The sequence below is a fragment of the Nostoc sp. LEGE 06077 genome (assembly GCF_015207705.1).
Taxonomy (GTDB): domain Bacteria; phylum Cyanobacteriota; class Cyanobacteriia; order Cyanobacteriales; family Nostocaceae; genus Nostoc_B.
Map to the genome: position 1 here is coordinate 1 of NZ_JADEWI010000032.1, position 57,671 is coordinate 57,671.

A 57,671-nucleotide genomic window follows, 5' to 3' on the forward strand; every position below is an offset into this window, starting at 1 on the left:
TCTTGCTAAATGTTTCAGAATTTGTAACTCTACATCCATTGCCCCACTTACCTTTCAGGGTTTTCTTTTTTTATTCTTTTATTCAGAATACCCGGAAAGTGACAGAAGAGGGTTATAGCTGTAGCCAAGGTAGTTAGGACATCGGTAAGCGATAAAACTTAGATAATAAAAGACTTTTAACTCTGTCACCTGTCACCTGTCCCCTACTATAAATATTGATGAGAAAAAAAAAGACATAATTACTGCTGTTATGGCGACATATTCCACCAGATACTTGATGGCAATTAAAGTCAGATTGGCGATGTTGTAGATTTAGCCAAAACCTTGTTTTTACGGTGTGGACATTGCCAAAACTACGATAATTGAGAATGCTACAAGACACATCCAATCTGGAAAAATACCTCACAATTTTGATTTAAGTCTACAGAAAGTGTGCTATTTTTGTCCCGATTCATACTTGCTATTCTATTGCATTCAAAAATCAAAAAAAGCATGATGTTAATGGGAAGAGACAAATCACAGTTTGCTTTCCAAAAACAACTTGAATCCAGAGGTTTATCATCATGGCTGAAATTAAAATTACTCAACTGAATTCTGAAAAATCTGCTGATGAAATCATTGACTTAAAGGCTAAATCTGCCAAAGATTCACCCGAATTTACAGCTTTCACAACTGTACGTGGTGGAGTTGCTTTTGCAGTTGCTAAATGGTCTTCTTTCTTAGCTTAAGATAGTTTTTTAAAATAGTTCTGAAATAAACAATATTTATTGCAGATTTCAGAACTATTTTAAAATAAATTTCCACAGTGACATAGTTAATTATATAAACTAACGTCACTGTGATTTATCTCATATCTAGCTAATTGTCATCTTCGCTTTATTTACTTGGGACTGTAATAACTACTTAGGGATAAAAATCAGGAGATAATTTTATGACAACTCTTAATGGTTCACCAATAGCTTGGTTAAATAGACAATATTTTGATCTTGGCCTTTTAAATGGTGGTAAACCACATCATTACGGAATTGAATTTAGTTATAATAGTTTAATTAGTAACACAACACTTCCCTATACTGTACAAGTAAATATCTCTCCTTTTTTTAGAGAATCTCTGGTTAAAGAAACTGGGATGTTTCAATACCATGTTGATCATCCACTACAACTAGCAAAAGAATTGCGTACCGAGCGTTGGGAAAAATTTTGTGAGTATTTAGCAAATTATCAAGAATTGCCAAATCTTACTAAACTACGCGTGATGAATTTGTTGAGAAGCTTGTGCTTTCATCGGGTAGTGAAAGAGTATATCCCAGAGATATCTAGTGCAGAAATTGCTAGTGATGTAGAACTGGCTACTCTCGCATGGTGTAGGGCGCTTTCGAGCTTGATTACTCACTTTGACGATCGCACCTTTGATTATATCCAAGAAATTGAAGCGATCGCCACTCATGCGCCATCAGGAAGTAAGGTAAAAATCAATGCTGGTTTACAAATGGTAGTTGAGTATGCCAAAACATTTGGAGATTTAGCCGCAGCTGAGTTTTGGCGTGAAGTAGTTACCAAGGACATTCAAGAATTAAAACCTTCACTCAACGATTTTGAATTTAATTTGTTGATGAGTATGTACTATCGTTCTGTTTCTTTTGTGCCATTTTTACGCAGAGATAAACAGAAGGTAGTTGAAGAAATGGATTTATGCGAATCTCACGCCAGAAGTTTGAATCCTGAAAATGAATTGCAACAAATTGTAGCGCGGGAAAATCTCAGCCTGTGTATGGAAAGCCGTTCTAAAGAGTCTATCTGGCTCAAAGATCTCGCTCTTGCAGAAGAACGAGTACGCTTGATAGTCCAGCTAGAGCCTTTAGAGCCTAGATATCACCTGGAGTTGGCAGAGGTGTTGACCAAGCAAGGTAAACTGGAAGAAGCTGCCAAAGTTTATCGTTCAGCCACAAGGTTAGGCCCTCCAGGTACTCCAGTGGCTTGGTTTATGGCTGGTCAATGTCACGAAAAAATTGGCGAATTAGAATTAGCTAGTGACTGTTATCTGGCTTCTCTGCAAATCGAGCCAGAGGCTATCTCAGTTGTCAAACACCTATCTAATATAGCTCCTCGCTTGGGAAATCCCGGACTCGTAAATTGGAGTAATTTGCGTTTAGCTGAACTCGAAGAAGAACAACAAAAATTACAACCTAAATCTGCACCTAATTTCCAAAGTGAATCTTTATCTGCATTAAAACGTTCAGCAGATAAAGTATTAGTTTAATATAACAATTAAGGTATAGTAATCCTAAATAATTTGTCAATAAATCTACTATTTCTTTCCTATCTAGATGAGTAGTTTATCAATCAATTAGGATTACTGCATCTCATTTTTTGTGTTCCACATAATCAAGAATTACTGAAAATGACAGACCCTATCGTAATTACCAACCAGGATATTTTGCATCAACTGAAACTAGCTTGTAAGTTGCCAGAAATCATTGAACAAATCACTGCTGATCATATTGTGAAAGCTTTTGCTTTGGAAAATGGGATTAAGATAGAAACAGAGGAGTTGCAACAAGCAGCAGATAAAATCCGGTTAGCTAATAATCTCGATAGTGCGGCACAAACATGGCAATGGCTAGAAAAAAACTATTTATCTCTCGATGATTTTGAACAAATTACACATAGTAGTCTGATTTTTGGCAAGTTAGCAGCACATCTCTTTGAAAATAAAGTTGAAGAATATTTTTTTGCACACCAACTAGACTATGCTGGTGTAATTATGTATGAAGTTATTTTAGAAGATGAAGATTTAGCATTAGAACTTTTTTATGCTATTAAAGAAGGTGAAATTAGCTTTTATGAAGTTGCTCACCAATACATCGAAAATATAGAATTACGTCGCGCTTGCGGATATCGTGGGTTAGTGCGTCGCCGAGATTTATTACCAGAACTATCTGCGGCTATTTTTACTGTTCAGCCACCCCAACTTCTCAAACCAATTTTTACATCAAGAGGAATTCACTTGATTTTGGTGGAAGAAATTATTCAGCCGGAGTTAGATGCTCAACTGCGTCAACAAATTGTGGCATATTTATTTTCGGAATGGCTGAAACAGCAAACTCAACAAGTAATACATCAGCTTCAATTTGACTTAAATCAACAAATTAACTCCGTATATTCAGTTTAAAATTACTTATTCTTAGTCAAAATATAATCAAAAATCTTAATTTTGGAACCCACTGCTTTAATTGATTATGAATAGTATATGTATGTTATAAAGCATATATATTGTGATGAAATCCTGTGTTGATTACCATAGAGATATCAATTTGTAAATAATTAAGGCACAAAACTTAGCCTTACAAACTATAGAAATCATATTTAATTTCTCCACCTCTGTTACTTCTTTTCCTATTTCCTGTTCCCTATTCCCTACCCACACAAGTAATTTCAATAATCAAGTCGGATTCCTATCAATATTCAAGCTGTTAAACTTGGGAATTAATTTCACAGATTTTCGGGACATAAATGTTTTAGTTTATGTCCCGAAAACTTTTCATCTAATAAGCGATCGCCTCATCGCCTGAACAGCATATATCACCTAGACTTCATCATTTAATGAGAATTTCAACGAGAAAAATATTTATTTGTTTTTACGGAAATTAATTTTTTGTGTATGTATTTATAGCCCGGTGCAATTTAACCTGCACCGCTGATTGTCATTTACCTGATGTCTAATCTGTATTGGGTAAATAACAACAGACATATCAATTTATAGTGCATTTTACCGTTATGTCGTACCAACAAGCACAACATGACATCCCAAGGGCGCAAGCACCTACAGGTAAGTACTTAACAAAGTTTCAACGCAAACTGCTGCAAGAAAATTTGCAAAAAGATTTATCTGATTCCTATCGTCAGCGAATTGAAATTATGTTGTTGGCGGATGAAGGAAAGTCACAAACAGAAATTTGTCAGATTCTGGGCTGTTGTGCTGCTACAGCACGACATTGGATACACATTGCGCGAATGGGAATGGCGCATCAATGGCAAGATTTCCCAATTGGTCGCCCAAAAGCGGTGAATGAGCAATATTTAGAGCGATTGAAAGAACTTGTCAGTAATAGCCCCCGCGACTATGGCTATTCTTTTCGGCGATGGACAGCCAATTGGCTACAAAAACATCTAGCAAAAGAACTAGGTGTGGAAATCAGCGATCGCCATATTAAACGACTCTTGAAACAAATGGGGTTGTCTACATTACCAAAATCCCAAAATGCTGAAGCAAGTAATACTCAACCAAGGAATAAGTCCAAAATTTTGATTAAAGATTTGCGATCGGCAAGATTAACAGATGATAGCGATTTCTTGTCGATTAAATTTACAAAATTAGGCAGAAATGTAGATACTTATGGCGCATAATCTATCTCTTCAGTTGGTCACTCTAGAACAACTCAACGCAAGTTTGGGCTGTTCCCTCTCGCTAGAAGAATTTCAGGAGTGTCTGCAACAAGCAAAATCCCTTAATCCCAAAGTTGGGAAATTCTGGCAAGGCATAAATGTTGAACCTGGGATTTATATTGTAGTGACAGGCAAAGTCAGATTACTAGATGAAGCCGATGAATTAATTGCCACGTTAGAAGCAGGAACTTCCTTTGGAGAATTTACCTTATTTCCAGAAGCTAACTTTAAACCATATTCAGCTAGGGCTTCAGTTAATTTACAACTGTGCTTTATTCCCGGTGATGTATTACATTCATTGATGGCCAAATATCCCGAAATTCGCGGTCATCTTTGGACTAAAGCCTTATCCCGTTCGCCACAACAATCAGAATCAGATGCTTCTCCCCTCACGACATCACATCATCAAATAGAGATTGTTGCGCCTCCGGTCGAACTTGCAGACAACAAAAAGATTAGCAAAGCTTACTTCCCCAACCCTACCCAGCAAGTCGGCCATTTATGGCAAAAAGTCACTCGGCGCTATCCATTTTTTGCTCAACAAAGTGCTTCTGACTGTGGTGCAGCTTGTTTAGTCATGGTGTCTCGCTATTGGGGTAAACGCTTTAGTGTGAATCGCTTGCGAGATATTGCCAATGTAGACCGCAACGGTGCATCTTTGCGGGGTTTAGTCATGGCGGCGGAAAGTCTCGGCTTCAATACTAGACCAGTCAAAGCTAGTTTCAAGCAGTTAGCCAAGCAAAAATTACCAGCGATCGCCCACTGGGAAGGCAAACATTATATAGTTGTTTATGAAATCACACCCAAAGATGTGATTATTGGCGACCCCGCTATTGGTCAAAAAACTCTCAGCCACAGCGAATTTAAAGCTAACTGGACTGGTTATGCTTTGCTGTTGCAACCAACAGCCGCCCTCAAAGATGCTAAAGAAACCTCTACACCTTTTTGGCAATTCTTGAGATTAATGCAACCCCACTCGTTGGTAATATTGGAGGTGTTGATTGCTTCAGTCTTTATCCAGATATTTGGACTGATTACCCCTTTATTTACCCAGTTAATTTTAGACCGCGTGGTTGTCCAGCGATCGGAACTCACACTAACAGCCGTGGGTTTAGGATTGTTGATGTTTAACTTGTTTCGCGTCGCCATGATAGGGTTACGCCAATATCTGTTAGACCACACAGCTAACAAAATCGACTTAGTTTTAATTGTGGGTTTTATTCGCCACACCCTGCGGCTACCGCTGAGTTTTTTCGAGTCGCGTTATGTGGGAGATATCATCTCTCGTATCCAAGAAAATCGCAAAATTCAAAGATTTCTTTCTGGTGAAGCCTTATCTATCCTCTTGGATTTATTCACCGTCTTTATTTATGTAGGATTAATGCTGTGGTATAGCTGGCAAATGGCGCTATTAGTATTAGTTATAGTCCCACCTTTTGCCTTACTAGCCTTAATAGCTACACCTTTTCTCCAAAGGATTTCACGAGAAATATTTAATGCTGTTGCCAAAGAAAGCAGTTACTTAATTGAAGCCCTAACTGGTGTGCGAACAGTCAAAGCTACAGCAGTTGAACAAAATGTGCGCTGGCATTGGGAAGAGTTATTAAATCAAGAAGTGAAAACCAACTTTGCCAGCCAAGTTATTAGTAACCGTCTGCAAATCATTAGTAACACAATTCAAGCCTTCGTAACTACTGCCTTGCTATGGTTTGGGGCGCATTTGGTTATTCAAAATCAGTTAACAATTGGACAATTAGTAGCATTTAATTTGCTATTAGTCAATATTATTACACCCTTTCAACGACTGACTATCTTGTGGAATCAATTCCAAGAAGTAGTAATTGCTGTAGAACGAATTAATGATGTTTTAGAGGCAGAACCAGAAGAAGATTTACAATATCAGCTAAGACAAAATTTGCCATATCTCCAAGGCAGTATTCGCTTTGAAAATGTGACTTTTCGCTATCACCCAGACAGTGATGTAAATATTTTAGAAAATCTCAGTTTTGCAATCAAGCCAGGGCAAATGGTAGCTTTAGTGGGGCGTAGTGGTTCAGGGAAAACAACCATTTCTAAGTTAGTTTTAGGCTTGTATCCCCCTACTGATGGCAAAATCTGGATTGATGGTCATGATATTACCAGTATTTCCTTACGTTCTCTCCGTTCTTGTGTGGGAGTAGTTGACCAAGATACCTTTTTATTTGGTGGCACAATTCGAGAAAATATTAGCTTAGGGTATCCTGGAGCAACTTTAGCAGAATTGATAAAAGCAGCTAAATTAGCTGGTGCTGATGAGTTTATTAAAAAGTTACCTTTGGGATATGAAACTCAAATAGGTGAAGGTGGCGGTTTGTTGTCTGGTGGACAGCGACAGCGAATTGCGATCGCTAGGGCTTTATTAGGTAATCCGCAGTTATTGATTTTAGATGAAGCTACTTCTCATTTAGATACTGAATCTGAAAGAATTATTCAACAAAATCTCACCAAAATTCTCAATGGAAGAACAACATTAGTCATAGCCCACCGACTTTCGACTGTGCGGAATGCAGATTTGATTTTAGTTCTAGATAGAGGGCTGCTAATTGAAAGTGGAACCCATGAAGAATTAATGAATAAAAAAGGACATTATTTCTATCTCAATCAACAGCAGTTCCAGCTTAATAATTAATGGTTAATAGTTTTTGTGATGCTCTTTATTGTCTCTTCTCTCCATTTTTAGCCTCTACCTCCTGTTTTGAAAAAATATGACAGATACATTTAATGGTAAACGACCAAATTCATCTTTACAAGAAAAAGATACATTTGAACAAGCAATTATAGACAACTCTATACCAGCAAAAACTGATGATTGGTCTGATGTTACGCGAGAAACACTGGATAACTTACCCCAAGTTTGGACGCGAGGAATCCTATATTTTTTAGTTGTGTTTGTCTCAATCATTTTACCTTGGACAATTTTTTCTCAGATTGATGAAACAGGTACAGCTAGAGGCAGACTTGAAACTCAAGATAAAACCATTAAGCTCGATGCATCTGTGGCGGGGACTGTAGCTGAAATTCAAGTCAAAGAAGGAGATTTAGTCAAAGCCGGACAAACTTTATTAACATTAGACTCGGAATTAGTAAAATCAGAATTGCAACAAGCCCAGGATAAATTAGAAGGGCAATTAAATAGATTGACGCAGTTAAATTCAGCGAAAAATCAACTATTTGTCTCTTCGGCAACGCAAGAGCAACAAAATCAATCGCAACAGTTAGAGAAACAATCACAAATTGAACAATTTCGCCAAAATCTGCAACTAATTACAAATAATCTTAATTTACATCAAGAGGAAGGTATAGCACAATTAAACCAAGCAAAACAAACTATCATACAACACGAAAAAGCGAAAAAATTAGCTGATGTTAGCTTGGCGATCGCCCAACGAGAACTAGAACGTTATCAAAAGGCTTATAAAGAGGGAATTGCGGCTGAAGTTAACGTTGTAGAAAAAGAAGATGCTCTACAAGAAAGAATAAAATTATCTGAACAAACAAAAGCAGATATTCAGCAAGCAAAGTTACGTTTAGCAGAACAACAAAGCAGTTATGAACGGAATATTCGCCAAGCTAATGCAGATATTCAACAAGCCCAGTTACGCCTTAAAGAACAAGAAAGCAGTTATCAAACTTTAACTCGTTCTGGCAAATTAGCTATTTTAAGAATTGCCGAACAACAAAAAAATCTCGAAACTGAGATTACATCTTTGCAATCAGATATCGCTCAAACTAAAAGTCAAATCGAATCTCTCAAATTTCAATTACAACAGCGAGAAATCAAAGCTACTACCAACGGTATTCTATTTCAACTACCAATACAAAAACCAGGAGCCGTTGTCCAATCTGGAACAATGCTGGCGGAGATAGCACCTGCAAATTCACCTTTGATCATTCGCGCCACAATGTCTACCACTGAAAGCGGTTCTTTACATACAGGGTTAGCAGTCAAGGTTAAATTTGATGCCTATCCATTTCAAGATTATGGGGTGATCTCAGGAGAGTTAATTAAGATTTCTCCGACTACTACGGAAATAGACACCCCTAATGGCAAAGTTGCGGCTTATAACTTAGATATTGCGCTCAAACAAAACTGTTTGCCTTCTGCTAATAAATGTATACCCTTGCGCCCAGGTGATACAGCTACCGCCGAAGTCATTATCCGCCAACGCCGAATTATTGATTTTCTACTTGATCCATTCAAGCAGTTACAGCAAGGAGGAGTTAAGTTGTAAGATTACCCTTGTTTCACAAATAAAGCGCGATAAATTGGTTCGCCTTTGTTTTGGGTAAATATTTCTCGTTCTGTGGGGACTGCTAATGGATTTTCTGTTAACCATTCATCTGTACCCACTCGCGCAAAGGCAGGGTTTTCCGCAAAGCGATCGCACATTTCCACGGCGACAAACTTCATATCTGATTGCAGAAATACCACCCCACCAACTGCTAAATATTCAGCTAACTCTGTGACCAATTTTGGTTGTACCACACGGCGTTTAGCATGACGAGTTTTAAACCACGGATCGGGAAATTGAATTGTCACCCGCTGTAAAATGCCTGGAGTTAAGCCTGATAACAGAGATTGCAAGGAGTTATTCGCATTGCCATACAAATAATACAGGTTAGTTAAACCCAACTCAGAACGCAGCTGATTCGCCTCCACTACCAATGGTTCCCGAATTTCCAAACCCAGAAAATTCCAGTGAGGTTCTACCTGCGCCATTTGCAACACAAACCGCCCTTTAGCACAGCCAATATCTAGATGCAGTGGTTGGTTTGGCTGTGCATAAATTTTTTCCCACTCAAGGGGATTGACTGGTGTGCGATATTTTTGGGCAAGTGGGTTAACGTGTTGGCGGACTCTAACTACTGCCAAAGTGGATACTCCTTGTAGCAACGACAGTAAACAGTGATTTGCATATAAAAAATTAAGTATATTATTATATAATAAATTTAATTTAACAGCCAAATAATTAATAAACTATTCAATTTTTAAAATATTAAACATTCTCTATTGATCAAAAAAAGTTTAAAAAATATCAAATAATCAGTCAATGATTTGAGCTATTTTTACATTTAAATGAGATTTGATTTTTCTGGTGGCTAACAAAAATCTAAAAATGTTCAATTATGCGTGAATAATCAGATTCCCGACTTCTTAAATCAGTCGGGAATCTCAGCTTCATATACAAATGTTAAGTAATGATTTTCCAGCAGAGTTGCCAAAGCAAAGGTTATACTTTGTGGAAAAGGCTTTTTTGAACCAGTATTTATAAAATTGTCTGCAAATCAATGGCTCTCAATTTTCGCTTTGCTGTAGTCAGCGACTTACACATTGCACTTCCCCATACAATCTGGGATCATCCCAGTCGGTTTCATTTGGTGGAAGTTAGTATTCCAGCTTTTGAAAGTGTCATCGAACATTTAACACAACTTGATTTAGATTTTCTGTTGATTCCAGGGGACTTAACTCAGCACGGTGAACCGGAGAACCATCTGTGGTTACAAAAACGCTTATCTGAGTTGCCGTTTCCGGTGTATGTTGTTCCCGGTAATCATGATGTTCCTGTCTTAATGGCAGATCAGCAATCGATTGGCTTTGCGGATTTTCCCCATTATTACGGCAAGTTTGGTTATGACAATCCTAAGCAAATTTACTACACTCATCAAGTTTTACCCGGAGTGCGGTTGATTGGTCTGAATTCCAACTTTTTTAATGAAGAAGGTCAGCAATTAGGACGTTTAGATCATCAACAACTAACTTGGTTAGAAAATGTTCTAGCAACACTGACGGAAGAATTAGTGTTGGTGATGGTGCATCACAATGTAGTTGAGCATATACCCCAGCAGTCGCGCCATCCAATGGGCAATCGCTATATGCTGCAAAATGCGCCGCAATTGTTAAAGCTGCTGCGTCAGTATCAAGTCAAGTTAGTATTTACAGGTCATTTGCACGTTCAGGATATTGCCTGCTCTGATGGAGTTTACGATATCACTACTGGTTCTTTAGTAAGTTATCCCCATCCTTATCGAGTTTTTGAGTTTCGCCAAGATAACTACGGCAGAGAATGGTTGCAAGTTTTATCTCATCGTGTGGAATCTGTACCGGATTTTCCTGATTTGCAACATTTATCAAAACAATGGATGGGCGATCGCTCTTTGCCTTTTTTAATGAAATTTCTCACTCATCCACCGTTAAACTTAGCACCAGAACAAGCTCAAGAAATTGCTCCTAGTTTGCGTTACTTTTGGGCAAATATCGCTGATGGCGATGCTTTGTTTGACTATCCGCAATTTCCTCAAAAAGTGCGTCATTACATTCAAGCCTACAGTGCGATCGCCCGTTGTGGTACTCCTCACCTCATTGATAACAACAGCACCTTGCTATTGGAAAAAATGAGAAAGTAGGAGAGTGAAGGAGTGAGGGAGTAAGGAAAAACATCTTACTCAGCACTCAGCACTCAATACTCAGCACTCAAGAATTCTGCTGACGACAAATGCCAAACACAGAAGTGTAACCATGTAAAAAAGTATTACCTCCTACAGGGCCGATTTCGCCACCACAGAAAAAACCACCGATCGGTATATCTTGGAAGTAGCGCCTAAATAGCGAGGAATCAAAATTAGGTTTACCATAAAGTCCTTCACCTCGACCGACGCAAGAAAACATTAAAGCGGCGATCGCTGAGGTTGTGGAAGATTCTTGATTCTGATATTTCTCCAGCAGAAATTCCAAGTCTTCTGCGGAGGCTTCGGCATCACGTAAATGAAATTGTAGACGTTGGCCAGGGCGGACGCGATCGCCAATAGCGATCGCGCCTCCTGAGGGATCTACCCCTAAAATACTGCGAATTAAAAAGTCTCCTTGCTGCAAAGACATCTTAAACTCATCCATCGCCACGCCCACAAATAAAGAATGCTGGGCTAAAGTTCGTTCTTGATCACTGAGACTATTAATTAAATCTCGTAGCACCACCAATGGCACTTGCTCATCCAGTTCTAAAATAATATTGCGTTCAGCTTTGGTAACTTGCATCGGCTGACCAATGGGGCGACAGCCCTGAGCCACAATTGTTTCTAGGACAATATTGCCAGTTAAAGCCAAGCCGACAGTTCCTTCACGATAGAGGCGATCGTTACAAAATAGTGTCTGTCGTCCACCCATACCACCACTGGCTTGTCCCCCCACCACCACAGAACCAGGATAAGCAAAATCTAGACCTTGCAAAAGTTCATTGATTCCCGAAGAAAAAGAACTAGACAGCAAAATAAACTGTGGTGTATCAGATGGTTGTACACCAATCAAATTCACCCAAGTATCTGGGGAACTATCCAAATCGGGTAACTCTTCCGCCAAAATATGAAAAACTTGGAGATTTACCCCAGGTAGATGTGCCAATGTCAGGCTCAAAGCCGCTTCTGCTTCTATTTCTTGGGTTTGCCCATCACTTGTAGTACCAATCACACCACCACCACTACAACCAATCATGATCGGTACAGAAAGTTTTTCTGCCAGCAAAGGTAAAAGTCGGGAATATTCACTAGCAAAAGCAGATGAAATAAATACCAGCCCTAAATTTGCGGGTGCTGTTAACGAAGATGTAGTTTTTTGCACCACCTCTGTCACAGCGGCTTCTAGAGAAGGACGGGTTGATAGGGCATTAGCCCACTGCATTTGATCTGCCATGAAATTTCATCTCTTCCTTTTTCGTCGTGCTTTTAGCCCAAGGTTTTGACGAGGCAAAGCCGTCTCACAGACTGCCTCACCGCACTGCTTCACCTCCTACATAGCTGCCTTCATAGACAGATATTCATCAATTCCTATTACATGCAATAAATATAGTTTATAGATGTACTTTCGTAGTATGGACTCTATAAAATCTTAAAAGATAGACAAAGATACAGTCTGAATCTCCCAATTTGCCGTGGTTATCAATCATCCGGCTGCCACATCCACTAAGTAGATCAACTTATTAGGTAGAATGGGGAGTGGTAGTACAGAAAATAGCAATTTTTGAATTTTTCTATACTAGTATTAACAACACACAACAAAACGAAAGCTATGAGCGAAACCAAAGCAAAAGTTGACATCCAAGAACAAATTCAAGAAGAAGTAGAACAAGCTCGTACAGTTTGTGATATTTCCGGTAGCAATTCTGCTGAGTGTGCTGCGGCTTGGGATGCAGTGGAAGAACTACAAGCTGAAGCTTCTCACCAGCGCCAAAGCAAGCCCAAAAATTCTCTCGAAAAGTATTGCGATGACAACCCAGATGCGGCTGAATGTCGAGTTTACGACGAATAGACATTGAGTTGGTAAATTCCTATTCATCCAATAGGCAAGCAACCAAAATCTGTTTACTGCGACCTTGTACTTTATGCTCTTTGGGGTACGTTTTGTAACCTACCCTGAATATAAGTTGTCAGTTAGTACAAGCTACAAAAGTAAAAGATCTGCAAGTTGCTTGTTTTTTTTACCTCATCAAGAAGTGAATTTTAACCAAATATTAGGTTGAGGGAAGTAATTACACATCAATAATTAAATCAATATTAATTTATATATTGATAAATTTTGTAATCAGTCCAACATCAAGCTACCCATAACGACAGGCGTTCTCTGATTCCTTGTTTTGTTGCTCAATGAAGTAATTTATTTTGCATGGCTATTTAAAGTATTTGCAAAAGTATCCGTTATATTAAATATCTGTTCTTCATCCAAACTTGTTATTTATCCTCTAGCAACCATAATGGAAGACCTTTGGTTTCGCCCATATATCTGGGCTGATTATCGACTAGCAGTATTATTTACGCTGATTATCCCGCTAATTCTGCTAATTTGGGCATTTGTCCAAAAAGCAGAAGGAATACAACGCCTGTTAATGATTTACTGGCGAGTTGCTAGTCTTTTGGCAATTACAATTTACTTAATGATTGCTGAGTATCCAGTCAGTTTTATTTCTGGGTTGATAGCCAGGATTTTGATCCCGATTTCTCTGTGGTTTTGGGTGGATCTCAATGATGAAATTGAGTATCAACCCAGTAGCCCGTTGAAGTTGATTTTTACCTCTTGGCGCTGGGCTGTGACAGCTTATAGCCTGTTAAGTGCGATCGCTTTTATTCCGTTTATCGGTTGTGCTTTTTCCGAAACAGCCATTAAAACTCCCTATTGTCGAGTCTGGTTTGAAGCCCCCTTACTCTTTAAAGATTATTTCCATCACAATAGCAAGCCAGCATTTCTCGGTTTTCTGGGCATCTCCCTTTTAGCTATTTATGTGCTTTACTTAAGCTACTTTGTTCTGATTAAGCTGGGCAAACAAGGACGTTCAGCTACACCACATTAATTAACTAAATAGCAAAGTTCCAATTTGATGAATAATTCCATTGGCAAGCGCCTAGAACAGTACACCAGCAAACGCCCCCAAGAAGTTTTATTGATCACGGTGGAAATAGCCGAAGAACAAGACAAAATAGCAGTCTTCAAAGGTTTTTCGAGTTCTTTGATGCGCCCCACAGCTTTTGATCCTGATGTCCCAGTACTCTTAGAAGAGGCCATAATTCTGAGTATTGATCGCATCGCTAGTCCTTATAATCCTGAAGCACCTCGCTACATCGAAAAAGGCATCTCTTGGGAAGCAATGCAAGCTTTGTTGGTAGAAGTGGGAGTATAGAAGCAGGGGGGCAGAGGTGCAGGGGTGCAGGGGAGAGAAATAATAAATGACTCGTTCTGGATATACTTTACCCGTATTTGCTTGTGCTGCGGCGATGGCGGCGTTACATTGGTTACGCCAGCGTCAGCCTTTGCCAACTGTGGCAGTTGATTTAATTACACCACAACAAATCGCTGAAATCCCCATTGAACAAGTAGCGGGGCTATCAGAACATCAGGCGGTGGCAATTACACGGAGTGACCCTGGTGACAATCTTGACCTGACACGGGATACACCAATTTGGGCAATGGTGGAGTGGGGTGGAGACACTGAGTCAGCGGTAACTATCAAAGGTGGCGAAGGGATTGGCAGAATTCTCAATGCAGATGACCAGCCGGCGATTTATAGTTATGCCCAAAGGTTATTGCAAGAGAACTTGCGGCGGATGCTCACACTGGGTGAGAAAATTACAGTCACAATTATTTTACCCTTCGGGCGATCGCTGGCGGTGCGGACTTCTAATGCTGCCTTTGGTGTAGTGGAAGGACTTTCGCTATTAGGAACAACCGGCATTTCTCAACCGTTAAGTTCACCAGATCAGTTAGCGGTTTTTCGGACAGAATTGCAACAAAAAGCCAGCCGTTTTCATAGTTTGGTATTTTGTATTGGTGAGAACGGTTTAGATTTAGCGGCAAAACTGGGAATTAATCCCGAACAATTGGTGAAAACGGCTAACTGGTTAGGGCCGATGTTGATTGAAGCAGATGCTTTAGGCGTTAAAGAAATCTTATTGTTTGGTTATCACGGCAAGTTGCTAAAACTAGCTGGAGGGATTTTTCACACCCATCATCATTTAGCTGATGGTCGGCGGGAAATTTTAGCAGCCCACTGTGCTTTGGCGGGGATGCAGTCATCAGATATACAAGTAGTATTTAATAGTGCCACGGCGGAAGCAGCACTGAAATATTTAAGAGAATTAGATGTTTCTAGTGGTAGTGATTGGGTGAATTTAGTTTATGGTGCGATCGCCCAAGCCATAGATACGCGTTCTCAAGAATACATGGAAAGCTATAATAACCGGGGTACAGAAGTAGCAAAATGTGGCTCAATTCTCTTTGACCGCGATCGCAAAATTATCGTAAAGAGTAAAACTGCTTGTTTCTTAACCGGGAAATTATGTTAACTTATTATGAATAATCATTAATAATCTACATAAATAGCTTTTTCAGTAACCACTCTAGGGTAAGTTATTCCTTCTAATACTATGTCAGACTGATTAGCCAAGCAAACGCTTCATAACCTGCGTTTGTAGGGGACTCCTTTACCATTTACCAGCCGCAGAAAGCAAATAGAGCAAAGTGCTGAGTATATAACCAGTTACTAGCTTTGTGCAATCAACATTGTTCTCATCTATTTGACCAAGGCTATAGATGGTATTTTTGTCAGATTACTGTGCAACTATCTACTACTTCATTCAAACTCCCCCATCATGAATACAGCGGTGACTCTACTAACCGAACAAGCGCCTCAACCAGTAGAAGAGTTGAGGCGGCTTGATCGTCAAATGATTGTTATTCTCGACTTTGGCTCTCAGTATTCCGAACTAATTGCCCGACGCATCCGCGAAACTCAAGTATATTCTGAAGTTCTCTCTTATCGCACTACAGCGGAACAATTACAGCAACTCAACCCCAAAGGTATCATTCTCTCAGGCGGGCCGAGTTCAGTTTATAACGAAAAAGCTCCCCATTGTGACCCTGCAATTTGGCATCTGGGCATTCCCATTCTGGGCGTATGTTATGGGATGCAGTTAATGGTCAACCAACTCGGTGGGGAAGTTGCCAAAGCCGATCGCGGTGAATACGGCAAAGCCTCATTATATATAGATGATCCCACCGATCTATTAACCAATGTGGAAGATGGCACAACCATGTGGATGAGTCACGGCGACTCTGTGGTCAAAATGCCACCTGGTTTTGAAGTCTTGGCACATACAGAGAATACACCTTGTGCAGCCGTCGCCGACCACGAAAAGAAACTGTATGGTGTGCAGTTCCACCCCGAAGTTGTACATTCCATCGGTGGTTTAGCTCTAATTCGCAACTTTGTTTATCATATCTGCGAATGCGAACCTACCTGGACAACTGCCGCCTTTGTCGAAGAAGCAATCCGGGAAATTCGCGGTAAAGTTGGCGATAAACGCGTACTTTTGGCATTATCTGGGGGAGTAGATTCTTCTACCCTAGCCTTTTTATTGCATAAAGCGATCGGTGATCAGCTGACTTGTGTATTTATTGACCAAGGCTTTATGCGGAAATATGAGCCAGAACGGTTAGTGAAATTATTCCAAGAGCAGTTTCATATCCCTGTAGAATATGTCAATGCCCGCGATCGCTTCTTAGATACCATCGCTGGTGTCACCGACCCCGAAGAAAAACGCCGTCGCATAGGTCACGAATTCATTAGTACATTTGAAGAAGCATCCAAACACTTCGGCCCCTTTGATTATTTAGCCCAAGGCACACTTTATCCAGATGTCATCGAATCTGCCGATACCAACGTTGACCCCCAAACAGGTGAACGGGTAGCAGTCAAAATTAAAAGCCATCACAACGTCGGCGGTTTACCCAAAGATTTGCGATTTAAACTAGTTGAACCCCTGCGGAAACTATTTAAAGATGAAGTCCGCAAAGTTGGTCGTTCTATTGGTTTACCAGAAGAAATCGTCCAACGCCAACCCTTCCCCGGCCCTGGTTTAGCAATTCGCATCATCGGTGAAGTCACCGCCGAACGCCTGAATATTCTCCGCGATGCCGATTTAATTGTCCGCCAAGAAATCAATCAACGCGGATTATACAACGAAGTTTGGCAAGCCTTTGCTGTATTATTGCCAATTCGCAGCGTCGGCGTGATGGGTGACAAACGTACCTATGCTCATCCTGTAGTTTTGCGGATTATTACCAGTGAAGACGGTATGACCGCAGATTGGGCGCGTCTTCCTTATGAAATTTTGGAAGTAATTTCTAACCGAATTGTCAATGAAGTTAAAGGTGTGAATCGCGTAGTTTACGACATCACATCTAAGCCACCTGGAACCATTGAATGGGAGTAATAGTTTTGACAAGTAAAGCAAAACTTAAGTGAAAGATTGAGGTGGGTATTCCCCACCTTTTTTTTCAAAATTATCGCTAATATTATCCCAATACCTCTCACACTCTATACCTTTTCAGGCATTAGAGTATTGTCTGGATGATGCTGCAAATTGCGATCGCACTACCTTGACAGGACTTACGCAAAAATTCCCAAAAAGCTTAATTTATCGTAGACGCGAAGCGGCTTCCCGCAGGGTACCGCCAAGTCGCCGAGAACGCCAAGAAATCGTAGAGTCTGCGTAAGTCCTACTTGAAAAGAACGGATTAGTTTATTTAGGAGTAGTAAATAAACTGCTATATCTGGAAAAAGTTATTAGCCCGCGGTAGAAGTAAATGGGAGGAAACTTAGGGTTAAAGCTGATAGTCATCAAAAATTAGCAGTAACAATTGAGACATCTCAAAAATTTGTAACAGGGTAACTAGCTAAAATGCCAAAGTTAGCTTTACTAATAGGCGTAAGTGAATATACACAAGGGTTAAATCCCCTACCTGCTGCAACAAAAGATGTTGCAGCTATACAGCGGGTTCTACTGCATCCTGAAATGGGGAACTTTGATAACGTACAACCACTGATTAATCCTGAATCATTAGCAATGCAGGAAGCGATTGAGAACCTTTTTGCTAACCGCCAACGAGATGATTTGGTATTACTCTTCTTTTCCGGTCACGGGATTAAAGATTCTAGTGGAAAACTCTACTTTGCTACTCGTCTCACCCGCAAAACATCTCAAGGAGAATTAGTTAAAGCTTCGGCTGTTCCTGCAAGTTTTGTACATGACATCATGAGCAACAGTCGCTCACGACATCAAGTAATTATTCTTGACTGCTGCTTTAGCGGAGCCTTTGCTGAGAACTTGTTAGCTAAGGATGATGGTTCAATCAATGTGAAAAATCAATTAGGAGGTGAAGGGCGAGTTGTACTGACTTCATCAACTTCTACCCAATATTCTTTTGAGCAAAAAGGAACAGAACTGTCAATTTATACGCAGTATTTAGTAGAAGGAATTGAAACCGGGGCTGCGGATTCTAACAGTGATGGCGCGATCGCAGTAGATGAATTACACAACTATGCTAAACAAAGAGTACAAGCAACTGTTCCAGCAATGAAGCCAGAAATTTATGCAGTCAAAGAGGGCTTCAAAATTTTGCTTGTTAAAGCTGGGATTCGTGATCCACAACTAAGATATCAAAAAGAAGTTGAAAGAGTTCTGACTGATGGCAATATCTTTCCACCTGATCGCCGCTATCTTGATGAATTATCGAGTCAACTAGGAATCTCTCAAGTTGAGGCTCATTATATTGAAATTGCAGTGTTAGAAACATATAAAAACTATCAAAATAACTTAGAACAATACAAGCAGATTTTCTTACATAATATCAAACGTGAATCTACTTTAAGTGAAATAACTCGTCACAAACTAAATCAATTTATAGAACGTTGGCAGCTTAAACATGAGGATGTTTTACCAATAGAAAATCAAATTATACAACAATTAAAAGTTGCACCAATATCTGAAAATCGTTCTAATTCTGTTGCTACTTTTAATGCCGAAACATCAAATATAAAGTCGCAAGCTAAAAGCTCTAATTCTTGGATTGGTGTAGTGATAGTTTTCATTGTTCTCAGCTTTCCTTTAACAATTGGGTGGGGAGTATTTCGTTTTGTTACATCAATTTTTCCAGAAATTTCTATCCTACAAGAGCCGGAAATTACACAAGCTGAGTATGAAGCAGTAAAATATGGAATGACCTACGAAGAAGTTGTAAAAATTATTGGTTCACCGGGAACAGAAAATGGTGGAAGTAAATTGATTTCTGACACAATCATCACCAATTATAAGTGGAAAAAAGGCTTTCCTAAACCCGATGTGACTATGAGATTTGAGAATAACAGATTAAGCCACAAAGGAATGTGGTGGTAAGTTAACTTTAAGTCCGAATACCATATTCAGTATGTTGGATAGGGGAACATTTAATTATTTCGTAACCAATCAAAAATCAATATAATCAGTCAATTCGATAATACATCGACTATTCTTAAACTCTACAAGTAACCATTCTTCATCACCCAATTCGTTGTAATGTACATAACCATCACAAAATGGGTGAACATGATGAGGTTCAAGCAGCAGTAATTTCCAAAATGCCTTGGCAATAGATTGATATACTGCCGTTAATGAAGCATCTGGAATAAACCTTAACCCAACACGTAAATCATAATCTTCACAAACAAATGGATATGCTACCCAGTCATCATTTACAGAAGATTGCTGACAAGCTATGAATGTTTGCTCTAGCAGCGCGTATTTATAATCGGCAAATGGCAAACTTAAAGGTGCAAAGCCAAATATTGCCGGAATTCTAGCACGCACCCAGACAGCATCAGCGATTTTGCCGCATTCGTGACGACAACGGTCGATAATTTTTGGTAATTGATTGTCTATGTGGTCTGTTAGGGGAAATGTTGGAGTTTCTTCTGGTCTACGATACGGTCTAATGTTTATTCCGTCGTATAATTCTCCTAAAATTGGGACAAACACAAATTTGTTATATTCAGCAGGTCTTCCCAGAACTCGCCATAAGTATCCATGTTTGATAGTAATAGAAACCATTGATTAAATTAGGTTAATTCACTTCGATACTGAGATAAAGGTTCGCGTAGTGCTTCTTGAATTACCTCCTTGATATGGGGTAAATCCAATTGATTCCGCGTCGGCCCGGCAAAACGCGGGTCATACATAACAATATGAATTAGGCTCAGTGCAGGTTTCCAGTTGACTTCTGCTAACGCTTGTGAAAAACCTTCTACATGGCTACCGTCATCTGGGGTTCTGGCTCCATTTACCCATGAAAATGTGCGGGTTGGCGAGACGCGATCGCCAAAAGCTGCTGCTTCAATCAAAATATTGTTATGATGCAAAGTTACATGAAATGGCTCATTGTTAGCGTCTGTTTGCCGAGTCAGAAGTATATATCCCAGCATTTTCAGTCCTTGCGGTGCATAAAAACGCTCTTCATTTAATCCAATCTTCAACCCAGCAAATAAATGAGCAGTGTCAAACAAAGCCCTACGAATTATCCCGATTCTAGGTTGTGTTTGTCTGAAAACTTCAGGATCAGGTGTTACTTCTATTTTTGTTCCTCGGCCATTACCTTGTTGAATAATCTTGGCAGAACCTTGGGCAATTCCTTTAATAAAACACTGTTCCCACAGCATTCCAGAACGCCAACTTTGTACAGTTAGTTGAATACTAGTGGCATTAATCGGAGCTAAACCCACACCTCGTCTAATAATATGAACATGAGGAGCGTGTTCATCATAAGATCGTGTTTGATGGATACGAGTTAGCAACTTAGTAGCTAGGTTAACACCTTCGGTATCACTAGGTTCATCAAATGGGAGTCCTGGGCCATCATCTACAGCGGAAATAGTTGCTTGATCTAAACTGACATTGACAAAGGTGGCTTGTTTTGACAAGTAAGCGTCAAGCACATTGGCTACCAGTTCATAAACAAACTGTTCTGTACCTTGCACTCCAGCACTCCCGAAATACATAGCTGGTCGGCGACGAATTGCTTGAATTTCTTCTACGTGAGTGAATTTGTTAGACATTTTTGAATTATCAAAGTGATACTTGCTAATCATTATGATTTTTATGCTCCTGAAATGACCTCAGCACCACTGTGAACTTTTGGTGATGTTGGGTTAAAAAAGAAACATGAAAATCATCAAACCTATCACCAATTGGTTAGAAAATCGTGCCAGTACCCCGACGTATAGCGGTTGGGTACTTGCGGGAATTGCTATTTGTTTTTTTGGCGCGGCTGTGAATACGATGGCGGGTTGGCTGTATGCTATTAGCGGTGTGAGTGTGGCGCTGTTAGCAGTTGCAGCAGTTTTACCACCGCGATCGCTTGTTGGTTTAACTATCACTCGCCATTTTATTCAACCTGTCTCCGCTGGGGATGACCTGACTGTAGAATTAGAAATCCACAACCCCACACCACAATCTGTCAGTTTGCTGCAAGTCGAGGATATTTTGCCTTTTGTTTTGGGTAAGCCAATCAAACAGGCGATTGAAATTATTTCTAGTAAAAATAGTTACCGTTGGGTTTACTACCACCCGACTCAGCGCCGAGGTATTTATCGCTGGCACAATGTTGAATTAGCCACTGGCGCACCTTTAGGTTTATTTTGGTGTCGTCGTCAGCGAGATTGTGGGGCGACGGCCATTGTTTACCCGACTGTATTACCTTTAACCACTTGTCCCTTAGTGGATGAAATGGGGCTAGAAGAAAGCAAAAAAGGCGATTCGATCAATCGACCTTTGCAGACTGCAACATCGGGATTAGTGCGATCGCTGCGTCCCTACCGGATTGGCGACCCCACCAGACTCATCCACTGGCGAACAAGCGCCCGTTATGGTGAGTTACGCGTCCGAGAGTTAGAAGTTGTCACAGGCGGAGAAGAGATAGTTATTGCTTTAGATAGTGCTGGTAAATGGCAAGAAGACGATTTTGAACAAGCCGTAATTGCCGCAGCAAGTTTGTATTTTTACACACAGCGTATGGGGATGCCTGTCAAACTCTGGACAGCATCAACAAGTTTAGTTCAGGGCAATACCACTGTTTTAGAAACCTTAGCAGCGACAACATTTTCAGAAGATATCCGCACTACAGAAGCGCCAAACAATCCGTTAATTTGGTTAACTCAAAATCCTCTGACACTATATTCTTTACCCCAAGGGAGTCGCTGGGTTTTGTGGCAAAATAGTAATTCCTCAGATCAAGCATCAGTGGTAGTTAATCGTGATTGCCCTGGTGTTGTTGTGCAGAGCGAACAAGCATTGCAAACTCAGCTACAAAAACCTGTACAAGCATTGTAAATGAGTATTCTATGTATTCAATATTTCAATGAATGCTGATATATTCAGGTTTTTGTCAGACATCATCATTAAATCTGCTCAGGTTGGGGAGATATCCCCAGTAACAGCACCTTGAGGCTGAGGTACAATGCAAAGAAATATTTAAATTATGAGCGACCGATCCACATGATCACATCAGAGGTTAACGCAAATTCCAGCGATAAAAGCCTAGAGGCAATGCGGCATTTTTCCGAACAATACGCCAAGCGTACTGGAACGTACTTCTGTAGTGAACCTTCGGTTACAGCAGTGGTAATTGAAGGGTTAGCCAAACATAAAGACGATCTAGGTGCGCCTTTGTGTCCCTGTCGCCACTACGAAGACAAAGAAGCTGAAGTCAAAGCTACATATTGGAACTGTCCTTGCGTACCGATGAGAGAACGCAAAGAATGTCACTGTATGCTATTTCTCACACCAGACAATGAGTTTGCTGGTGAACAGCAAGAAATATCTCTCGAAACTATTAAAGAAGTAAGAGATACTATGGCATGAGCGAAACTATGCCCCAAGAGTTTTGGCAAGGTGTAGAACAGTTCAACTCTGGGCAGTTTTACGCCTGTCATGACACTTTAGAGGCTTTGTGGATTGAAGCCAGCGAACCTGAAAAAACTCTTTACCAGGGGATTCTCCAAATTGCTGTAGCCTTATATCATCTCAGAAATAATAATCTGCGGGGTGCGGCTATTTTACTCGGAGAAGGAAGCAACCGCCTGCGCCGTTATCCAGATACTTATGGCGGTATTAATGTAGATGAGTTATTAAATCAAAGTGCAGCATTATTGACGATATTACAGCAAACAGGCGTAAACAATATATCCGCAGATGAATTGCTTCAAAGTCAAGTTTTGCCTATACCCAGAATTTTACTATCTCAAGATTAGTCAAGTTTTCTCAGGTGGTTAGGAATGAGGAATTGGGGAAGAAATTTTTCTACTCCCCAATTTTTTGCTTAATTAATCAGGCTTGAAAGGTGTTCAACTATTCTTGACTTTTGCCTTTTTAGACGTTAACTATTTCTCTAGGTGGCGTTGCTTTGTAATAGCCGCTGGGAACTTCATTATCAACTTTTAGTAGCGATTGTTGCCCAGTGATTAATCTTGCCCCACGTTTGCGGGTGACATAGTTCCATACCCACTGAATCATCACTACTAGTTTGTTATCAAACTCAATTAAAAAGTAGATATGAATCACTAGCCAAAATAGCCAAGCAAAGAAGCCTTTGAGTTTGACAAAGCCTAAATCAACAACGGCTAAATTTTGCCCAATCATGGCTAAACTACCGCGATCGCTATAATTAAATGCAGGTAAGGTATTACCTTTGAGTTTTTGCTGAATGAGTTTGGCAACATATTCGCCTTCTTGCACGGCTACTGGTGCAACCCCAGCTAGAGGTTTGCCGTTTTGATGGGAGAAGTTTGCTAAGTCGCCAACCACATGAATATTGGGATAGCCTTTAATGCTTAAGTCGGGTTCAACGATGACTCTTCCGGCGCGATCGCATTCTGCACCAGTAGATTCTTCTAAGACTTTCCCCATTGGTGAAGCTTTGACACCTGCTGCCCATAATACTGTTTTTGCCGCAATTTCTTTAACTTCATCACCTTCTTTGAGGGTGACAACATCATTTTCAATGTTGGTGACTAAAGTTTTTGTCTTAACGCTGACACCCAATTGCTGTAAGGATGTTTCTGCTTGTTGAGATAATTCTGGTGCAAAAGGTGGCAGAATCCGATCTAATCCTTCTAAAAGTAAAACTCTGGCTTCGGATGTGTCGATGTTGCGGAAGTCTTCTTTGAGGGTTTGATAGGCTAGTTCGGCGATCGCGCCTGCTAATTCTACCCCTGTCGGGCCACCACCAACAATTACAAAAGTTAACCAAGCCTGGCGTTTTTCAGGATCAGTTTCTTTTTCGGCTGCTTCAAACGCCGAGAAAATCCGGCGACGCATTTCTATTGCATCTTCTACAGTTTTTAACCCAGGAGCAAAATCTTCCCAGTTATCTTTACCAAAATAGGAATGCTTGGCACCTGTAGCCACTATTAATGTATCGTATGGTATCGCTTGATCTCCCAAAAAAACTTGCTGTGCTTGGGGATCAATATTGTTGACTTCTCCCAATAACACTGTTGTATTTTTGCTTTTGCTTAGTACCGAACGCAAAGGTGAGGAAATATCGGCAGGTGATAGTGTACCTGTAGCAACTTGGTACAGCAATGGCTGGAAAAGGTGAAAATTACGTTTGTCAATCAGCGTCACATTGACTTTAGCCTTAGCCAGTGATTTTGCTGCGTATAGTCCACCAAAGCCACCACCAATGATTACTACTTGATGAGGTGGTTTATTCTCAAGGGAGTCTACCATAAGAAGAAATATTTCCTAGTGTTACGGGTGCTGTAACTATTCTTAACAAAAAAGTATCAAACTTGTCATATATTTTTCTGTTCACCTTGCACAAATGAAGAAAACATAAAGGTGAGCCAGAATACAGTATTGAAGAATTCAGAAGTCAGAATTCAGGAGTCAGAATACAATCAGTGGGGGATTCATACCCGCAACTGATTGTAGACCACCAAATCAGAGATTTGGTGGGGGTCTTAAACCCATTTATTCATCTACCAGTCGCACAGAATTCATACTGAATTCTGGCTCCTGACTCCTGAATTCTGTTTGATAAAGTAATAGATAGGACACTTATATATTGCCCTTTTAGCTCTAGTGTTTATCGCCCTTTGTGTATTTAAAGCAGAATTTAGGAGTCAGACTCCAGAAGAACAGCCTTTAATATAAAAACGTTATCGCTCAAGGAAATCTAGCAATAGCTAGATGTTATTCTCTGTTAAAACACTATAATCTACATCTGTTGAACAGAGAGATTCGCTTGTGGATGTCATAGTAGAAAGAGCGCACACACTCAAACAAAGCTTGGTTGATTTTATCCTGGATGCAGAAGGGGAACTCGCACAAGCACTAGAGGTTTATGCCGCTGCACAGTCCCGTCGTAGTAACACTGATAACACGCAACAGGACTTAATTATTGACAGGTTTATTACAGAAGGGAAAGTAGGTGATAACTCACCACTAGAGTTATTTATCGCCAGTAATGCAGATTTATCAGAGAGCGATCGCAATTTAATCAATAGCTGGCATCGTAGTTTTATGGGTTTATTTACCATCACCCAAATTCTACCCGATGGCTTGGAACTGATGAACTGGCTGACAGCTAAACATTACATTGTCCTGACAGCTAAAAATTACATCGTCAAGTCTAACAGTTCTGAAAAACAACAAGCCATATCTCGTTTCCAGATAGGAGATATTTTACTCACCCGCATTTCTCCCCTTACCGAGAACCAATGGATATTTTCTGGCCCTCACACATTTATGGGTAAACTTGGTAAGCCAAAACTCGCTGTAGCCATTGGCAATTTTAAAGATAATTATAAAAGTCATCTTTACAGCGATGCACCAGATTTACTAGAACAAGCATGGCAATCTGTAGAGCAATATCATCAGCAGTTTGTTGAATTTTTTGGCAGTGATGAAATAACTTTACCCGGATACCAACTCAATAAAAAAATAGTTGAATTCCAAGAAATCATCAGTGACAAATACCTAAAATCAGCCGGACTAGATACTTCCAAATCTTTGGATGAGATGGTAGCAGAAGCAGGTATTAGTGAAGAGGAAATTACCGCAGCAGCTAAAGAAGTTGGCGTTGACTCTAGTGCAGTTTCGCAACTACTGAGTGGAAAAAATGGCAATCAAAAAATGGCTGCGCCTAAAGTAGATTTACCAGCTGATTTGCGAAAAGCCGAACAAGTCACAGCAATTTCTCATCCGCGTTGGGGAATGATATTTTTACCAACATATACTAAATTTAAAACTATTTTATTAGCTGATGACTGGCAAAGTATTGCAGGTGCAGAAAAACTAATTCGTTACTATCTGGAAGATAAAAGTATTAATGCTTATATCTGGCATCTTTTAGCACAAAAGTATCCGACTCAATTAGAAAAAGTATTGCAAAATTTCTTGCCAAGTCCTGAATTTAGCCTGAATGATGACTTGGATAAACTCTTGCAAGAATTTGGGAAACCTATCGAGCCTGAATTACCAGAAATTGCCAGTGTTCCTTTACATTTGCATAACTTATTTCAAGAAGCACTTGCAGAAGTTAATAAATCTAAACCTAAAGCTAAGGGACAAAAACAAGTAGCCAAGGGTTTTCAAAGAGGTTAGGTTAGGTTAATTCAAGTGCAACTCAAATCCTGGTAATACATCTTCCCCAGAAAGAATTGCGGGAATTTGGATCACTTCGACAGGTTTTTGGAGTCGATAAACTTCTACTTTGCCATCTTGAGGATTAATCAGCCATCCTAAGCGCAAACCATTTTCCACATATTCCTGCATTTTCTCTTGCAGAGATTTGAGCCTATCTGTTTCAGAACGCAGTTCAATGGCAAAATCGGGTACAAGTGGCGGGAATTTTTTGCGTTGTTCTGGCGTTAAAGCTTCCCACCTTGCTAATTTTACCCAAGCTGCATCAGGAGAACGTTTTGCACCATTCGGCAAGATAAAGATAGTTGAAGAACTAAAAACTTTGCCTAATTTAGCTTGCCGATTCCAGATTTCTAAATCAGTTATTAGTTCAGCTTCTTGATTGCCGCTTTCTCCTCCCACTGGTGGCATAATGATTAATTCTCCGGCTGCGTTCATTTCCAGGTTTAAATCACAATTGGCAAGACACAATTGATAAAATTGCTCATCACTTAAATGCGCGATGGGTTCTAGATTGAGAACTACAGTATTCATTTAACCTGTCCTCGTGGGTTTCTTTGCTAACTTCAGTTACCTTTAGTTAAAGTTTAGCAGTGGAGTATCAAAGATGATTTATTATACAAACCTTAAATTGTAGTAGCGGAACAGCAAATTCCTAACTTTTTAAAGCAGTCTGAGGATTAATAGCCTTAAATTGAGAGTTTCATCTGTAAAATTTAAATTTTATATTGTATAACTTGGTATAAGTTCTCAGGGTAAGAATATGGCTACCTTAAATCGTGTTCTGTTTATTCAAGATACAGTTCTTAAACAAGAACCAGTACAATCAAGTCAATTACCTAGCACTAAGCAACAAAGCATCCCCATTGGTACGCTGCTTGTGCTTAAATCTTATGAACTACCGATCAATAACTCTGACCACTATAAATTATTTTTAGAAGATATTCAGTTTAAAGGTTTTAGTAGTAACTGGTTTGCTTTTGGGAAACACGCCAAAATTATCCAAGATGAAATTACTCCTGTTACGAGTATTAGCGCGATCGCCACTAAGCAACAAGCCAAGGATAATGTAAAAGTTACTGTAGATCGTCAGTCGGTCGGTAATCAAACAGGTTTTCTCAAACTGGTGTTTAACGTAGAGACGATAATTAAGCGTCAACCTGTAGATTCTAAGGTGCTGAATGATCAATCTAAACAGATAATTCCCGCAGGTACGGAATTAATTTTATCAACAGATAAGCCAGATGCTAATAATACTGTGAAATTCTCCATTCAGGATAATCATCTCAAATTCAACCTTAAGGATGTTGAATTTAAAGGTTTCTCGAAAGATTGGTATGTTTTTACCCAACACGTCGGTATTCAACGCGTTGATTAGATATTTCCCAAAAAAACTGTTGCATAGTTGAGGGAGGATTGCGATCGCAAAACCCATCAGTGCGACCAGCGAAATCACAATTGTGATCGCAATAATTAAGGTTTTTCGTCTAAAGTGCTATATTTAGTCCCATCAGTAAAAATACTGGTTAAATTTAAGTTAAAAATAAGACGCATTTTTTAACCACGAGAGAAAATTGAGTAGGGATACGTAGAGTGAAAAGCCAGTTTTCAAAATACTACAGGCTGTTAGTTATTTTTGCCTGTACGGTGTTGATTGCCTTTGCAGGTCAAGCTGCGATCGCGCAGAATAATAGCCCTTGGCGCAATCAACGCAGACAGCCAGTAGAAATGATTGTCGGTGGTGATTTTGTGGTCACTATGAATGATGCACAACCTGTAATTAAGAATGGTGCGGTGGCGCTCAACGACGGCAAAATTGTTGCTGTAGATACACAAGACAAGATTATGGCATCTTACAGATCTGCCAAGAGACTATCCGGCGAAGGTAAGGTACTCATGCCTGGTCTTGTCAATGGTCATTCTCATACAGCAATGGTGTTGTTTCGCGGTCTGGCAGACGACTTAAACTTAGAAGATTGGTTACAAAATTATATATTTCCCGCAGAAGGACAGTTCGTTAACGAAAACTTCATCCGCGTTGGTGAGACACTGGCTTGTTGGGAAATGATTAGTGGTGGCACTACGACATTTGTTGATATGTACTTCAAGCCCGATGTTGCCGCCAGAGTAGTTGATCAATGTGGCTTGCGGGCTGTAATAGCACCTTCATCTATAGATTTTCCTAGCCCTGGTTTTCGCGGCTGGGATGATGCGTTTGCTGCGGCAATAGATTTCGTGAAACGTTGGAAAGGACGGAACCCACGAATTATCCCAGCTTTAGCTCCTCACGCTCCTTACACTGTCTCGCCAGAGCATCTGAGACAAGCTATCCAGGCAGCACGTCAATACGATGTGCCATTGACGATTCACCTTGCAGAAACACAAACCGAAGTTCAAGACATCCAACAGCGCTATAATGCCACCCCAGTACAACACCTAGAAAATCTCGGTTCCTTAGATCCGCGAGTCTTTGCTGCTCATGTAGTTTGGCCTAATGAAAGTGAAATTGCGCTGATGGCAAGACGCGGTGTTGGTGTCATCCATAATCCTGAATCGAATTTGAAGTTGGCTTCTGGCTTTGCACCTATTCCGGCGATGGTGCAGGCAGGAATTCAAGTTGGTTTGGGTACGGATGGCGCTGCGTCGAACAATGATTTAGATATGTGGGAAGCGATTCGTCTTACTGCCCTCATTCATAAAGGCACAACTCTCAACCCTACCACTTTACCGGCCAGGACTGTCTTACGGATGGCAACCTTGGGAGGTGCAGAAGCCCTCGGTTTGGCTGATAAAATTGGTGCTGTCAAAGTTGGGTTGCAAGCAGATTTAATTCAAGTAGACCTCACATCTGCACACCTGACTCCTCTTTACGATGTTATTTCCCATCTCGTTTATGCAGCAAAAGCTGAGGATGTTGATACTGTAATTGTGGATGGGAAAGTTCTCATGTCTGAGCGTAAGGTTCTTACGGTTGACACTAAGCAAGTTCGGCGTGAAGCTATCAAAATTGGTGAGCAGATTCAAGCAGAGATCCGTCCATCGAATTAACTCTTGTTTTGAAACATCACCAAACAAAATTCTCTTCCAATGGCTTGAAAATCTATGTCTTAGTACGCTGCTTAGGCTGTGTAATTTTCTTGATGGGTAAATAAAATGGCGCGATCGCACAGTGTTGATCGCGCCGCCAATAATCAGCTAGGTACTACAATTTTGACGTTGCATATTTTCAGTAATGCCGAAAAATCATTTTTGAGTTGATACAGTTAATACCTGCGGTGGGGTAGCATCGGGAGGATAGAGAAAGTCTACTTCGACTAATCTGCGATCGCTGGCTTTCATATTTAATACTACCAGTGGCTCTCCTGGTTGACCCCGCTTTTGGACTAAATGCACAAACTTAGTTTGCGCTCTACCTTGATCATCTTTGTAACGTATCCGCACACTACCGCGAAAGAATGTTTGGCGTGCTGGGGTACTAAAAAAGCGCAGTCCAGGTTTCACTAACTGGTCTTCTTTAATTGGGGTTTGCATAGCGACAGCTACAGTTTGCGGTGTAGAAGTATTGTTATATAACGGTAACTTCAAGTTGTATTGAATTGCATAGTTGCCATGTGCGCGATATGCAGTGTCAGGATAACGCGCTAACATCGGCGCACTTTGAATTTGGCTAGTCCCCAAAGTTCCCCCGTGCAAGGTACTCAGTGCATAGGAAACCGCTTGTCCCGGTTGGGGAATGGTCAAAAATCTGGCTTTGGGACTATCTACTATAAATGCACGCCAAAATGAACCACCAACAACCCCCGCCACGCGTCCGTAAATTCTCGGTTTACCAGTTTCTTCTAAGGGAGTAGGTGTTTTATCTCGTGGCGTGGACAGTTCACCGTTATCTAATAAATTTTCCCACTCTGCTAAAGTCGGCGCACGTTCACCACCATCAGCATTATCCTTGGCAAACATCGCTAAACTAGCGGCGTAGACTGTTCCATTAGTCCGCAAGCGCATTAAGGTAGACCGACCATTTAAAGGCGGCGTTAACCCCTGCACAGGGATAGGGAGATTCAGCAACATCTGACTTGTTTTGGGTGCAAGAATAATTTGCGCTGGGAATATTGATTGTCGCCTTCCTCTGAGAATATCAGACATGGCGCGATCGCCTGGCCCGGCAAATACTTTACCCGCAGCATCTTCGACAAAGGGCGGTAACTCCATAAATGGTGCATCTGGTTGACTTAAATAACTCGCCGCTTGCAAGATATTGACGGTAACTGGTTGCTCAGTTGGGTTATGCAGAATTATACCGAGATAGAGCGATCGCAGATTTTCTGGTGGGTCGGCTTTCGCAATATGGTGAGCAAAAATATCAAATCGTCCCCGAAAAGGAAAATTTAAATGCGCTGTTGGAACTTTTTTGTTATCTCCAGGAAAAGTAGACAATAAAATTCCTTCTTTCAACACCAATTCTGGACTATTGCTATTAAAAGTTGGCACTGAATCTAACTGTCCTGGTAAAGGCAAAACTTGTTGCTGTTGGACAACTTCTTCTGGTGGTGGTGTGGGAGGTGTTGCTTGGGCAATCAGTAAGCTGAGTAAAAAGGACAACATATACTTAGGTGACTATTTTTCCTACAAGACGCACACCATTTTATGCGAGTGCCAAATTGTGAATAATTAATAAGAAATCGGCAACAATAGCTACCAAATTTTCTTGATTTAACACCGGAACGTGAACAAATATACAACGAGTTGTCAATTGATATTGGTGGAGATAGTCAAGAACCGCATAATAAAGTCCCTCACAAACAAATTTACCGCAGTCACTACTAATATCAGTTGCTACTGTTCCCGAAACTAATTTTTCCAAATTTACTCCGGTCGCCAAAAAATTTTCTCCTTGATTAGCACCCATCTCCACACTTAATCGCTGGCGACTAGCAGCCATACCACAACAGATAATGTAATCTGGTTGCAACTGGGAGATTTTTTGAATTACCCAGGAACTAGCCAGCATCACATCTACAGGTAACAGCCGGAGAAATTTTAAATCGTGGGGGAGCGATTCAACTTGACTCACTTCTTGTAATAAATCATCCGATGAATTTGACGGTTGATCATTTAACCAAGTGTCAAAAGAAGTTAATAGAATTCTTTTCTTCATTAGAATTATTATTTAGAATAGAAAAACCCTCCATAATAAATTTACAAGGAGCAGGTCAATGCCAGTTATTGCAGTCGTAGATTACGACATGGGAAATTTGCACTCAGTCTGTAAAGGAATAGAAAAAGCTGGGGCGACTCCTAAGATTACCGATTCTGCTAAAGAAATATCCTTGGCAGATGCGGTAGTATTGCCAGGAGTTGGCGCATTTGATCCCGCAGTGCAACATCTCAGAGAACGGAATTTAGAACAACCAATTAAAGACGCGATCGCCTCTGGTAAACCTTTCTTAGGAATTTGTTTAGGATTGCAAATTCTGTTTGAATCAAGTGCAGAAGGAAGCCAACCCGGACTGGGAATTATTAAAGGAAAAGTCCGCCGATTTCAGCATGAACCCGGAATTACAATTCCCCACATGGGTTGGAATCAGCTGGAATTTACTCAAGCAAAAAGCATTTTGTGGGAGCATTTACCTGCAAACCCTTGGGTTTATTTTGTCCATTCTTATTATGTTGACCCAACAGATCCACAAGTTCGGGCTGCAACTGTTACCCACGGTACTCAAACTATCACAGCGGCCATTGCCAAAGACAACCTGATGGCAGTGCAATTTCACCCGGAAAAATCATCTAATATAGGATTGCAAATCCTGTCTAATTTTGTTTCTCAAGTTCGTGAACAAATTGCCGCATAGGATTTGTGATTCGTCATTTGTGATTTGTCATTTGTTTTGTTACAGACTAATGACTAATGACCATTGACCAATGACTAATTATCATGAGCCTGAGAATTTACGGCAAACGTCCGATTAAAACCTTACCAGGGAAAGAAACCAGACCTACAAGTGCTAGGGTAAGGGAAGCTGTTTTTAATATTTGGCAAGGCGAAATTGCAGATTGTCGCTGGCTAGATTTGTGCGCGGGTAGTGGTTCAATGGGCGCAGAGGCTTTGTGTAGAGGAGCCAGCCTAGTAGTAGGAATTGAACAATCAAGCCGAGCCTGTGCAATTATTCAAGAAAATTGGCAGCAATTAGCTAACAGCGAACAAAAATGGCAGCTGCTTCGGGGTGATGTAATTCAGCAGTTAAAAAGTTTGTCAGGAAAACAGTTTGACAGAATTTACTTTGATCCGCCTTATGCTAGTGGATTATATCAACCTGTTTTAGAGGCGATCGCTGATTATAATTTGTTAGACGCTAAAGGTGAAATCGCCGTAGAACATAATCCCCAAGGCTGGACATCACCAACAATCTCCACTTGGGAAATCTCGCGTCAAAAAGTTTACGGTAACACAGCCTTGACTTTCTACAGAGTCATTGACTCAATTACAAACAGTGATGGGGATACAAAGTCATAAAGTGCAACTTTATATCCCCACCACTTAACAAACACTTCGTACTCAGCACTCAGCACTCAGCACTTAAGGATCAACCACCCAATTCGTTGGGACGCTTGTATTGCTTGTATGCAGCGTAAAACAGACCAGCGAGAGTGACGACAATTAGACCAAGCACAATACCTGAAAGCAGGGGTTCAACCACTTTAAATCTCCTGTTTGCAATTATTAATGATTCATATCCCGTTTTTGATTTTACCAAATTACGGCGAATCCCGCTTACCGCAGTGTTTTTGAGCGATGACTACTTGTAAGAAAACGGTCATCTGCGCTTGCAGTGGAAATCAAGAACTTTTAAGCTATGTGTAGGAAATGAAAAATTTTAGAACCTTACACTTTCAAAGCAAACCTTTTGGATAACCAGATTACCAAACCTGAAATTATAATTCAGCGGATCGCCTTGCTGGCTCTAGCGATACTGTTAGCAATTCCTTTGGGCATCTTTGGTGTTCAAATGGTACAAGCCTCAGATCCTTATGTTAAAACTGTTCTGTCCTTAACTGGAAACCCAGAGCAAGGAAATGCTATTTTTCAAATTAATTGTGCTGGTTGTCATGGTTGGCAAGCAGATGGGCGAGTCGGCCCTAGTTTACAAGCTGTTTCTAAACGTAAATCTCGTTATAAGTTGATTCAACAAGTTATTAGCGGTGAAACGCCTCCTATGCCCAAATTTCAGCCCAGTACCCAAGAAATGGCGGATCTTTTGAGTTTTTTGGAAACCTTATAGAGGTTTACTTTTCTTAAAAAATAAAGGCTTAATCAAAGATGTAGGATACCAGATTCTACATCTTTAATTTTTGCTAACAATATCTCAGGATAAATACGTGCTAGTGCATCTGAATATGTAAAAATAAGTTGCTTGATGATGCGATCGCAGTTGGAATAAAAAATGATAGAAGTTCTCCAAATTGGCAACCGTACAATCCAGGCTACTGAGCTAATTCCTTTACTGGCAAGTTATCAAATGCTGCCACAACTACTAAGGGAATTAATTATCGATGAAGCGATCGCAAATATAGAATGTACTACAGAAGAAATTACTGGCGCTCAACAGCAGTTTTACCTGGAACGACAGTTAAAGACTGATGCGGACATTAAAGCCTGGATGGCTTATCACGGCATCACAGTAGAGCAATTAGAATCAGTAACAATTCGTAAACTGAAAATAGAGAAATTCAAAATAGCTACTTGGGGTAGCAAACTAGAATCTTACTTCTTTCAAAACAAAGGCAAGCTAGATAAAGTAATTTATTCCCTGCTACGCACTCAAGATATTGGACTTGTCCAAGAACTGTACTTCCGGCTGCAAGCCAAAGAACAGTCATTTGCCGAAGTCGCCAAAGAATATTCCCAAGGACCAGAAGCCCAAACAGGTGGACTTGTCGGCCCCGTTGAACTACAAGCAATTCATCCGGGAATGGTGCAGTTATTATCTAGCAGTCAACCCGGTAAGGTGATACCCCCAGCCCGCATAGCCGAATGGGTGGTCATTCTGCGCCTAGAAAAATTTATTCCCGCCCAATTAGATGACCAGATGAAAGCACGACTTTTGAATGAACTTTTTGAAGCTTGGCTACAAGAACAGCAAAAACAAATACAACAGCCAATCAACTAATCAATTCCGCAATCAACACCTAACAATTTAGGTTATGATTTGAATATATAGCAGGTAACAGGTGGCAAAATTACCCTAAATTCTATGCGCGTAGCCTGTGACAAGCTGCTAATACGTCTACGTCTGCGGTTAATTTTAATTTTTACTGATTTCTATTAATCCTTTAAAAATAATTAATAATATTACCCCATAAAAAATATGAACAGGCGTAGGCTAAATTTATTAGCTCTTTCCACCCTTAGTATATTAATAATTGGGCTGGACTTGCTCAAGTTTAGTCAAGCAGAAATACAAGCAGTTCCGCCAATAGAAAAACAGATTAAACTTCCTGTTTCTCGGTTGCAACCAGATGTTATTAAAAGATTACTAGACAGTGAAGATATTAACTCGGCTGTTATCCATATTGAAAGGGGCTGGAAGCAGCAATATGATGAATATATGCAAGTAAAATTGCCTTCCAATAAGGTTATTGAAGTCAATAAAATCAGTCAAGTTCTCAAGAATATTAATCAAAAAGTTGGGAGAAAAAGCGCCTTAATATATGCAATTCCAACTGCTGACCAACTCGATTTAATATTGGTTTTGCCAGATAAATCACCAATTCATAAACGTATTCCAGCAGCTAAAAAAGCGGTATTGACTAACTTAGTCACGAAATTCCGCAATGATGTGATTAATCCAGCCTCTTCACGCAGGCAATATCTAGCTTCTGGTAAAAAAATATATGACTTCCTAATTACTCCTTTGGCATCTGAATTACAAACACAAGGTATTAATAATCTGATATTTTGTTTAGGAGGTGGCTTACGGACTGTTCCTTTAGCTGCGATTTCTGATGGCAAAACATTTTTAATCGAGAAGTATAGTTTAACGATTATTCCTGCTTTTAGCCTTCTAGATTTTCAACTGACAAATATTAGCAAAACCCAGGTTTTAGCGTTGGGAGCATCAAAATTTAAAAACCTGGAACCTTTACCTGCTGTTCCCTTAGAATTATCTAGCATTATTAACAATAACTGGAAGGGTAAGTCTTTACTAAACCAAGAATTCACCCTCAAAAATCTGAAAAAAGAACGTGCTATTTATCCTTTTGGAATAGTACATTTAGCTACCCATGCTGAATTTGCTCAGGGTTCGGTTGAGCAATCTTATATCCAGTTTTGGGATAAAAAAATTCGCTTAGATGAACTGAAAACTCTCGGACTCAATAAACCTCCTGTGCAGTTATTAGTATTAAGTGCTTGTCGTACTGCATTGGGTGATCCTCAAGCTGAATTGGGGTTTGCTGGGTTAGCTGTACAGTCAGGTGCAAAAGCAGCTTTGGCAAGTATTTGGGCGGTTAGTGATGGCGGGACATTGGCTTTGATGATTCAATTTTACGAAAAACTGAAAGCTAATCCAGTTAAGTCAGAAGCACTACGACAAGCTCAAATTGATATGCTCAAAGAGCGTGTTAGTTTGGAAAATAATCCCCGAATTCGAGGTGGTACTTCTTCAGAGTTACATGAGTTGGATGAGCTTGATGAGGATGAATTATCTCATCCTTATTATTGGGCTGGATTTACATTGATTGGTAATCCTTGGTAGTATGGCAACTGGCGATCGCACTTCAGAGGTAATTTACGCGATGCGCGACTTATTTTTGAAACCCCACTTCCATTCCTCTCCCCGCAACGGAGAGAGGCTTTGATTCTTACTCCCCTTCCCTACAAGGGAAGGGGTTGGGGGTTAGGTTTGAGATAAAGTTGCACACGGCGTTAATTTTCTCATTCACCACTAACTAAATTGCTGGGCATAAAATCTAGCATAGCGACCTTCTAGCCTTAATAATTCCTCATGATTCCCTGATTCGACAATTTGCCCTTTTTCCACAACCAAAATGCGATCGCATCTTCGCACTGTGCTTAAACGATGGGCAATAATAAATACTGTCCGGTTCTGCATCAGTCTTTCTAGGGCTTCTTGTACCAAGGCTTCCGATTCGGAATCTAATGCAGATGTCGCCTCATCTAAGATTAATATGCGCGGATTCAGAAGAACAGCACGGGCGATCGCAATTCTTTGTCTTTGTCCACCCGATAAATTTACCCCTCGTTCTCCTACCCAAGTTTGATAACCTTCTGGTAACTGGGTAATAAATTGATGGGCGTTAGCAATTTTTGCGGCTGTTATGACTGCATCCATATCAAAGGTATCTTGGCCAAAGGCAATATTTTGAGCCAGGGTTCCCGAAAATATCACTGTTTCTTGGGGAACGATACCAATTTGTCGCCGCAGACTATGTAAGGTGACATCCCGAATATCAATATCATCGATGAAAACTTGCCCAGAATTTGGGTCATAAAACCGGGGAAGGAGATTCACAAAGGTAGTTTTCCCCGCACCGGAAGCACCCACCAGGGCGATCGCTTCTCCTGGTAATGCTAATAAACTAATATCTTGCAAGACGGGTTCACCGGGTTTATACGCGAAAGAAATGTGGCGATATTCCACTTTACCTTTAACTGGAGGTAGGGCGATCGCGATCGCTTTTTCTATTACCTTTGGTTGAATCGCCATCAGTTCAAACACACGGTCTAAGGATGCTTCGCCTTGTTTAAACTCGTTATAGTTATTGGTAGTATGACCGATAGGGTCAATTAACAATGCAGCAGCGGCTAAATAACTGAAAAAATCTCCCACAGTTAAGTTGCGTTGATAAATTTGCCACGTACCCACCATTAATAAAGATAATGCGCTTAAAGCTTCTAAAAAACCAATGATGGGAATTTGGATGGCTTTGAGACGTTCTGTGGAATACTTTGCTTTTAAAGAACGTTCTGCTTCATAACCAAAACGAGCAATTTCATAATTCTCTGCGGCAAACGCTTGTACTAGTCTAATTCCGCTGAAAACTTCCGTCAAAATAGCTGATAATCCCGACACGCGATTTTGACTTTTTACAGAATACTGGCGTAGACGTTCCCCAAACCAGCCAATTAACACCCCCATCAAAGGTGCAATCACAATTGTTGCTAGTGTGAGTTGCCAATTCAAATAAATCATATAGATGGGTATGGCGATTAATTGCAACACACAGGGAATAAAATCATGCAGTAGTTTATTGACAACTTCGCCAACCCGATCTACATCTTCTGTGAGGCGGTAAGCTAAATCACCCGTTTTGGCTTTTTCAAAATAGCTTAAATCTAATTTTTGCAAATGGCTGTATACTTGCTTGCGGAGATAATAAGCCACTCTCAAAGCGACTTTAGCCATGTATATATCTTGTACAGACTGAAAAAAGCCACGTACCAGAAATACCAAAGCACAAACACCAGCTATTTGGGCGATCGCTACTACATTACCTTGACCAAAAGGCGCTGCTAATTTACCTGCAAGATTAATTAACGTTAGTGTCGCCAGCACATATCCGATAATGCCGATCAAGCCCTTGATCATGTTTGCCCATTGGGGTTTGATATATGGCAGTAGTTGCCAGTAATTAGAACGGGTTTTCAAGCTATGACTTCCAGAATATGATTTTACTTTGTTTGACGCTATCAGCTTTTGTGTAGTTTCAATTCACTAATTTTAAAATTGATTCATGTGTTTCCGATCCATCGTCTGGGACGAGCTTCTAAAAAACAGTGAAAAAGATGCTTAATAGCCCATTGTGAGTATCTTTAGAAGATTAAAGCATTAACTGAGCCGTATTAGCAGATATACATCCCTACTTCCGCCAATATTGCCATTACAAGTTTTATCGGATACATTGCATCTAGCAGTTTTAATACGAATAAGACTTACGTAATAACTCTCTCAAACTCTTATAAATTCCTGACCTAACCTTCGGGAAGCCACTTTGTGTATATGCATTATTTGCTGTTATTTTTTATACTTTTGCGTAAGTTTCAGCTAAGTAAAACAACTGCGTAAAGTCCAAATATCACTAATAACGATTACCAGCCATCCACTTATAATTATTTGGTAAATATTATGAAAACTTTGATTCAACAAGCTATTTTTAGCTTCATCATTCTCTGGTTTTCGCCATTATTAATCCCCTTTATACTAACAACAGAAAAAGAGATTATTACTGCTGATATAAAACGATGGAGTGAAGTTTTAGGGTTGCCACAACAACCCTTGTGGATGCAATTAATTGTTTTACTATACAAGACACAAGAATTTAGAAACTTATACTACTATCGTCTATTTAAAGGCAATCTGAGCGGGCGGATTTCCATGTATTTACTCAAAATAATTTACCCAGAATGTCCTTCTCTTTTCTTGGATTCTTCCTGCTGCATTGGTGCTGGTTTATTTATCCAGCATGGATTTAGCACTATTATTATGGCAGATATAGGTGAGCAATGTTGGGTAAACCAACAAGTAACAATTGGATATAAAGATAAATCAGGTCGTCCCAAAATTGGCAACAATGTGCGGATCACGGCAGGGGCTAAAGTACTAGGTAATATTCATGTAGGTGATAATGTCACAATTGGCGCAAATGCAGTTGTTGTCAAAGATGTTCCTAGTGATTGTGTCGTTGTGGGAATTCCAGCTGCAATTATTAGAAGGAATGGAATCAAGGTTGAAGAGAAATTGTAAATTAGACTTTTGCCAATCAACACATATTAACTACTCAATCGTTACAGGCTATTTATAAAGTGAATATTAAGTAGGGTGTGTTACGGTTATACAAGGATTTTGGAACTTAAGAGAGTGAGAATTAGCCGTAACGCACCGAGAAAGATGGTGCGTTAAGCGTTGCTACAAAGCACCTGACAATTTAAGGTTTACTATATAAATCATCTCTTACAGTTGAGTTAATGTGTTACTGACTACCCTGAAAGTCTCCTTCAGTAGTAATAATTAGATAGTTGTTTATATTAAGGACTTAGAATAACTGTTAAATATTGCTGCAAAATAAGAGTTTTCCTTGAATAATCTTCCTAGATTTCCCGATGATATTTTCAATCATTCACAAATTTCAGGAGTAAATCGAGTGCTGACTTCCACCTTATTAGCAGCAGCCACCGCACCCTTACAATGGAGTCCCTCCATTGGCATCATCATGATTCTTGCTAACGTCATAGCTATTGCCTTTGGCAAATCTAGCATTAAGTATCCCAGTTCCGAGCCAGCTTTACCCTCAGCAAATTTCTTTGGTGGCTTTGGTTTACCTGCGCTACTAGCAACTACCGCCTTTGGGCATATTTTAGGCGTAGGTATCATCTTAGGGTTGCATAACCTGGGTAGATTCTAAGTTTTTTACCTCAGTTTGCTTTCCGTTGAATATTGTTTTGTCTCAACGATTTGAGCTAGAAATTAACATTTCTGGCTCTTTTATATATCAAGTCGTCATAAACTGCATACACCAGAAGCTATGAAACAGGGACTAGTACTACAAGACAAAAGCTAGGTGTATTTATATTAAGAAAAGTAATAATGCTTTTTTACGTCGCTGATAATTTCCCATATACAGGACATACCAGCAGGAAAAGTCACCAAATCTCCTTTACCCATTTGCACTGGTTGTCCGCCATCCGGCGTAACAATAACATCACCTGCTAAAAAGTAGCAAGTTTCTTCAGTATCGTAAGTCCAGGGAAACTTGGAGACTTCCTTTTCCCAAATCGCCCATTTGAACACACCCAAATTTTGCAGATATTCTTGACTGGGTTGATGCTCAATTTTGATTTCCATATTTTGGTTCTCAGTATGCGTTTAACAGTAGGACTGAATGTCTTCGCCACACTGATCTACTAAATAACACAACGCCCGAAAACGCAAGCCAACAAATTGATCATAAAGAGGATTCAGTTTGCACATAGGGGGAATGTGGGCTATTGTGCGGCCGAATAAAACAATATCACGCTCGAAAGGACACTGTGCCGGAATAAATTTAGCAATAAAGTGTGCTACTTTACGATTTTGGATTTCGAGTTCATCAAGCCGTTGACGTAATGGTTGCAGAACATCATATCGAGATGACAATAAGGGATTTTTGTGAGCTAATTTTGCATTTTGTTCTAAAGTTTCAGGCTGAATGAAAGCAGTCAAAATAATAGATAGATTAGTTGTTTTGAGCATGATCGTTAGTAATTTTTTCTCAGTTTGATACACTAGCAGGTTGCAGATTTAAGTCTGACTTCGCAATTGATTCCAGCAGTGTATTTCGCGCTTGCAGAGATAAGTTTCTCTAAGCACAAAATGCTTATTTGCTTTACAAAATGCGAGTAAACGTTGACTTAATTGATATTTAAACTCACCGTATGGTGGAGAACTGTCCCGTTAACTACAAAATAACAAAGAAAATATAAAAGTGGGATTTTTTTGACTTATGGATTGCTGATACAGAAAATAGCAATTTCATATATTTAATTTAGATCACAGGTTCGGAAACTATACAGTATCCAGAGAGTGAATTTTGCGATCAACAGCGTAGCTATATTCTGACTTCAGCTAGATTTATCAGGAATTATCTCTCAAAGCTAAATGATTGTATGATATGGAGTATCAAATAAATTGTTATCTAAGCTACACAAGTAGACCCAAATATTATTTAATTAGTTCCTCAAAATCGTTTCATAAGCATAGACTAATAATGTTGTGTAAGTAACCAAACAGAACATCAGGGACGCAAATTAAATCTATCAAGCTGGTCAATTATGAAGTAGTCAGGATAAGAGATGTTTAACAACCAGCTATGTTTGAAATAAATATAATATCCAATCAGGTAAAATCTTCACGCTATCTTCATACAAGATGCAAATCACAAAAACTATCTGCGATCGCCTAACGCCCCATCATCATCTGGCGTTACAGCCAAAATAGAGATAAGAGAATTAAGCAACACAAAACGATGACTATAGCAGTCAAGTCCATCACATTAGAAGAATTTCTGCAACTCCCCGACACTCAACCCGCCTCTGAATATATCAAGGGAAAAGTTAGCCAAAAACCTATGCCGCAAGGAGAACATAGCCTATTACAAGTAGAACTCTGTCAAGCAATTAACCAGACTGCCAAACCACAAAAAATTGCCCTTGCTTTTCCGGAACTGCGTTGTGTTTTTGAGGGTGCTGCAATAGTTCCCGACATTTCTGTGTTTCGCTGGGAACGGATTCCCCGTGAAGCATCCGGTAGAATTGCTAACCGCTTTGAAACTTACCCCGACTGGGCGATAGAAATCCTTTCTCCAGACCAAAGCCCAGGCAAAGTTTTAAATAACCTACTACACTGTTCTCAACATGGCACAGAACTGGGTTGGTTAATTTTTCCAGAGGAAGCCAACATTTTAACTATCTTCCCCAATCAAAGAGTGGAAATGCTCACAGGTACAAACCAACTCCCTATTCTGAGTAATCTTGATTTAACTTTAACTGTTGAGCAGGTTTTTAGCTGGTTAAGTTTGTAGTCGGATGGGTTTATACTCAGCAATTTGCTAAACTTGCCAAATTTTGATTGTTTTATCAGAACTACTACTAACTAAAAATTTACCATCAGGGCTGAGAGCGAGAGAATTTACGGTTCCTGAATGTCCGGTGAGTGTGTAGAGGATTTCATTTGTCGCAATCCGCCAAATATTAATTGTGCGATCGCCACTACCACTAAATAAAAGTTGTCCATTGGGACTCAACACAATTGATTTGACTGCATCTGAGTGGCCTTTGAGGGTATGCAAAAGTTTACCCGTTATCAAATGCCAAATTTTTATAGTTGTGTCCGCACTACCGCTAAACAGAAGTTGTCCATCAGAACTAATGGCAATTGATTTTACCTCACCTGTATGACCTGTGAGAGTGCGGAGGGGATCACCTGTGCGGGGGTTCCACAGCCTGATTTTGCTATCGGCACTACCACTAGCTAAAATACTCCCATCAGGGCTGATGGCGACGGAGTGAACAGCAGAAGAATGCCAAAGTGTACAAATGCGATCGCCTTTATGCAAATTCCAAATTTTAATTTTGTTACTACCACTAGCCAGAATCTGCCCATCAGGACTAATATCGACAACGTTAACTGGTTTTTGATGTCCTAAGAGAGTGTGGATTAACTGACCTGTGGTTAAATGCCAAACTGTGACATTGCTTTTGGGATGTTGACAACTTCCCACAGCTAAAAAATTCCCATCAGAACTAATCGCCACCGATGAAACTTCACCTAAATTCCCGGTGAGAGTTCTGATTTGTTTGCCAGTTTGCAAATTCCAGATATTAATTGTTTGATCTGCACAGCCACTCACTACTGTCTCCCCATCAGGACTAATGGCTACAGATGCAACTTTACCGGAATGGCCTGTTAAGGTGTGGATGAGTTCGGGAGATTCGAGGGTAAGTTTGTGTTTGAGGGTAGCGATCGCCTGTAAGATTTTTTCTATAGATGCAATACTTTGGCGATCGCCCACTGCCATAAAATATGCTTGGAGTTTGTGAACATATTCTTCATCTTCTATTTTGATGGCAGATTGCATTGCTTCTAAGGCATGAGTAAATTCCTGAGTGGTAACTTGACGCAATTCTAACCAGGTGTTGATGGAATAATCTACTTGTTCTTGCGCCCAAGTGCGATCGGGTAAATGTGATAAACTCTGGGCTAACTGTAAAGCTAACTCTGGAACCCAATATCTACGTTCCTTTTCCAGAGCTTGATAAACTTGTTGATACCCTGTGGCATACACCTGGAGTATATTCTCTTCTGAAATTGCTTGTACCCCTGGCAAATCTAGCCCATCTTTGAGAAAACTAGGTAATAACTCTGGTAATAATGGCGGTACATCATGATGCACTAAGTGATAAGCATCTGCTACCCAAGCCGCAACTAAACAATGACAGGTAATTAATACTTGGCAAAACTTAGCGATATCTTGCTGATTGATTTGATACTTCAAGGACAGTTTACTAACATCAATTCCTTTGGCTTGCCATTTTTCTGTCTTTTCTAAAATTGCTAAATTCTCAACATTATCACCACCTAATTGATTAATTTCCTCTAAGTCTTCGCCTAAAGTTACTAGTTCATCTCGAATTTTTTTCCACTCTACAGCCCGACTTTTAGCAAACTCTTGCAAAATTTCTTTGTATGGTAGACGAGAAATAGTCTTATAAAAATAATTTTCTTGTCCTAAACCCCAGTAAGCAATCCGAAAATTTAAATAATCTCCATCATGGTCTGACTCTAAAATTAAAATTGGTTCTGTTTTTAACAGACTAAACAAAGCTTTAATACTCGATTCACTATGAAAACGTTTACTATCCCAAGCACCTGCTAAAAATTCAGTAGGTCTGATAGGATGATGCAGAGAATAATTAGTATTAATAAATTCTCGGATGCCTTCAGCCAAAATTCTTTCAACTTCCGAAACTTCTTCAGGCTGACAATCAAATTGATCAAACTTGATTTGGGGAGGCGCGAGAAAAATTTTCAGCGGGATATTTTTGTGATTATTCCGAGACTCTAAAATTTGCGAAGGATACAATCTGAGCGGCCAGCTATCCAAGACTTTATTAACTTCTGGTAACTGAAGAGATGTATCTCGTTGTTGCTGGGCAATTTGTAATTGTGTTTCTCGTTGATAAACTGCTAATTGCTGTTGCCAAAGTTTTTCTTGGTGAAATTCATCTTCAGAAGTTTTGCTATTAGTTGTAATATTGACGAATTCAATAATTTCTTCGATAACTTGCGGTAATTGATAATTTGTTGTGTTTAGACCTTCTGCTGTTCTTTTTTGTACTAGATTGACAACTACAGGTGCAAACTCTATTACAAGTTGGATGAGTAACCTTAACCCTTGTTCCATAAAGGGATACCTATGAGATTAATAAAATTAGTTGGGGAGAGGAAATAGATATAATTGCAGCAGTTTCTCATTAAGTACTGCGGTAATTCATCACTTAAAATAATCGCCATAAGCCATCCTACTACTTACCGGGAGCAGATTTGTCCATAAATTAAATGTCTAGTTACCAGATAATGCAGCTATCTGAGCCGCACTATAATCAATTACCGAGCATTATAGGAGAATTGAAGAGAGATTGTGTCTAGCGATCGCAGCCTTAATCAAATTTTAAAATATTCAGAAAACTAAGTAAACTAACTGCTACCTTAATATCAAAAAGCTTGAAAAATGAAGGATTATGCTATATTTAGCAGCTTTAGCTATATTAAATAATAAAAAACACTCATTAAAGCATATAACTAAATTTTGTGCCTAATTTACTGAGGATTTTCTACTATATAAGGGTTCTACTAGAAAATGCCCAAGCTTACATAACAAAATTAAAATCTAATTCCTAATTGTCCATTAAAACCTCTAACGGAATTATAACCGGCTCCTACGAAAACATTTTTTGTCGCACCTACCTGAACGCCACCAGAAACCGCCACACCCTTATCTTGGGAATATAATCCCACTCCCACATAAGGAGAAATAACTGGTAAATTGATAAACTTTAATACATCTACACCCGTAGCCCCATCAGGGCCATTTCCCAGTTCAACACCCAAATTTAAAGCTCTTGCACCTATAGCATAAGTTGTATCACCATCTTTGCCACCAACAGAAACCCAAGGCTGTGGTATTAGTTGAGCAGATACTTGACTAGGCGCAAACAAAGCGAACAAACTAACAGATGTAATCAGTGTTTTAGTAATAATTGCTTTTTTCATAGTTTCCTCTTAATATTAACCAGCAAAGATGATTAATCGTGACGCATTTACCTAGACTAAGTGCCTGATGAGATCGAGAAATGTTTGAAAGGTGACTAATTAATAGAAAACAGGATGATTCTGCTTACTGGTGCAATCAGCTAGGGTAGAATTTGATGTCAAGTCTGCTTAATCACTGATAAATACCGCAACATTTCACGCCACTTTGCTCCAAACTTGCTGAATTTAAACGTATTTTCACATGGGCTAGTTTTTTATACTGACTGACTTCAAAATTATGTTTTGATTTCAGGAAATGAATCAGTGAAAGTAATTAAGTAAATTTATTTTGCTTAAAGTTTTAAAATTGGGTTTTTAAGTTTACGTACAATTATCTAAATTATTCAGAAAATAAATTACATTATCACCTGCGCTTCAGATTCAAAATCATAGTAGATAGACTCAGGTAAGTAGATTTTAACAGTATTAGAATGTAACTAATAACATCAGTGTTTTTTATCTATCTTCTGCTTTGTTCACATTGGTCTTGGGATTATACAACCAAAGAATAGTTGAGCGATCGCATCTATCACTCAATCACTTAGGCGAGACTCACGCAACTTTGACAAGCAATAGTAGAACCTAACTTTACTATCGCTTGTGATAGTTGCGTAGGTCTTAATTTTATGAATAATTTTCTCAATTCTTCTCTGTTGCTGTCATATACTCAACTCAGCAACTTTTCTGATTTAAAAAACTTTTGGAATTTATTCGACACTGTTTTTGGGACACAATATAACCATACTGTTGCAGCTACTTTGCATTCCCAATGGCAATCTGGAGACTTTAGTCAATTCCCCCAAATCGAAATTATTAGTAACAGCATTTTTGAGGATACTAATCCAGGTTACGCCAGTAGTACTAACAAAATTTATCTGTCAGATAGCTTTGTTGCTACAGCTAAACCAGAAGAAATCAAAGCTGTTTTATTAACAGAAATCGGCAATTTTGTTCAGAGTCTGGTTCAAGCAAACGATACACCTGGAGATAAAGGTGCAATTTTTGCAGAATTAGTGTTAAAAAATAGCTCAACACAGCTAGAACCTACATCTGTACTGCAAACAACGCTTATTCAGGCAATCCAAAGCAACAAATCACACAATCTTCTAGGGTGTGGTTGCTCATCCTGTATGCTTCCTCCAGTCAAGTTAAATCTAGTCGATACTCAACAACCTCAGTTAGCCCAAACTGTATCAGCTGGTTTAGATCTATCCAAAACTTTCTCTCTCAACAGCTTATTAGGAGCTAACCAGACAATTTATTTAGATTTCAACGGACATACCACCTCTGGGACTTACTGGAACACAGATTTCGCAGGTGGGGCTAACATTGTCACCCCAGCCTTCGATTTTGATAGCAATGCAGCATCCTTTAGTTCAACTGAACTGGAAAGAATCCAGTATATCTGGCAGCGTGTTGCGGAAGATTTCAGCCCGTTTAATGTTAACGTCACAACCCAAGCTCCCACAGATATCAATGACTTGATTAAGAGCAGTTCTACCGATACTCGCTGGGGTGTGCGTGTTGTGATTGGCGGTAGCAGTTACGATTGGTTTGGTAATGGAGCCGGCGGAGTCGCCTACCTAGATTCATTTAACGATAATACTGATACTCCTGCCTATGTATTTAGTAACAACCTGCAAAATAGCGAAAAATATACTGCTGAAGCTATTTCTCATGAAGTAGGTCATACTTTGGGACTGGAGCATGATGGAAGAATTAACCCAGGGGAAGGATACTACAGTGGACACGGTAGCGGGGTTACTGGCTGGGCTGGGATTATGGGATCTGGGTACTACCAGAACTTAACCCAGTGGAGTAAAGGCGAGTATGCTTCTGCTAATAATACAGAAGATGATTTGCAAATTATTACAACTTACAATGGTTTTAGCTACCGCACCGATGATGCAGGTAATACAATTACTACAGCAAAGTCACTAGCAATTTCTGGTACATCTGTCAGTGGTAATGGGATTATAGAGCGCAACACAGATGTGGATTTTTATAGTTTTGTCACAGGTGCGGGAGCGATTAACTTGACAGTCAATCCCTTCAGTCGCGGGCCAAACCTAGATATATTGGCAAAGTTATATAATTCTGCTGGGACTTTAATTGCATCATCTAATCCCACTGATTTATTATCTGCGGCGATCGCCACTACAGTTACTGCTGGAACTTATTATTTAGCGATTGATGGTGTCGGTAAAGGAGATCCACTTTCTACTGGCTACACTGATTACGGCAGTTTAGGGCAGTATTTTATCAGTGGCAGTATTGTCAGTGGTAGTAGTATTTCCAGTAATCCAACCACCGTCAGTCTTGCCTTATCATCTACTAGTGTCAACGAAGATGGCAGTAGCAATTTAGTTTACACTTTTACCAGAAGCGGCAGCACCACCAATGTTTTAACGGTTAACTATAGTGTTGGTGGCACAGCAACCTTTAATAGCGACTACAGCCAATTGGGTGCTACTAGTTTCACAGCTACAACCGGCACAATTACCTTTACTGCTGGTGCAAATACAGCCACACTCACCATTGACCCCACAGCAGATACCACTTTTGAAACTAATGAAAATGTGACTTTAACTTTAGCGGCTGGTAGTGGTTATACAATTGGCACAACAACTGGGGTAACAGGAATCATCGTCAATGATGATTTGCCAACCATCACCCTTTCCGTCTCATCTACTAGTGTCAACGAAGATGGCAGCAGCAATTTAATTTACACCTTTACTAGAAGCGGCAGCAATATCAACGCCTTAACAGTTAACTATGGTGTTGGTGGCACAGCGACATTTAATAGCGACTACAGCCAATTGGGTGCTACTAGTTTCACAGCTACAAATGGGACAATTACCTTTGCTGCTGGTGCAAGTACAGCCACACTCACCATTGACCCAATAGCAGACACCACTTTTGAAACTAATGAAAATGTGACTTTAACTCTAGCTACTGGCAGTGAGTACAAAATTGGCACGACAACCGGTCTAACAAGAAGCATAGTTAATGATGATTTACGACCGACGATTAATCTCAGTTCTAGTCAGACTATTGTCGAAGGCAACACTAATCTTCAAAATGTGACTTATCTCGTTACTCTCACTAACGCGAGTAGCCAAACTATTACAGTTTATTATTCAACTGCTAATGGTTCAGCCACAGCAGGCTTAGATTATACAGCCACAGCAGGAACTTTGACTTTCAACCCAGGTGTGACTAGTCAAGTAATCAACATTCCGATTCTCAATGATTCCCTGAATGAAGCAGATGAGAGCTTCATTTTAAGTTTGAAATCTCCTACTAATGCCACTCTAGGTACAGCCACAAGCGTTACTACAACTATTACCGATACTCTCATTACCTCCGTTACTGCGACCCTACCCACTAACGTCGAAAACCTCACCCTCACAGGAACAGCAGCAATCAACGGTACAGGAAATGTAGGCAATAATATTCTCACAGGTAATAGTGGCAATAACACGCTGACTGGTGAAGATGGAAATGATACCTATTTATTTTCAGCCATTACTCTTTTAGGCACTGATAGGATTGTAGAAACGACCACAGGTGGAATTGATACAATTGACTTTCGCGGCACTACTATTTCCAGCAATGTAAATTTAGGGATCACAACAACACAAACAATTAATAACAATCTCAACCTGATTCTCTCGGCTAACAACGTCATCGAAAACGCTACAGGTGGCATAGGAAATGACAGTCTCACAGGTAATGCGCTAAATAACATTCTCAGTGGCGGTAACGGCAATGACCAACTACAAGGGTTAGCAGGTGATGACACTCTTTGGGGAGGTGTAGGCGATGATATCCTCACAGGAGGTGAGGGTAAGGATAAATATTTGTTCCAAGCCGAAGGTGTTTTCACTGCCAGTTTAGGCGTTGACTATATCACCGACTTTGAAGGCGGACAAGATAAGATTGTCCTGAGTAAAAGTACTTTTAAAGCTATTACTAATAGTGCAGGACAAACTTTAACTGACTTTGCGGTTGTTACTGATGATCAGTTTGTCAACGCTAGTAGTAGACGGATTGTTTATAGCCAAAGTACTGGCAGCTTATTCTACAACCAGGATGGTAATATTTTGGGTACAGGAACAGTGTTTGAATTTGCTCGTTTAGGAAATAGTGGTATTACTCTTGCTAGTAGCGATTTTAGTTTGATTGCCTAGATTGAGAGAATCTCGCCAGACTATTGTGAATTGAAAATTACTCAGACTGAGGGAATTCCAATTATCGGTTTTTGTAGAGACGTTACAAAGTCTCTACAAGACTTATACTATAAACTCTGCACGATATCTACTCAAATTCCCGAAGTCTCATGATCAAGGTTGCACCTGCGGTTGTAGTGTTGGGTCAAAATAGTGTGGTCATAGCCCGCACAATAATCAGCGTTCTGCCAGGAGCAACTTTATATGGTTTAGCAGGACGCACTTCTGGGGTTGATGTTAGTTTCACAAATTTTGGCGAAACGTTGCGTGAGTTGTTTGCTACGGGAACACCCATAATTGGTATTTGTGCTGCGGGGATTCTGATTAGAACCTTAGCCCCCCTTATTTCTGATAAGCGTCAAGAACCGCCAGTTTTAGCTGTGGCTGAGGATGGTAGTGCGGTAGTTCCCTTGTTGGGTGGACTGAGTGGAGTCAATGATTTAGCACGCCGCATTGCTGAGGTGTTGGATGTTAAACCAGCAATTACAACTACTGGGGATATTCGTTTTCGCACGGCGTTGTTATCACCTCCGGCTGGCTATCATTTAGCTAACCCAGATGATGCAAAGACGTTTATTTCGGATTTATTAGCAGGGGCGCAAGTAAAATTAGAGGGAACTGCACCTTGGTTGAGTAATAGTCAGTTGCCAATTGATGCCCAAGGAGAATTGACTATTAAGATTACAGAAAGTTTGGTAAATTCTACCGCTAATTGTCTGGTTTATCATCCTCAAACTGTAGCGATCGCCATTACTCAACCTAATGTTAATTTAACTACAGTTCAGCAACTCCTTGTCGATGCCAAACTTGCACCCGCCTCTGTTGCTGGAATCTTTGCCCCCCTTAGCATTGCTGCTAATCCAGCAATTCACGCTATAGCTGAGGCTTTAAGTATACCTGCCCGCTTTTTTGACCAAAGCATACTTGTAGAAAGTGATAGCTCTGCACAGGCGATCGCTTTGGCAGCGACAGGTTCATCTGGTAAACTGATTGCTATTGCATCTACTGAAATAGCACTAGCGATCGCACCCCAACCAATTGACCCCAACACCATTGGTCAACCGCGTGGTAAATTAGCCATAATTGGCACTGGCCCCGGTTCTGCATCTTGGATGTCTCCCGAAGTCAAAGAAATCCTCAACTCTGCAACTGACCTTGTAGGTTACAAAACATACCTCGATTTAGTTGGTGCTTTAGCTGATGGCAAACAACGCCACGAATCTGATAACCGCGAAGAAATCGCACGGGCAACAATGGCACTGGATTTAGCCGCCACAGGCAAATATGTAGCGGTGGTCTCCTCTGGTGATCCTGGGATCTATGCAATGGCGGCGGCGGTATTTGAAGTACTTGATCGTCATCCCCAACCAGAATGGGACAGTATCGAAATTTACGTTGCGCCGGGAATCTCCGCTATGCAAGCAGCAGCCGCAGCGGTTGGCGCACCTTTGGGACATGATTTCTGCGCGATTTCACTGTCAGATATTTTGAAACCTTGGTCAATTATTGAACAACGAATTGCGGCGGCGGCTGAAGCAGATTTTGCGATCGCTTTTTACAACCCTGTTTCCAAAGAGCGTACTTGGCAACTTGCAGCCACTAGAGATCTATTACTGCGGTATCGTCCATTAGAAACTCCTGTAGTATTAGGTAGAAATCTCGGTAGGCCAGGACAAACGGTTAAGGTGATTTCTCTTGAGCAGTTAACACCAGATGTCGCTGATATGCGAACAGTGATTATTGTTGGCTCTAGTCAGACTAAAACTATTCAACGTAGTGATGCTAGTATCTCAGTTTATACACCTCGTCGATATGCTAAGTAATCAAGAGATTAATGATTGATGTTTGTAGACAGAGAAAAATCAGCAATAATGTCATTGCAGCCGAGGGACAGATGATTAGGACTTACGCAAAACATCTCTCAAACTCTCATTTCTCCGTGAACTCTGCGCCTCTGTGGTTCGTTCTTCCGTAGCCTGTACGTAAGTCCTAATGATTTTAGACAAAAAGTTTTTATACTTTTTTGACAAATTTAGCTGTTAAAATTCCTGGGCGCTTCTTTTTCTTGGTCTCATCAAAGCGATCGTCTTTCAGCAATTGACCATATATATCGTGATTGCCAATTTCGTAACGACGTACACTAATTACATCAAATACATCTAAGAAGTCGTCTGTTGTTTGCCAACTCAGAGAAATAGGTTCATGGGGGCGGGGTGGATGATTGACTTCTACTATCATCAGAAATAAACCACCAGGTTTGACAACTCGCTTAATCTCTGATGCCGTTGCTTGATAGTCTGCTACATGATCTAAAGAATTAAAGCTGCAAACTATATCAAAGTATTGATCGGCAAAGGGAATTTTTTCTGAGGGTGCAGCCACATAGTTCATCTTATGTTTGTCTGCTCCCAGCTTTAAATAGTCATTAGCTAAAGGATCTAAACCAATCCGCTCAGATGCCGAATCAGCCCATTCTAGACTGCCACGAGGCCCACAACCAATGTCAAGAACTCGCTTACTCGAATAAAAACTGGGTTCTAAATCAAAGTAGGCAGTGTAAAAGTATGAGTAATGTTCGTTTCCAAGTTGCCCTTCTTTTTCTAAGGTAGCCTGCCAATAAGACAGTTCTCTGTAATCTTTATATTTTTCGGGATAGAAAATTGCAAAGGGAATATCCGCTATCTTTTGAATCAATCTTTTACTTTTCCTAACCAAGAGATTATTACTATTCATAATGTTTATTTCCTCAAATAATTATGAATGGTTTTACTTCTTTTTAGTTTTGAGTCTCTAGCTGGAGATATAAATTTAGAAAAAGTTTGGAGATGTCAAAATTATAAATTAAGGAAATTTATAATTGACTCGAAATTTTGACATCTAAATTATTCGTGTCGTGTTCTTACGGAGAAGATTAACATGGGTTGAATTTGGAATTAAACCCTCAGTAAAAAAGTTTACATAACTTATAAAATTCGTTGGAAATTGCCAATATTGAGAAGAGTTTATATCTCAAGCTTGATGAATATGCAGCAGAAGCAGCAAAAATCTAAACAGAAATTCAATTTGCAATTACAGCGTATTGCTGGTTTATGAAGTATGGTAGCAACGGCTCTAGAAATTTGCAGAAAACCTTGTATTACATTAGATAAAAGGTTTTTCTATCCAGTTGTCAAGATAGTTCAAGTTGCGCCAATACATCCTTAACTACGAATACGAAAACCCTGTTGTCCATTAATTGAATCCAATAGAACATCGTATTTGTCAAAAAATCCAATCCCACTATTCACCAACATGGGATATTCAGCCTGTGGAGAAATATTAATACTCCACAGATTAAAACCATCACGGTTGCCCGGTACTAGACTGTAGTCCAGAATTTTAGGTATCGCTACCTTCAGAGCATTTTCTGGACGTAAGCTTCCTGGCTTGAGTTTCCCTGCTAGGGAAGCCGATTTAAATTCCACAAAACCATTTCTGGCTCTAGTATCAGTGACCATTCTGGTATTACAGTTATTTTTCAGAGAACTGCCAGAGATAGTTAAACAAACTCCTATGAGGCGAGAGTCCCATCTATTCCCAGGTATCCCATCAATTGCGGGTTGTTGCTTGAGAGAAGTCATCTTAAAACCTTCTCGATTCTTAGCTGTTAAGCCAAGAGTGAGACTACCGTTATTGTTAGTACCACCATTACCTGTAACGATCAATCCGTTACTTAAATTTCCTGGAAGTTTTCTCAACGGGTTATAAGGAAGTGTCCGTTCAGAGTAGTTGACACCGAGAATACCAGAGAATGCTGAACCACTTTTTGCCGAGCAATTCGGTTTTTGAGGAGTACATTTGCGGCTAGTAACCACCTGTACGGGAACAGGTTCTGCTGTTGCTAGTAAACCTATTCTCAAGGTGGTATAAACTAACTCTCCTTCTAAGATAGTCCCATCGCTTAATACTTCTTTGACAATTTGACCTGTTTGGCGGATAGGAGCATTTCCTAAAAATTCCTTGGGAACTCGTAAACCTGCTGACCCTGTATCTAATAAAACACGTCTTGGGCGATCGCCTGCCACAGAAACCTCTAAAAAATAGCCTCGCCCTGGTTGACTGACAGAACCCTTTGTATATAAAGGAACTGTTAGCGTATCAAAAGTAGGCTGGCGGCGTGTGAATTGAGAAGTATCCCGCAAAACAGGGTTAGAAAAGACCGCTAAAAATCCAGCCTGTCGCTGCGCCACTGGTTCTGGTGCATAATCCCAAAGACTTTCGTAGTAGAAAAACACCGCACCTAAACCACGTTGTTGCGCCGCCTGTACTTGAGACTGAATCTGTGACAAAGAAACTGGGCGATTTCGCAACCCTGCCATAATTCCTATCCCAGTAGGTATATATTGCTGTGTTTCTCTAATTTCGGGGCGAGTAATTTGACTAGTAAAAGCTTCTAAATCATTACGGTAAACTTGCATGACAAGCTCGTCTACAATACCCAACCTTACCCAGTTCAGCCAATCTTGGAGTTGAAATTTATACGCAAAATCATAGTAATTGGGGGAAACAGAGAAAATGGCATTAGGCTTTATCTGCTTCACTGCTTGATTGAGTCGTAACATAAAAGCTGTGATTTTATCTGCCCGCCATTGCACCCATGCTTGGGCTTGGGGGTTGGGTGGAGGTGGATTTCCGGTTTCGTCTGTATATAGTTTAATCGTGTAACTGTCGTAACCAAAATCCACAGGCAAACTCATGTGGTCATCAAATTGAATTCCATCAGCGTTGTATTTGCTAATAATTTCGACTACAAGGTCAGTAATAAATTTCTGTACTTCCGGGTGAAAAGGATTAAACCAAGCTACTTCACCCGCAGCCGTAATTGAGGTTTGTGTACCATCCTGCTTTTGTGTCAGCCAATTCGGATGAGCCGATGCTAGTTCTGAAGTCAAAGGAACCATGAAACCAAATTCAAACCAAGGTATAGCCAGTAACCCTTGGCGACGGCTTTGGGTAATAATGTCAGCAATTACATCTTGTCCTTCTGCACCTTTGAAGAAAAAGGGAATACCCAACTGTTGTGCTACTGCACTGGGATATTTTGTATAACCATCATTCCAGACTACTGGATAGACTGTGTTAAAGTTCAAGCGCCGCAATTGTGCCATAGTTTCCTGGACTTTGGCTTGATACTTCATAATGTCGAAGTCATTATTAGTCAGCCAAACCCCGCGAATTTCTTGACGGGGTGACGCAGGTATTTGAGCAGTTGCTGGACTGAAGTTGTGTAGCAGCACCACAGCAGTAAATGAGACTGCAAACAATACTGGTAGAAGACGCTGAATTGACCGCCAATTTATCTGGCTGAAAGTAGATTGCCTAAATGCAATTAACGCGATGTGCGACTTATGTTTAAAACCCCTCTCCAAACCTCTCCCCGCAACGGAGAGAGGCTTTAATTCTTGCTCCCCTTCCCTTGTAGGGAAGGCGTTGGAGGTTAGGGTTGGAAGAAAGTTGCACACCACGCTAACTACCCAAGCTTTAATTTGTAAGCCTTTGTCACAAAAATAAGTCAACATTAGTAAGTAATTATATTGAATATACAAGCTCTGTTTATAACATTACAGATGCTGCACCATTTAAACTAATGCACATTTAGTTGATTAAGTTAAATAGACGCAGTTAACAGTTGAATAGTGCCAAGTAATAGATTTGTCAATATATTTACGCAAAAATATTGAAGCACTATTGCCAGGATAATTACTGAACGTTGACTCCTGCAAAGCTTTTTACTCTGTAAATAGAGGTCTGGCTTGTTGTGTTGATTGCAACTTTGCTTCTAAAGTTATCCAATCTTCCTGTTCAATCAAATTAATAAATTCATTGATATTTTGGCGATATTGTTGCAATGACCCTAACAATGCTTGGCGATTATAGCGTGCCATCATCGCGCCTAATTCAGGATTACCACCACCGACACGGCTGGTATCTCGAAAGCCAGAACTAGCTAAATTTTGGGCTAATTGTAAAACTGCTGGGTCATTTTCGCCCGTACAAGCCGTAATTAACGCCGCACTCACCATCACAGGTAAATGAGAAATCCAACTCACAGCACGGTCGTGTTGTTCTGGTTGGCAATGGTAGATTTTTGCCCCAAGCGCTCGCACAATTTCTTCTAAAATAGCGATCGCATCTTTGGGTGTTGTCGCATCTGGTGTCAGCACATAAGGTCTATCCACAAATAAATTTTTTTGCGCCGCTTCTATACCACTATCAGCCGTTCCCGCCATTGGATGACCACCGACAAACCTTTCCCACAGCGGCGAAATTGCCTGAACTATCGGTGCTTTCACTGAACCAACATCAGTAATAATCGTATCCCCAGACAGATATGTAATTAACTGTTCAACTTGGGGAACAATAAGGGCGATAGGCGTACAAATAAAGATAATGTCTGCGGCTGCTAACAAACTCATATCTACAGAGACTTCATCGACACTACCAAGGGCTATAGCTGTTTGACAGGTAGATTCACGGCGACTTACTCCTAAGACATGATGACCTTGCGATCGCAAATCATAACCCAAAGAACCGCCTATTAAACCCAAACCTAAAATACCAATATTCATAATTGATTTTGTCAGCTTATTTTTCACTTATATTTTGCATACTTTACCAACTAAGGAAACTAATTTAATTCTTTTGACTTTTGACTTTTAACTTATATTTATGGGTAGCATCAATGACTGTAGAGGAATTACTCGAACAATACGCAGCAGGGGTTACAAATTTTAGCGGTATCGAACTTTGCGAAGCGAACCTGAGTGGTGCCAAACTCAGCGGAATAAATTTCAGCGAAGCTAATTTGAGTATAGTGAATTTGAGTGGGGCAAATCTCAGCGATGCCAATTTGTGCCATGCTAAGTTGAATGTCGCTCGCCTGAGTGGTGTAAATTTTGTCGGTGCAATCATGAATCATGCCAGTCTGAATGTGGCAAACTTGATTCGTGCTGACCTCAGCCGCGCTCAATTGCGGGGTGCTTCTTTGGTACGTGCTGAGTTAATTCGGGCAGAACTGAGCCGTGCTGACTTATTTGAAGCTAACCTCAGTAATGCTGATTTGCGCGAAGCTACACTCCGCAAAGCCAATCTTCGTCGCGCTAATTTGAGCGAAGCAAGTCTCAAAGGTTGTTCACTGGCTGGTGCGAACTTGGAAATGGCAAACTTAAACGCCGCTGATTTGCATCGTACTGACCTGAGTGGAGCGAATTTACGTGATGCGGAATTTAAACAGACAAATCTGACCCACGCTAACCTCAGTGGCGCAGATTTAAGCGGGGCGAACCTTCGTTGGGCTGATTTGAGTGGCGCAAAACTCTGTTGGGCTGATTTAAGTGGCGCAAAATTGAGTGGGGCGAACTTGATGGGAGCAGACCTGAGCAATGCTAATTTAACTAATACCAGTTTTGTCCACGCAAATTTAACTGAAGCAACATTAATTAAAGCAGAATGGGTTGGTGCTGATTTAACAGGCGCAACCTTAACCGGGGCTAAACTGCATTCCGCCTCACGATTTGGGCTAAAAACAGAAGGAATGATTTGTGAATGGGTTGATCTTAGTCCAAAAGGCGATCGCTCCATCATCCAAAAGTTTGAAGCCGACGACCCAGGCGACTTCTTTAACGAAACTCCGCCAACTATTCGCATTATCGTCGATGCCGCCCTCGAACCAGAAGCCAATTTTGCCCTGGCTGGCGCTTACTTCCACATTGCTCAAGAATATCGCATCATCAAACAACCCCCCAGCATGGAAATTGGCCGTCGCCGCACAGTTTTTACATTCCGGGTAGATAGCGATGAAGCGTTATTACCCACAGCTTGTCTGGCTATTCTCCCCTTTAGGGATGCCAACAGTATGCACAAAAGCATTTACCAAGTGGTAGAGATACTTAATAAAGAAGATGTATCCAACTTAGATATAAAAATATCCCATCGGGTGAAGCAATTGACTACCCTGATCGAACAAGCTATTAGTCAAGCCCAGACTATTCGGCAAATGAAAAAAAATCTTGAATTAGCCGCGAAAATAAATTTCTTTAGAGCGCCGACGCAAACA

General features: G+C 40.2%; 48 protein-coding genes (1 of these 48 running past the window's edge). 30 read left to right on the top strand and 18 right to left on the bottom strand.

Features of this window, described 5'->3' with window-relative positions; translation table 11 throughout:
• Positions 1-133: 133 nt before the first annotated feature.
• Positions 134-382 (bottom strand): hypothetical protein, encoded by a 249-nt coding sequence (locus tag IQ244_RS19220; RefSeq protein ID WP_193897010.1) that lies wholly within the window; start codon positions 380-382, stop codon positions 134-136.
• 181 nt (positions 383-563) lie between these two features.
• Here IQ244_RS19220 and IQ244_RS19225 point away from each other — a divergent pair, with 181 nt between their 5' ends.
• The 6 genes from IQ244_RS19225 (at position 564) to IQ244_RS19250 (ending at position 8,717) form a co-directional block, all read left to right on the top strand.
• Entirely contained in the window at positions 564-728 is a 165-nt protein-coding gene (locus IQ244_RS19225) for a hypothetical protein (protein WP_193897012.1), read from the top strand.
• Between the two features lie 203 nt (positions 729-931).
• Positions 932-2,260 (top strand): tetratricopeptide repeat protein, encoded by a 1,329-nt coding sequence (locus IQ244_RS19230; protein WP_193897014.1) that lies wholly within the window; start codon positions 932-934, stop codon positions 2,258-2,260.
• Between the two features lie 141 nt (positions 2,261-2,401).
• Positions 2,402-3,172: a peptidylprolyl isomerase gene (locus tag IQ244_RS19235; RefSeq protein WP_193897016.1), complete on the top strand. Its 771-nt coding sequence runs from the start codon at positions 2,402-2,404 to the stop codon at positions 3,170-3,172.
• A 605-nt stretch (positions 3,173-3,777) separates the two neighbouring features.
• The gene (locus IQ244_RS19240) at positions 3,778-4,407 is read left to right on the top strand and encodes a helix-turn-helix domain-containing protein (protein ID WP_193897018.1); all 630 of its coding nucleotides are present in this window, start codon (positions 3,778-3,780) and stop codon (positions 4,405-4,407) included.
• Positions 4,397-7,114 carry a peptidase domain-containing ABC transporter gene (locus IQ244_RS19245; RefSeq protein WP_193897021.1) on the top strand — a complete coding sequence of 906 codons (2,718 nt, stop codon included), beginning with the start codon at positions 4,397-4,399 and terminating at the stop codon, positions 7,112-7,114. Before IQ244_RS19240 ends, IQ244_RS19245 begins: the two co-directional genes overlap by 11 nt.
• A 76-nt stretch (positions 7,115-7,190) precedes the next feature.
• A complete protein-coding gene (locus IQ244_RS19250; protein WP_193897023.1) occupies positions 7,191-8,717 on the top strand; it encodes an HlyD family efflux transporter periplasmic adaptor subunit in 1,527 nt (508 codons plus the stop codon).
• A 2-nt stretch (positions 8,718-8,719) separates the two neighbouring features.
• Here the strand turns inward: IQ244_RS19250 and trmB are convergent, their stop codons facing one another.
• Positions 8,720-9,358, bottom strand: a complete 639-nt coding sequence (gene trmB / locus IQ244_RS19255; protein ID WP_193897025.1) for a tRNA (guanosine(46)-N7)-methyltransferase TrmB — start codon at positions 9,356-9,358, stop codon at positions 8,720-8,722.
• Between the two features lie 416 nt (positions 9,359-9,774).
• Here trmB and IQ244_RS19260 point away from each other — a divergent pair, with 416 nt between their 5' ends.
• A complete protein-coding gene (locus IQ244_RS19260) occupies positions 9,775-10,890 on the top strand; it encodes a metallophosphoesterase family protein (RefSeq protein WP_193897027.1) in 1,116 nt (371 codons plus the stop codon).
• A 67-nt stretch (positions 10,891-10,957) separates the two neighbouring features.
• Here IQ244_RS19260 and IQ244_RS19265 read toward each other — a convergent pair whose 3' ends face one another.
• On the bottom strand, positions 10,958-12,169 hold the full coding sequence (locus IQ244_RS19265) for an FIST signal transduction protein (protein WP_193897029.1): 1,212 nt from the start codon (positions 12,167-12,169) through the stop codon (positions 10,958-10,960).
• Positions 12,170-12,544: 375 nt separating this feature from the next.
• Between IQ244_RS19265 and IQ244_RS19270 the strand changes: the two genes are divergently transcribed.
• The 6 genes from IQ244_RS19270 (at position 12,545) to IQ244_RS19295 (ending at position 19,200) form a co-directional block, all read left to right on the top strand.
• Positions 12,545-12,784: a Calvin cycle protein CP12 gene (locus IQ244_RS19270; RefSeq protein WP_193897031.1), complete on the top strand. Its 240-nt coding sequence runs from the start codon at positions 12,545-12,547 to the stop codon at positions 12,782-12,784.
• Between the two features lie 442 nt (positions 12,785-13,226).
• Entirely contained in the window at positions 13,227-13,820 is a 594-nt protein-coding gene (locus IQ244_RS19275) for a DUF3177 family protein (RefSeq protein WP_193897033.1), read from the top strand.
• A 27-nt stretch (positions 13,821-13,847) separates the two neighbouring features.
• Complete coding sequence (locus IQ244_RS19280) at positions 13,848-14,147, top strand: hypothetical protein (RefSeq protein WP_193897035.1); 300 nt, start codon at positions 13,848-13,850, stop codon at positions 14,145-14,147.
• A gap of 46 nt (positions 14,148-14,193) precedes the next feature.
• Complete coding sequence (gene cbiD, locus IQ244_RS19285; RefSeq protein ID WP_193897037.1) at positions 14,194-15,309, top strand: cobalt-precorrin-5B (C(1))-methyltransferase CbiD; 1,116 nt, start codon at positions 14,194-14,196, stop codon at positions 15,307-15,309.
• 306 nt (positions 15,310-15,615) lie between these two features.
• A complete protein-coding gene (gene guaA, locus IQ244_RS19290; protein WP_103126624.1) occupies positions 15,616-17,238 on the top strand; it encodes a glutamine-hydrolyzing GMP synthase in 1,623 nt (540 codons plus the stop codon).
• A gap of 468 nt (positions 17,239-17,706) precedes the next feature.
• Entirely contained in the window at positions 17,707-19,200 is a 1,494-nt protein-coding gene (locus IQ244_RS19295) for a caspase, EACC1-associated type (protein WP_193897039.1), read from the top strand.
• A 69-nt stretch (positions 19,201-19,269) separates the two neighbouring features.
• Here the strand turns inward: IQ244_RS19295 and IQ244_RS19300 are convergent, their stop codons facing one another.
• Positions 19,270-19,890, bottom strand: a complete 621-nt coding sequence (locus IQ244_RS19300) for a hypothetical protein (RefSeq protein ID WP_193897041.1) — start codon at positions 19,888-19,890, stop codon at positions 19,270-19,272.
• Between the two features lie 8 nt (positions 19,891-19,898).
• Positions 19,899-20,891, bottom strand: coding sequence for a hypothetical protein (locus IQ244_RS19305; RefSeq protein ID WP_193897043.1), 993 nt, complete (start codon positions 20,889-20,891; stop codon positions 19,899-19,901).
• A gap of 106 nt (positions 20,892-20,997) precedes the next feature.
• Here IQ244_RS19305 and IQ244_RS19310 point away from each other — a divergent pair, with 106 nt between their 5' ends.
• From IQ244_RS19310 to IQ244_RS19320, 3 genes are all read left to right on the top strand, one after another.
• Positions 20,998-22,164: a DUF58 domain-containing protein gene (locus tag IQ244_RS19310; RefSeq protein WP_193897045.1), complete on the top strand. Its 1,167-nt coding sequence runs from the start codon at positions 20,998-21,000 to the stop codon at positions 22,162-22,164.
• A 165-nt stretch (positions 22,165-22,329) separates the two neighbouring features.
• Positions 22,330-22,695 (top strand): ferredoxin thioredoxin reductase catalytic beta subunit, encoded by a 366-nt coding sequence (locus IQ244_RS19315; protein ID WP_015115876.1) that lies wholly within the window; start codon positions 22,330-22,332, stop codon positions 22,693-22,695.
• A complete protein-coding gene (locus tag IQ244_RS19320) occupies positions 22,692-23,084 on the top strand; it encodes a DUF309 domain-containing protein (protein ID WP_193897047.1) in 393 nt (130 codons plus the stop codon). Before IQ244_RS19315 ends, IQ244_RS19320 begins: the two co-directional genes overlap by 4 nt.
• 118 nt (positions 23,085-23,202) lie before the next feature.
• Here IQ244_RS19320 and IQ244_RS19325 read toward each other — a convergent pair whose 3' ends face one another.
• The gene (locus IQ244_RS19325; RefSeq protein WP_193897049.1) at positions 23,203-24,564 is read right to left on the bottom strand and encodes an NAD(P)/FAD-dependent oxidoreductase; all 1,362 of its coding nucleotides are present in this window, start codon (positions 24,562-24,564) and stop codon (positions 23,203-23,205) included.
• Between the two features lie 519 nt (positions 24,565-25,083).
• Here IQ244_RS19325 and IQ244_RS19330 point away from each other — a divergent pair.
• A complete protein-coding gene (locus IQ244_RS19330; RefSeq protein ID WP_193897051.1) occupies positions 25,084-26,442 on the top strand; it encodes a hypothetical protein in 1,359 nt (452 codons plus the stop codon).
• Between the two features lie 6 nt (positions 26,443-26,448).
• Here IQ244_RS19330 and IQ244_RS19335 read toward each other — a convergent pair whose 3' ends face one another.
• Complete coding sequence (locus IQ244_RS19335; protein WP_193897053.1) at positions 26,449-27,015, bottom strand: Uma2 family endonuclease; 567 nt, start codon at positions 27,013-27,015, stop codon at positions 26,449-26,451.
• A 229-nt stretch (positions 27,016-27,244) separates the two neighbouring features.
• On the opposite strand from IQ244_RS19335, the gene IQ244_RS19340 reads away from it, so the two are divergent.
• Entirely contained in the window at positions 27,245-27,859 is a 615-nt protein-coding gene (locus IQ244_RS19340) for a hypothetical protein (protein WP_193897055.1), read from the top strand.
• A gap of 215 nt (positions 27,860-28,074) precedes the next feature.
• Positions 28,075-29,529 carry an amidohydrolase gene (locus tag IQ244_RS19345; RefSeq protein WP_322746089.1) on the top strand — a complete coding sequence of 485 codons (1,455 nt, stop codon included), beginning with the start codon at positions 28,075-28,077 and terminating at the stop codon, positions 29,527-29,529.
• A gap of 195 nt (positions 29,530-29,724) precedes the next feature.
• Here IQ244_RS19345 and IQ244_RS19350 read toward each other — a convergent pair whose 3' ends face one another.
• Complete coding sequence (locus tag IQ244_RS19350; protein WP_193897057.1) at positions 29,725-31,083, bottom strand: DUF3370 domain-containing protein; 1,359 nt, start codon at positions 31,081-31,083, stop codon at positions 29,725-29,727.
• A 40-nt stretch (positions 31,084-31,123) separates the two neighbouring features.
• Positions 31,124-31,636 (bottom strand): peptidase C15, encoded by a 513-nt coding sequence (locus tag IQ244_RS19355; RefSeq protein ID WP_193897058.1) that lies wholly within the window; start codon positions 31,634-31,636, stop codon positions 31,124-31,126.
• A 58-nt stretch (positions 31,637-31,694) separates the two neighbouring features.
• On the opposite strand from IQ244_RS19355, the gene hisH reads away from it, so the two are divergent.
• Positions 31,695-32,330, top strand: coding sequence for an imidazole glycerol phosphate synthase subunit HisH (gene hisH / locus IQ244_RS19360; RefSeq protein WP_193897060.1), 636 nt, complete (start codon positions 31,695-31,697; stop codon positions 32,328-32,330).
• An 83-nt stretch (positions 32,331-32,413) separates the two neighbouring features.
• Positions 32,414-32,992: a 16S rRNA (guanine(966)-N(2))-methyltransferase RsmD gene (rsmD, locus tag IQ244_RS19365; RefSeq protein WP_193897062.1), complete on the top strand. Its 579-nt coding sequence runs from the start codon at positions 32,414-32,416 to the stop codon at positions 32,990-32,992.
• A 70-nt stretch (positions 32,993-33,062) separates the two neighbouring features.
• Here rsmD and petG read toward each other — a convergent pair whose 3' ends face one another.
• A complete protein-coding gene (petG, locus tag IQ244_RS19370) occupies positions 33,063-33,176 on the bottom strand; it encodes a cytochrome b6-f complex subunit V (protein WP_010995538.1) in 114 nt (37 codons plus the stop codon).
• Positions 33,177-33,383: 207 nt separating this feature from the next.
• Between petG and IQ244_RS19375 the strand changes: the two genes are divergently transcribed.
• The 3 genes from IQ244_RS19375 to IQ244_RS19385 all read left to right on the top strand — a co-directional run bounded on the left by IQ244_RS19375 (position 33,384) and on the right by IQ244_RS19385 (position 36,233).
• The gene (locus tag IQ244_RS19375; protein WP_193897064.1) at positions 33,384-33,758 is read left to right on the top strand and encodes a c-type cytochrome; all 375 of its coding nucleotides are present in this window, start codon (positions 33,384-33,386) and stop codon (positions 33,756-33,758) included.
• Positions 33,759-33,920: 162 nt separating this feature from the next.
• A complete protein-coding gene (locus tag IQ244_RS19380; protein ID WP_193897066.1) occupies positions 33,921-34,646 on the top strand; it encodes a peptidylprolyl isomerase in 726 nt (241 codons plus the stop codon).
• Between the two features lie 264 nt (positions 34,647-34,910).
• A complete protein-coding gene (locus IQ244_RS19385; protein ID WP_228059021.1) occupies positions 34,911-36,233 on the top strand; it encodes a CHAT domain-containing protein in 1,323 nt (440 codons plus the stop codon).
• Positions 36,234-36,422: 189 nt separating this feature from the next.
• On the opposite strand, the gene IQ244_RS19390 is transcribed toward IQ244_RS19385, so the two are convergent.
• Positions 36,423-38,147 (bottom strand): ABC transporter ATP-binding protein, encoded by a 1,725-nt coding sequence (locus tag IQ244_RS19390; protein ID WP_193897070.1) that lies wholly within the window; start codon positions 38,145-38,147, stop codon positions 36,423-36,425.
• A 477-nt stretch (positions 38,148-38,624) separates the two neighbouring features.
• Here IQ244_RS19390 and IQ244_RS19395 point away from each other — a divergent pair, with 477 nt between their 5' ends.
• Positions 38,625-39,242 carry a serine O-acetyltransferase gene (locus IQ244_RS19395; protein ID WP_193897072.1) on the top strand — a complete coding sequence of 206 codons (618 nt, stop codon included), beginning with the start codon at positions 38,625-38,627 and terminating at the stop codon, positions 39,240-39,242.
• A gap of 397 nt (positions 39,243-39,639) precedes the next feature.
• The gene (gene psaK / locus IQ244_RS19400) at positions 39,640-39,900 is read left to right on the top strand and encodes a photosystem I reaction center subunit PsaK (protein ID WP_193897074.1); all 261 of its coding nucleotides are present in this window, start codon (positions 39,640-39,642) and stop codon (positions 39,898-39,900) included.
• Between the two features lie 167 nt (positions 39,901-40,067).
• Here psaK and IQ244_RS19405 read toward each other — a convergent pair whose 3' ends face one another.
• Complete coding sequence (locus IQ244_RS19405) at positions 40,068-40,340, bottom strand: cupin domain-containing protein (RefSeq protein ID WP_193897076.1); 273 nt, start codon at positions 40,338-40,340, stop codon at positions 40,068-40,070.
• Positions 40,341-40,361: 21 nt separating this feature from the next.
• Positions 40,362-40,727, bottom strand: coding sequence for a Mo-dependent nitrogenase C-terminal domain-containing protein (locus IQ244_RS19410; RefSeq protein WP_193897078.1), 366 nt, complete (start codon positions 40,725-40,727; stop codon positions 40,362-40,364).
• A 772-nt stretch (positions 40,728-41,499) separates the two neighbouring features.
• Between IQ244_RS19410 and IQ244_RS19415 the strand changes: the two genes are divergently transcribed.
• Positions 41,500-42,054 (top strand): Uma2 family endonuclease, encoded by a 555-nt coding sequence (locus IQ244_RS19415; protein WP_193897080.1) that lies wholly within the window; start codon positions 41,500-41,502, stop codon positions 42,052-42,054.
• Positions 42,055-42,081: 27 nt separating this feature from the next.
• Here IQ244_RS19415 and IQ244_RS19420 read toward each other — a convergent pair whose 3' ends face one another.
• Positions 42,082-44,436, bottom strand: a complete 2,355-nt coding sequence (locus IQ244_RS19420; protein WP_193897082.1) for a WD40 repeat domain-containing protein — start codon at positions 44,434-44,436, stop codon at positions 42,082-42,084.
• A 479-nt stretch (positions 44,437-44,915) separates the two neighbouring features.
• Positions 44,916-45,305 (bottom strand): hypothetical protein, encoded by a 390-nt coding sequence (locus tag IQ244_RS19425; protein ID WP_193897084.1) that lies wholly within the window; start codon positions 45,303-45,305, stop codon positions 44,916-44,918.
• 665 nt (positions 45,306-45,970) lie between these two features.
• Between IQ244_RS19425 and IQ244_RS19430 the strand changes: the two genes are divergently transcribed.
• Entirely contained in the window at positions 45,971-49,537 is a 3,567-nt protein-coding gene (locus IQ244_RS19430; protein ID WP_193897086.1) for a Calx-beta domain-containing protein, read from the top strand.
• A 149-nt stretch (positions 49,538-49,686) separates the two neighbouring features.
• Entirely contained in the window at positions 49,687-51,399 is a 1,713-nt protein-coding gene (gene cobJ / locus IQ244_RS19435) for a precorrin-3B C(17)-methyltransferase (RefSeq protein ID WP_193897088.1), read from the top strand.
• A 190-nt stretch (positions 51,400-51,589) separates the two neighbouring features.
• Here the strand turns inward: cobJ and IQ244_RS19440 are convergent, their stop codons facing one another.
• The 3 genes from IQ244_RS19440 to IQ244_RS19450 form a co-directional block, all read right to left on the bottom strand.
• Positions 51,590-52,309, bottom strand: a complete 720-nt coding sequence (locus IQ244_RS19440) for a class I SAM-dependent methyltransferase (protein WP_193897090.1) — start codon at positions 52,307-52,309, stop codon at positions 51,590-51,592.
• A gap of 467 nt (positions 52,310-52,776) precedes the next feature.
• Positions 52,777-55,134, bottom strand: coding sequence for a glycoside hydrolase family 10 protein (locus IQ244_RS19445; RefSeq protein WP_228059022.1), 2,358 nt, complete (start codon positions 55,132-55,134; stop codon positions 52,777-52,779).
• Between the two features lie 210 nt (positions 55,135-55,344).
• Positions 55,345-56,184, bottom strand: a complete 840-nt coding sequence (locus IQ244_RS19450; protein WP_193897092.1) for a prephenate/arogenate dehydrogenase — start codon at positions 56,182-56,184, stop codon at positions 55,345-55,347.
• Positions 56,185-56,297: 113 nt separating this feature from the next.
• On the opposite strand from IQ244_RS19450, the gene IQ244_RS19455 reads away from it, so the two are divergent.
• A protein-coding gene (locus IQ244_RS19455; RefSeq protein ID WP_193897094.1) for a pentapeptide repeat-containing protein crosses the window boundary here: on the top strand, positions 56,298-57,671 show its 5' portion. It continues 192 nt past the right edge of the window; 1,374 of the gene's 1,566 nt are visible here — the first part of the coding sequence; it begins with the start codon at positions 56,298-56,300; its stop codon lies beyond the right edge, outside the window.

Bases quoted from the DNA above. Each gene is read 5' to 3' on its own strand.
- IQ244_RS19225 (WP_193897012.1), top strand. From the start codon at position 564: ATGGCTGAAATTAAAATTACTCAACTGAATTCTGAAAAATCTGCTGAT.
- IQ244_RS19395 (WP_193897072.1), top strand. From the start codon at position 38,625: ATGAAAACTTTGATTCAACAAGCTATTTTTAGCTTCATCATTCTCTGG.
- cbiD (WP_193897037.1), top strand. From the start codon at position 14,194: ATGACTCGTTCTGGATATACTTTACCCGTATTTGCTTGTGCTGCGGCG.
- IQ244_RS19315 (WP_015115876.1), top strand. From the start codon at position 22,330: ATGATCACATCAGAGGTTAACGCAAATTCCAGCGATAAAAGCCTAGAG.
- IQ244_RS19235 (WP_193897016.1), top strand. From the start codon at position 2,402: ATGACAGACCCTATCGTAATTACCAACCAGGATATTTTGCATCAACTG.
- IQ244_RS19440 (WP_193897090.1), bottom strand. From the start codon at position 52,309: ATGAATAGTAATAATCTCTTGGTTAGGAAAAGTAAAAGATTGATTCAA.
- IQ244_RS19320 (WP_193897047.1), top strand. From the start codon at position 22,692: ATGAGCGAAACTATGCCCCAAGAGTTTTGGCAAGGTGTAGAACAGTTC.
- IQ244_RS19260 (WP_193897027.1), top strand. From the start codon at position 9,775: ATGGCTCTCAATTTTCGCTTTGCTGTAGTCAGCGACTTACACATTGCA.
- IQ244_RS19245 (WP_193897021.1), top strand. From the start codon at position 4,397: ATGGCGCATAATCTATCTCTTCAGTTGGTCACTCTAGAACAACTCAAC.
- IQ244_RS19335 (WP_193897053.1), bottom strand. From the start codon at position 27,015: ATGAATACTGTAGTTCTCAATCTAGAACCCATCGCGCATTTAAGTGAT.
- IQ244_RS19405 (WP_193897076.1), bottom strand. From the start codon at position 40,340: ATGGAAATCAAAATTGAGCATCAACCCAGTCAAGAATATCTGCAAAAT.
- IQ244_RS19420 (WP_193897082.1), bottom strand. From the start codon at position 44,436: ATGGAACAAGGGTTAAGGTTACTCATCCAACTTGTAATAGAGTTTGCA.
- IQ244_RS19430 (WP_193897086.1), top strand. From the start codon at position 45,971: ATGAATAATTTTCTCAATTCTTCTCTGTTGCTGTCATATACTCAACTC.
- hisH (WP_193897060.1), top strand. From the start codon at position 31,695: ATGCCAGTTATTGCAGTCGTAGATTACGACATGGGAAATTTGCACTCA.
- IQ244_RS19325 (WP_193897049.1), bottom strand. From the start codon at position 24,564: ATGGTAGACTCCCTTGAGAATAAACCACCTCATCAAGTAGTAATCATT.
- IQ244_RS19300 (WP_193897041.1), bottom strand. From the start codon at position 19,890: ATGGTTTCTATTACTATCAAACATGGATACTTATGGCGAGTTCTGGGA.
- IQ244_RS19270 (WP_193897031.1), top strand. From the start codon at position 12,545: ATGAGCGAAACCAAAGCAAAAGTTGACATCCAAGAACAAATTCAAGAA.
- IQ244_RS19280 (WP_193897035.1), top strand. From the start codon at position 13,848: ATGAATAATTCCATTGGCAAGCGCCTAGAACAGTACACCAGCAAACGC.
- IQ244_RS19305 (WP_193897043.1), bottom strand. From the start codon at position 20,891: ATGTCTAACAAATTCACTCACGTAGAAGAAATTCAAGCAATTCGTCGC.
- IQ244_RS19445 (WP_228059022.1), bottom strand. From the start codon at position 55,134: ATGTTGACTTATTTTTGTGACAAAGGCTTACAAATTAAAGCTTGGGTA.
- IQ244_RS19340 (WP_193897055.1), top strand. From the start codon at position 27,245: ATGGCTACCTTAAATCGTGTTCTGTTTATTCAAGATACAGTTCTTAAA.
- IQ244_RS19380 (WP_193897066.1), top strand. From the start codon at position 33,921: ATGATAGAAGTTCTCCAAATTGGCAACCGTACAATCCAGGCTACTGAG.
- IQ244_RS19295 (WP_193897039.1), top strand. From the start codon at position 17,707: ATGCCAAAGTTAGCTTTACTAATAGGCGTAAGTGAATATACACAAGGG.
- IQ244_RS19240 (WP_193897018.1), top strand. From the start codon at position 3,778: ATGTCGTACCAACAAGCACAACATGACATCCCAAGGGCGCAAGCACCT.
- IQ244_RS19415 (WP_193897080.1), top strand. From the start codon at position 41,500: ATGACTATAGCAGTCAAGTCCATCACATTAGAAGAATTTCTGCAACTC.
- IQ244_RS19350 (WP_193897057.1), bottom strand. From the start codon at position 31,083: ATGTTGTCCTTTTTACTCAGCTTACTGATTGCCCAAGCAACACCTCCC.
- IQ244_RS19310 (WP_193897045.1), top strand. From the start codon at position 20,998: ATGAAAATCATCAAACCTATCACCAATTGGTTAGAAAATCGTGCCAGT.
- IQ244_RS19230 (WP_193897014.1), top strand. From the start codon at position 932: ATGACAACTCTTAATGGTTCACCAATAGCTTGGTTAAATAGACAATAT.
- IQ244_RS19425 (WP_193897084.1), bottom strand. From the start codon at position 45,305: ATGAAAAAAGCAATTATTACTAAAACACTGATTACATCTGTTAGTTTG.
- guaA (WP_103126624.1), top strand. From the start codon at position 15,616: ATGAATACAGCGGTGACTCTACTAACCGAACAAGCGCCTCAACCAGTA.
- IQ244_RS19250 (WP_193897023.1), top strand. From the start codon at position 7,191: ATGACAGATACATTTAATGGTAAACGACCAAATTCATCTTTACAAGAA.
- IQ244_RS19265 (WP_193897029.1), bottom strand. From the start codon at position 12,169: ATGGCAGATCAAATGCAGTGGGCTAATGCCCTATCAACCCGTCCTTCT.
- IQ244_RS19410 (WP_193897078.1), bottom strand. From the start codon at position 40,727: ATGCTCAAAACAACTAATCTATCTATTATTTTGACTGCTTTCATTCAG.
- IQ244_RS19450 (WP_193897092.1), bottom strand. From the start codon at position 56,184: ATGAATATTGGTATTTTAGGTTTGGGTTTAATAGGCGGTTCTTTGGGT.
- cobJ (WP_193897088.1), top strand. From the start codon at position 49,687: ATGATCAAGGTTGCACCTGCGGTTGTAGTGTTGGGTCAAAATAGTGTG.
- IQ244_RS19275 (WP_193897033.1), top strand. From the start codon at position 13,227: ATGGAAGACCTTTGGTTTCGCCCATATATCTGGGCTGATTATCGACTA.
- rsmD (WP_193897062.1), top strand. From the start codon at position 32,414: ATGAGCCTGAGAATTTACGGCAAACGTCCGATTAAAACCTTACCAGGG.
- IQ244_RS19355 (WP_193897058.1), bottom strand. From the start codon at position 31,636: ATGAAGAAAAGAATTCTATTAACTTCTTTTGACACTTGGTTAAATGAT.